Origin of the sequence: Bradyrhizobium sp. TM239 (assembly GCF_036247985.1) — a bacterium.
In the GTDB taxonomy this organism is placed as follows: Bacteria; Pseudomonadota; Alphaproteobacteria; order Rhizobiales; family Xanthobacteraceae; genus Bradyrhizobium; species Bradyrhizobium ottawaense.
This window is the reverse complement of sequence record NZ_BTIR01000008.1, coordinates 222,713-278,309: the sequence shown is the minus strand read 5'-3', so window position 1 is coordinate 278,309 and position 55,597 is coordinate 222,713. Positions and strand designations below refer to the sequence as shown.

At 64.9% G+C, this 55,597-nt stretch carries 55 protein-coding genes (1 of these 55 only partly in view); 23 read left to right on the top strand and 32 right to left on the bottom strand.

Annotated features, from left to right (window positions below; all coding sequences use genetic code 11):
* From AABA84_RS15045 to AABA84_RS15020, 6 genes are all read left to right on the top strand, one after another.
* Positions 1-398: the 3' portion of an acyl-CoA desaturase gene (locus AABA84_RS15045; protein ID WP_212244254.1), read on the top strand. The gene continues 610 nt to the left of window position 1, outside the view; only the last 398 of its 1,008 coding nucleotides appear in the window; its start codon lies beyond the left edge, outside the window; its stop codon occupies positions 396-398.
* A 151-nt stretch (positions 399-549) separates the two neighbouring features.
* Positions 550-807, top strand: a complete 258-nt coding sequence (locus tag AABA84_RS15040; protein WP_212245227.1) for a hypothetical protein — start codon at positions 550-552, stop codon at positions 805-807.
* A gap of 60 nt (positions 808-867) precedes the next feature.
* Entirely contained in the window at positions 868-1,023 is a 156-nt protein-coding gene (locus tag AABA84_RS15035) for a hypothetical protein (protein WP_212244256.1), read from the top strand.
* A 283-nt stretch (positions 1,024-1,306) separates the two neighbouring features.
* Positions 1,307-2,347, top strand: a complete 1,041-nt coding sequence (locus tag AABA84_RS15030) for a PrsW family glutamic-type intramembrane protease (RefSeq protein WP_028144767.1) — start codon at positions 1,307-1,309, stop codon at positions 2,345-2,347.
* A gap of 69 nt (positions 2,348-2,416) precedes the next feature.
* On the top strand, positions 2,417-2,995 hold the full coding sequence (locus AABA84_RS15025) for an HdeD family acid-resistance protein (protein ID WP_212244258.1): 579 nt from the start codon (positions 2,417-2,419) through the stop codon (positions 2,993-2,995).
* Positions 2,996-3,228: 233 nt separating this feature from the next.
* Positions 3,229-4,314 (top strand): 3-deoxy-7-phosphoheptulonate synthase, encoded by a 1,086-nt coding sequence (locus tag AABA84_RS15020; RefSeq protein ID WP_338312412.1) that lies wholly within the window; start codon positions 3,229-3,231, stop codon positions 4,312-4,314.
* Between the two features lie 70 nt (positions 4,315-4,384).
* On the opposite strand, the gene AABA84_RS15015 is transcribed toward AABA84_RS15020, so the two are convergent.
* Genes AABA84_RS15015 through epmA form a run of 3 tightly spaced genes read right to left on the bottom strand, consistent with a single transcriptional unit; the run spans position 4,385 to position 6,838 of the window.
* Positions 4,385-4,639, bottom strand: a complete 255-nt coding sequence (locus AABA84_RS15015) for a hypothetical protein (protein WP_212244262.1) — start codon at positions 4,637-4,639, stop codon at positions 4,385-4,387.
* A gap of 43 nt (positions 4,640-4,682) precedes the next feature.
* A complete protein-coding gene (locus tag AABA84_RS15010; protein WP_212244264.1) occupies positions 4,683-5,777 on the bottom strand; it encodes a lysine-2,3-aminomutase-like protein in 1,095 nt (364 codons plus the stop codon).
* Positions 5,774-6,838 (bottom strand): EF-P lysine aminoacylase EpmA, encoded by a 1,065-nt coding sequence (gene epmA, locus AABA84_RS15005; protein WP_212244266.1) that lies wholly within the window; start codon positions 6,836-6,838, stop codon positions 5,774-5,776. Before epmA ends, AABA84_RS15010 begins: the two co-directional genes overlap by 4 nt.
* 162 nt (positions 6,839-7,000) lie before the next feature.
* Here epmA and efp point away from each other — a divergent pair, with 162 nt between their 5' ends.
* The 3 genes from efp to AABA84_RS14990 all read left to right on the top strand — a co-directional run bounded on the left by efp (position 7,001) and on the right by AABA84_RS14990 (position 10,286).
* On the top strand, positions 7,001-7,567 hold the full coding sequence (efp, locus tag AABA84_RS15000; RefSeq protein ID WP_018323088.1) for an elongation factor P: 567 nt from the start codon (positions 7,001-7,003) through the stop codon (positions 7,565-7,567).
* A gap of 24 nt (positions 7,568-7,591) precedes the next feature.
* The gene (locus tag AABA84_RS14995) at positions 7,592-9,214 is read left to right on the top strand and encodes a M23 family peptidase (protein WP_338312411.1); all 1,623 of its coding nucleotides are present in this window, start codon (positions 7,592-7,594) and stop codon (positions 9,212-9,214) included.
* A 79-nt stretch (positions 9,215-9,293) separates the two neighbouring features.
* A complete protein-coding gene (locus AABA84_RS14990) occupies positions 9,294-10,286 on the top strand; it encodes a DUF808 domain-containing protein (protein ID WP_212244270.1) in 993 nt (330 codons plus the stop codon).
* A gap of 24 nt (positions 10,287-10,310) precedes the next feature.
* Here the strand turns inward: AABA84_RS14990 and AABA84_RS14985 are convergent, their stop codons facing one another.
* A complete protein-coding gene (locus AABA84_RS14985) occupies positions 10,311-10,814 on the bottom strand; it encodes a cupin domain-containing protein (RefSeq protein WP_212244272.1) in 504 nt (167 codons plus the stop codon).
* A gap of 11 nt (positions 10,815-10,825) precedes the next feature.
* Positions 10,826-11,305 carry a carboxymuconolactone decarboxylase family protein gene (locus AABA84_RS14980; RefSeq protein ID WP_212244274.1) on the bottom strand — a complete coding sequence of 160 codons (480 nt, stop codon included), beginning with the start codon at positions 11,303-11,305 and terminating at the stop codon, positions 10,826-10,828.
* A 54-nt stretch (positions 11,306-11,359) separates the two neighbouring features.
* Between AABA84_RS14980 and AABA84_RS14975 the strand changes: the two genes are divergently transcribed.
* Positions 11,360-11,881, top strand: a complete 522-nt coding sequence (locus AABA84_RS14975) for a MarR family winged helix-turn-helix transcriptional regulator (RefSeq protein WP_212244276.1) — start codon at positions 11,360-11,362, stop codon at positions 11,879-11,881.
* A 22-nt stretch (positions 11,882-11,903) separates the two neighbouring features.
* Here the strand turns inward: AABA84_RS14975 and AABA84_RS14970 are convergent, their stop codons facing one another.
* The 3 genes from AABA84_RS14970 to AABA84_RS14960 form a co-directional block, all read right to left on the bottom strand.
* A complete protein-coding gene (locus AABA84_RS14970; protein ID WP_212244278.1) occupies positions 11,904-12,086 on the bottom strand; it encodes a hypothetical protein in 183 nt (60 codons plus the stop codon).
* A gap of 84 nt (positions 12,087-12,170) precedes the next feature.
* Positions 12,171-12,422, bottom strand: a complete 252-nt coding sequence (locus tag AABA84_RS14965) for a hypothetical protein (RefSeq protein WP_212244280.1) — start codon at positions 12,420-12,422, stop codon at positions 12,171-12,173.
* 73 nt (positions 12,423-12,495) lie between these two features.
* Positions 12,496-12,756: a hypothetical protein gene (locus tag AABA84_RS14960; RefSeq protein ID WP_212245229.1), complete on the bottom strand. Its 261-nt coding sequence runs from the start codon at positions 12,754-12,756 to the stop codon at positions 12,496-12,498.
* A 149-nt stretch (positions 12,757-12,905) separates the two neighbouring features.
* Here AABA84_RS14960 and AABA84_RS14955 point away from each other — a divergent pair, with 149 nt between their 5' ends.
* Positions 12,906-14,135, top strand: a complete 1,230-nt coding sequence (locus tag AABA84_RS14955; RefSeq protein ID WP_338312410.1) for a lytic murein transglycosylase — start codon at positions 12,906-12,908, stop codon at positions 14,133-14,135.
* A 119-nt stretch (positions 14,136-14,254) separates the two neighbouring features.
* Here the strand turns inward: AABA84_RS14955 and AABA84_RS14950 are convergent, their stop codons facing one another.
* The 3 genes from AABA84_RS14950 to recJ form a co-directional block, all read right to left on the bottom strand.
* Positions 14,255-15,052, bottom strand: a complete 798-nt coding sequence (locus AABA84_RS14950) for an aldolase (protein WP_212244283.1) — start codon at positions 15,050-15,052, stop codon at positions 14,255-14,257.
* Positions 15,053-15,148: 96 nt separating this feature from the next.
* Positions 15,149-15,958, bottom strand: a complete 810-nt coding sequence (locus AABA84_RS14945; protein ID WP_212244285.1) for an SDR family NAD(P)-dependent oxidoreductase — start codon at positions 15,956-15,958, stop codon at positions 15,149-15,151.
* 33 nt (positions 15,959-15,991) lie between these two features.
* A complete protein-coding gene (recJ, locus tag AABA84_RS14940; RefSeq protein WP_212244291.1) occupies positions 15,992-17,833 on the bottom strand; it encodes a single-stranded-DNA-specific exonuclease RecJ in 1,842 nt (613 codons plus the stop codon).
* Positions 17,834-18,862: 1,029 nt separating this feature from the next.
* Here recJ and AABA84_RS14935 point away from each other — a divergent pair.
* From AABA84_RS14935 to AABA84_RS14925, 3 genes are all read left to right on the top strand, one after another.
* Complete coding sequence (locus AABA84_RS14935; RefSeq protein WP_338312409.1) at positions 18,863-19,939, top strand: methyl-accepting chemotaxis protein; 1,077 nt, start codon at positions 18,863-18,865, stop codon at positions 19,937-19,939.
* Between the two features lie 366 nt (positions 19,940-20,305).
* Positions 20,306-21,049, top strand: coding sequence for an SDR family oxidoreductase (locus AABA84_RS14930; RefSeq protein WP_338312408.1), 744 nt, complete (start codon positions 20,306-20,308; stop codon positions 21,047-21,049).
* A gap of 52 nt (positions 21,050-21,101) precedes the next feature.
* The gene (locus AABA84_RS14925; RefSeq protein ID WP_212244294.1) at positions 21,102-21,518 is read left to right on the top strand and encodes a cupin domain-containing protein; all 417 of its coding nucleotides are present in this window, start codon (positions 21,102-21,104) and stop codon (positions 21,516-21,518) included.
* Between the two features lie 37 nt (positions 21,519-21,555).
* Here AABA84_RS14925 and AABA84_RS14920 read toward each other — a convergent pair whose 3' ends face one another.
* The 9 genes from AABA84_RS14920 to AABA84_RS14880 form a co-directional block, all read right to left on the bottom strand.
* Positions 21,556-22,554: a L,D-transpeptidase family protein gene (locus tag AABA84_RS14920; protein WP_338312407.1), complete on the bottom strand. Its 999-nt coding sequence runs from the start codon at positions 22,552-22,554 to the stop codon at positions 21,556-21,558.
* A 12-nt stretch (positions 22,555-22,566) separates the two neighbouring features.
* On the bottom strand, positions 22,567-23,628 hold the full coding sequence (locus tag AABA84_RS14915) for a glycosyltransferase family 4 protein (protein ID WP_212244298.1): 1,062 nt from the start codon (positions 23,626-23,628) through the stop codon (positions 22,567-22,569).
* A gap of 134 nt (positions 23,629-23,762) precedes the next feature.
* Complete coding sequence (locus tag AABA84_RS14910) at positions 23,763-23,978, bottom strand: hypothetical protein (RefSeq protein ID WP_212244299.1); 216 nt, start codon at positions 23,976-23,978, stop codon at positions 23,763-23,765.
* Between the two features lie 133 nt (positions 23,979-24,111).
* Complete coding sequence (locus tag AABA84_RS14905; RefSeq protein WP_338312406.1) at positions 24,112-25,116, bottom strand: 4-hydroxythreonine-4-phosphate dehydrogenase PdxA; 1,005 nt, start codon at positions 25,114-25,116, stop codon at positions 24,112-24,114.
* Complete coding sequence (locus tag AABA84_RS14900; protein ID WP_212244302.1) at positions 25,113-26,651, bottom strand: tripartite tricarboxylate transporter permease; 1,539 nt, start codon at positions 26,649-26,651, stop codon at positions 25,113-25,115. Before AABA84_RS14900 ends, AABA84_RS14905 begins: the two co-directional genes overlap by 4 nt.
* Before the next feature lie 10 nt (positions 26,652-26,661).
* Positions 26,662-27,144: a tripartite tricarboxylate transporter TctB family protein gene (locus AABA84_RS14895; RefSeq protein ID WP_212244304.1), complete on the bottom strand. Its 483-nt coding sequence runs from the start codon at positions 27,142-27,144 to the stop codon at positions 26,662-26,664.
* Between the two features lie 228 nt (positions 27,145-27,372).
* Positions 27,373-28,365, bottom strand: coding sequence for a Bug family tripartite tricarboxylate transporter substrate binding protein (locus AABA84_RS14890; RefSeq protein ID WP_212244305.1), 993 nt, complete (start codon positions 28,363-28,365; stop codon positions 27,373-27,375).
* Between the two features lie 55 nt (positions 28,366-28,420).
* On the bottom strand, positions 28,421-29,680 hold the full coding sequence (locus tag AABA84_RS14885) for a CaiB/BaiF CoA transferase family protein (RefSeq protein ID WP_212244306.1): 1,260 nt from the start codon (positions 29,678-29,680) through the stop codon (positions 28,421-28,423).
* A gap of 10 nt (positions 29,681-29,690) precedes the next feature.
* On the bottom strand, positions 29,691-30,485 hold the full coding sequence (locus AABA84_RS14880; protein ID WP_212244310.1) for an enoyl-CoA hydratase/isomerase family protein: 795 nt from the start codon (positions 30,483-30,485) through the stop codon (positions 29,691-29,693).
* A 119-nt stretch (positions 30,486-30,604) separates the two neighbouring features.
* Here AABA84_RS14880 and AABA84_RS14875 point away from each other — a divergent pair, with 119 nt between their 5' ends.
* Complete coding sequence (locus AABA84_RS14875) at positions 30,605-31,270, top strand: GntR family transcriptional regulator (RefSeq protein WP_212244312.1); 666 nt, start codon at positions 30,605-30,607, stop codon at positions 31,268-31,270.
* Between the two features lie 225 nt (positions 31,271-31,495).
* Positions 31,496-32,467 carry an MBL fold metallo-hydrolase gene (locus AABA84_RS14870; RefSeq protein ID WP_028144796.1) on the top strand — a complete coding sequence of 324 codons (972 nt, stop codon included), beginning with the start codon at positions 31,496-31,498 and terminating at the stop codon, positions 32,465-32,467.
* A 52-nt stretch (positions 32,468-32,519) separates the two neighbouring features.
* Here the strand turns inward: AABA84_RS14870 and AABA84_RS14865 are convergent, their stop codons facing one another.
* Together AABA84_RS14865 and AABA84_RS14860 are read right to left on the bottom strand one after the other, a co-directional pair.
* Entirely contained in the window at positions 32,520-35,666 is a 3,147-nt protein-coding gene (locus AABA84_RS14865) for an efflux RND transporter permease subunit (RefSeq protein ID WP_338312405.1), read from the bottom strand.
* A 5-nt stretch (positions 35,667-35,671) separates the two neighbouring features.
* A complete protein-coding gene (locus AABA84_RS14860) occupies positions 35,672-36,874 on the bottom strand; it encodes an efflux RND transporter periplasmic adaptor subunit (protein ID WP_338309331.1) in 1,203 nt (400 codons plus the stop codon).
* Positions 36,875-37,140: 266 nt separating this feature from the next.
* Between AABA84_RS14860 and AABA84_RS14855 the strand changes: the two genes are divergently transcribed.
* Positions 37,141-37,734 (top strand): TetR/AcrR family transcriptional regulator, encoded by a 594-nt coding sequence (locus AABA84_RS14855; RefSeq protein WP_338312404.1) that lies wholly within the window; start codon positions 37,141-37,143, stop codon positions 37,732-37,734.
* Between the two features lie 6 nt (positions 37,735-37,740).
* Here AABA84_RS14855 and AABA84_RS14850 read toward each other — a convergent pair whose 3' ends face one another.
* The 5 genes from AABA84_RS14850 to AABA84_RS14830 form a co-directional block, all read right to left on the bottom strand.
* On the bottom strand, positions 37,741-38,460 hold the full coding sequence (locus AABA84_RS14850) for a haloacid dehalogenase type II (protein ID WP_338312403.1): 720 nt from the start codon (positions 38,458-38,460) through the stop codon (positions 37,741-37,743).
* A gap of 86 nt (positions 38,461-38,546) precedes the next feature.
* Entirely contained in the window at positions 38,547-39,548 is a 1,002-nt protein-coding gene (gene glpX, locus AABA84_RS14845; protein WP_338312402.1) for a class II fructose-bisphosphatase, read from the bottom strand.
* 162 nt (positions 39,549-39,710) lie between these two features.
* Positions 39,711-41,027, bottom strand: coding sequence for a homoserine dehydrogenase (locus AABA84_RS14840; protein WP_338312401.1), 1,317 nt, complete (start codon positions 41,025-41,027; stop codon positions 39,711-39,713).
* Between the two features lie 29 nt (positions 41,028-41,056).
* The gene (locus AABA84_RS14835) at positions 41,057-42,277 is read right to left on the bottom strand and encodes an LL-diaminopimelate aminotransferase (protein WP_212244324.1); all 1,221 of its coding nucleotides are present in this window, start codon (positions 42,275-42,277) and stop codon (positions 41,057-41,059) included.
* Positions 42,278-42,493: 216 nt separating this feature from the next.
* The gene (locus AABA84_RS14830; RefSeq protein ID WP_038946669.1) at positions 42,494-42,769 is read right to left on the bottom strand and encodes a hypothetical protein; all 276 of its coding nucleotides are present in this window, start codon (positions 42,767-42,769) and stop codon (positions 42,494-42,496) included.
* A gap of 253 nt (positions 42,770-43,022) precedes the next feature.
* Here AABA84_RS14830 and AABA84_RS14825 point away from each other — a divergent pair, with 253 nt between their 5' ends.
* Entirely contained in the window at positions 43,023-44,831 is a 1,809-nt protein-coding gene (locus tag AABA84_RS14825) for a PHA/PHB synthase family protein (protein WP_212244328.1), read from the top strand.
* A gap of 64 nt (positions 44,832-44,895) precedes the next feature.
* Positions 44,896-45,294 carry an MAPEG family protein gene (locus AABA84_RS14820; protein ID WP_212244330.1) on the top strand — a complete coding sequence of 133 codons (399 nt, stop codon included), beginning with the start codon at positions 44,896-44,898 and terminating at the stop codon, positions 45,292-45,294.
* A 152-nt stretch (positions 45,295-45,446) separates the two neighbouring features.
* On the opposite strand, the gene argC is transcribed toward AABA84_RS14820, so the two are convergent.
* From argC to AABA84_RS14805, 3 genes are all read right to left on the bottom strand, one after another.
* Positions 45,447-46,430 (bottom strand): N-acetyl-gamma-glutamyl-phosphate reductase, encoded by a 984-nt coding sequence (gene argC / locus AABA84_RS14815; RefSeq protein ID WP_338312400.1) that lies wholly within the window; start codon positions 46,428-46,430, stop codon positions 45,447-45,449.
* Positions 46,427-47,092 (bottom strand): FMN-binding negative transcriptional regulator, encoded by a 666-nt coding sequence (locus AABA84_RS14810; protein WP_212244334.1) that lies wholly within the window; start codon positions 47,090-47,092, stop codon positions 46,427-46,429. Before AABA84_RS14810 ends, argC begins: the two co-directional genes overlap by 4 nt.
* A gap of 224 nt (positions 47,093-47,316) precedes the next feature.
* Complete coding sequence (locus tag AABA84_RS14805; RefSeq protein ID WP_212244336.1) at positions 47,317-47,847, bottom strand: DedA family protein; 531 nt, start codon at positions 47,845-47,847, stop codon at positions 47,317-47,319.
* A gap of 273 nt (positions 47,848-48,120) precedes the next feature.
* Here AABA84_RS14805 and parE point away from each other — a divergent pair, with 273 nt between their 5' ends.
* The 4 genes from parE to AABA84_RS14785 all read left to right on the top strand — a co-directional run bounded on the left by parE (position 48,121) and on the right by AABA84_RS14785 (position 52,676).
* Positions 48,121-50,166 carry a DNA topoisomerase IV subunit B gene (gene parE, locus AABA84_RS14800; protein ID WP_338312399.1) on the top strand — a complete coding sequence of 682 codons (2,046 nt, stop codon included), beginning with the start codon at positions 48,121-48,123 and terminating at the stop codon, positions 50,164-50,166.
* A 430-nt stretch (positions 50,167-50,596) separates the two neighbouring features.
* Positions 50,597-51,379 carry an outer membrane protein gene (locus AABA84_RS14795; protein WP_212244340.1) on the top strand — a complete coding sequence of 261 codons (783 nt, stop codon included), beginning with the start codon at positions 50,597-50,599 and terminating at the stop codon, positions 51,377-51,379.
* Positions 51,380-51,698: 319 nt separating this feature from the next.
* Complete coding sequence (locus tag AABA84_RS14790; RefSeq protein WP_212244342.1) at positions 51,699-51,884, top strand: hypothetical protein; 186 nt, start codon at positions 51,699-51,701, stop codon at positions 51,882-51,884.
* Between the two features lie 21 nt (positions 51,885-51,905).
* Positions 51,906-52,676, top strand: a complete 771-nt coding sequence (locus AABA84_RS14785) for an SDR family NAD(P)-dependent oxidoreductase (protein WP_338312398.1) — start codon at positions 51,906-51,908, stop codon at positions 52,674-52,676.
* Between the two features lie 114 nt (positions 52,677-52,790).
* On the opposite strand, the gene AABA84_RS14780 is transcribed toward AABA84_RS14785, so the two are convergent.
* On the bottom strand, positions 52,791-53,555 hold the full coding sequence (locus AABA84_RS14780) for an outer membrane protein (RefSeq protein WP_212244345.1): 765 nt from the start codon (positions 53,553-53,555) through the stop codon (positions 52,791-52,793).
* 179 nt (positions 53,556-53,734) lie between these two features.
* Positions 53,735-54,976: an FAD-dependent oxidoreductase gene (locus AABA84_RS14775; RefSeq protein WP_338312397.1), complete on the bottom strand. Its 1,242-nt coding sequence runs from the start codon at positions 54,974-54,976 to the stop codon at positions 53,735-53,737.
* Positions 54,977-55,597 lie beyond the last annotated feature (621 nt).

The window sequence follows — 55,597 nt, the reverse complement described above, 5'->3', positions numbered from 1 at the left end:
TCTTCATCCCCGGCGTGATCGGCTACACCTTCGGCGGCGTGCACGCCATGATCGGCTGCGTGCTGTTCTCGGGCCTGCTCCGAGCCTATCTGCTGATCCTCACCAGCCAGCTCACCGGCTCGGTCTGCCATGCCTATGGCTATCGCCGCTTCGAGGTCGACGACGCCTCGACCAACGAGTTCGTGACCACGATCCTCACCTTCGGCGAGGGTCTGCACAACAACCATCACCGCTTCCCGCGGGACGCCTACATCTCGCACGCCTGGTGGGAGATCGATCTCAACGGCCTGATCATCCTGGGCCTGGAAAAGATCGGCCTCGTCCACGACGTCTTCCACGCCTCGCACCGTCAGCTGGAGCGGGCGGCCGAAGCAGAGGCGGCCTCCACGGCGCGCTGAACCGGCAGGCAGCGGCCACCGCCGGGCCGTCTTGCCTCCGCATCACCGCCCTATCGCGGCCCCATTGCGGGATCAGCTTTTGAACGTCCGTGCCTCGGGGCCGGCGTCATTTGCAGACTTGCGATCGGGGGACCGAATGGCAGTCGACAAGATCACAGTGGACAAGATCACGGTGGACAAGATCACCTGGGACAGGGTCGGCCGGGTCACCGAGCCCGGACGCTACATGTACACGTTCGGCTGGCTCACCATCACCGCCGGCGATCTGGAGATCTGGAAGGTCTATCCGCAGGCCGCGTTCACGCTGTTGGCGCAACCAGGCGAGACTGACGCATCCCTTGGCGAGGAATTCCATCTCGGCGCCTTCGACGTCGCTCCCGGGGCGGCGCCGCCGTTCACCACGCACTGAAGGCGGAAAGCGCCGGCCGTTGCGGGAACGCGTGGCATGGGCGTTGCTTTATCATCCGCCATGATACACATCCCCGCCGTCGACCAGGCTTTCCTGCTGGTGCTCATCGTCTTCTGCCTTGGCACCTGCCTCGTACGCGCCTTCTGGGAGCTGGAGCAGGCGCGAACGCGCCGGATCGCCTCACCGCCCCGCGACCGCACGGCGAAGCGCGGCTAGCTGGCCTACCCCGCGCACGCCTGCGTCGTGAATCGAAGAAACCTGCGCACTTCCTTGATCTGGCTTGCCAATCGCGTTCCAGCCGTGGCCGGGCCGTCATTGCCGTGGATGACGAACAGGTGCTGTCATGCAATTGATTGCGCGTGTATTTTACACCGCCACGAGCCGCGGCGGATGAACGGAAGCTATCGCACTCATTAAGCGAGCCGACAGCAAGCGCATGACACATGGTCGCATCGGTGAATGTAGATAAGCGGATCAAGGGAACCTATTTTCGGCGCCGATGTACCTGATTGAAGCATTGCCCACCGTGATCGGAACGGCCGCCATCGCCCCGGCGCTGCTGATGCTGTGGCTTGTCATCGCCGCCGAAGAGCGCCCCGGCCCGCCGGCCCAGGTCTGGACCGCGTTCCTGTTGGGGGCAGCCAGCATCTCGCTGCTGGGCCTCGCCCGGGCTCCCTTCGCCAAGATGGTCGCGGCGCCCGACGACCCCTGGGCGGCGCTGGCCATGCATTCGATCTTCGGCGTCGCGCTGCCTGAGGAAGCCGTCAAGGTGATCGCCATCGTGGTGATTTCCTCGACCAAGCGGCGGACCTTTGCCAATCCGATGGACACCGTAGTCTATGGCGCCGCGGTCGGCCTCGGCTTCGCCGCTTACGAGAACCTCGCCTATCTGGTCCAGCACGCCGAGATGTGGCGCTCGCTGGCCGCCTTGCGCAGCGTGCTGACCGTGCCGTTCCACGGCGCGCTCGGCATCATCGCAGGCGCTTACCTGACGATCGCGCGCGCCGGCACGGCGCTGGGCGCGAACCGGCACCATCGCGACTGGGCTCGCCTCTCCAGCCGGCTCCTGATGCTGGCCGGCCCGCTTGCGCTGCATTCGGCCTTCGACTTTCCGCTGCTGACCCTGCAAAGAATGCCCGACCTCGATCCGACGCTGCGGATGTGGCTGGGCGCCTCCAGCCTCCTGATCGGCTTCAGCTCGATCGCCTTCGCCATCCGCCTGGTCCGGCGCGTCGCCCGCCACCACGCCCCCCGGACCGATGTCGCACGGGAGCGGCTCAGCCAGCTCCGCCGGATGTGGGCGCTGCTGCTTGCCGGCGGGGGCGTTGGCTTTCTCGGGCTCGCCTTCGTGCTGACCTCGATCCATCACTGGCTCATCAACCCCGAGCGCAATCTGACTTTGGCCCTGATCCCGATCGGCTTCGTATCGATCCTGCTCGGCCTTGCGCTTCTGATTGTCACAACGGCGATCTATGTTCTCGGCCGCAACCGCATCCGCACCAGCGCGGAAGGTTTTTCCTCGGCGCCCGGCGGCGGGTGAGCCGCGGGATGGCGAGCGCGCTGCGCGCATACTAGATTGAGCGCAGACCTTTCGATCTGGAGCCTGCCGATGACGTCGCCCGAAGATTTTTCACGGCTGCAATCCATGATGAGCCAGAGGGTCAAGGCCCACTGGAAGGCCTTTCTGTTCGAGGGCATCCTGCTCGCGATTCTCGGCGTCGCGGCGCTGATCCTGCCGCCGCTCGCAAGCCTTGCGATCGCGATCTTCCTCGGCTGGATGTTCCTGATCAGCGGTATCGGCGGGCTGATCGTGACCTATTGGGCGCGCAGCACGCCGGGCTTCTGGTGGTCGCTGATCTCGGCCGCGCTCGCCGTGCTCGCCGGTATGCTGCTGCTGGCGCGCCCGATGCAGGCCGTGCTGACGCTGACCATCGTGGTCGGCGCCTACTTCCTGGCCGAGGGCGTCGCCACCATCATGTACGCACTGGAGCACCGCCGCGAGCTCAGCGGCCGCTGGTCGTGGCTGCTGATCTCGGGCCTCGTCGACATCGCGATCTCCTTCATGGTGATCACCGGACTGCCGAGCTCGGCTGAATGGGCCATCGGCGTCCTCGTCGGTATCAACCTCCTGTTCGGCGGCGCCAGCCTGATCGGCCTGGCGCTGGCGGCGCGCAACAGCAACACCTGACCCGCCTCGTCACCTGCCGCGCCGATTGGGGGGTGACAATCCGCCGATGCCGCGCTATATGCCCCACCATGATCACCGTCGCCACCAGCTATTTTTGGTACTTTAGCTACGACAGCTCGCTGGCGGCAGGAGGATCGCGCTCAATCTGAATATTGAAGCAAACGTCCGAACAAGCCGCCAGACCTGGCGGCTTTTTTATTGGCCGGCAGGTTCGAAACAAACAGGAGCCCGCCGTGCTGAGCACGACCGACGATCTTCGTATCCGCGAATTGAAAGAACTGAGCACGCCGGATGAGGTGATACGGGAAGTCCCGCGCACGCTCACCGCGACGCGTGTGGTGATGGCGGCGCGCAACGCCATCCACGCCATCCTCAATGGCCAGGACGACCGCCTGCTCGTCGTGGTCGGTCCGTGCTCGGTGCATGATCCCAAGGCGGCGCTCGAATATGCCGAGCGTCTCGCGACTTTGCGCGAGGACCTCGCCGATCAGCTCGAGATCGTGATGCGGGTCTATTTCGAGAAGCCGCGCACCACCGTCGGCTGGAAGGGCCTGATCAACGATCCCGATCTGGACGGCAGCTTCGACATCAACAAGGGCCTGCGGCTGGCGCGCAACGTGCTGTCGGCGGTGAACAATCTCGGCCTGCCCGCCGGCACCGAATTCCTGGACATGACGACGCCGCAATACATCGCCGACCTCGTGTCCTGGGCCGCGATCGGTGCGCGTACGACCGAGAGCCAGATCCATCGCGAGCTGGCCTCCGGGCTGTCGTGTCCCGTCGGCTTCAAGAACGGCACCGATGGCAATGTGCGGATCGCGGCGGACGCGGTAAAATCGGCCTCGCATCCTCATCATTTCATGGCCGTTACAAAACTCGGCCGCTCGGCGATCGCCTCGACCGCCGGCAACGAGGACTGCCACATCATCCTGCGCGGCGGCAGCAAGCCGAACTATGACGCGGCAAGCGTCGCGGCCGCTTGCAACGAGCTGACCAAATCCGGCGTCGCACCGCTGGTGATGGTGGATGCCAGCCACGCCAATTCGAGCAAGAAGCCCGAGAACCAGCCGCAGGTGGCGGCCGACATCGCCGGCCAGATCTCAGGCGGCGAAGGCCGCATCATGGGCGTGATGATCGAAAGCAATCTCGTTGCGGGCCGCCAGGACGTCGTGCCGGGCAAGCCGCTCGCCTACGGCCAGAGCATCACCGACGGCTGCATCGATTGGCCTGCTACGGCGGCCGCGCTCGAGCAGCTCGCCGACGCGGTGGAAGTCCGCCGCAACACCCGTCGCGCCGGACTGCAGGAGCGCTCGGCTTGAAGAATGGCGAGCAAAGTGTTCGTCGCTTGCGCGATTTCCACCTCTCCCTGGCGGGGAGAGGTGGAAAGCCCTAGCAGCCGCGGCAGATACTCTTGATCTTGCGATCGAGCTCAGCGTCTTCCTTGTTCGCGGGGGTGTTCGGATTGCTCAAATTCTTCTCGCTCGGCACGTCAGCCGCGCGCGGCTGGCGGTGACCGACCGGTGCCGGCAACACCGATCCAGAGCTTGCGCCGCCGGTTGTCGATCCCTTGGAGCCGCCGGTCTGTGCTGCCGCCGCGCCGCCAAGCAAGACCACGAGCGATGCTGCCACCATGATCTCTTTCATGTCCGCTTCTCCATTCTCGAACCGGCGCGTTCTCCATTACCGCTCAGGTCTCGGGCGGATAGAGATGAACGTCGCCGCAATAGTCCACGATACGATAGCGCGTTTCGGCTCCCGTATCACCCGCAGGGGGTGCGGTATTTTGCGGCGCCAAGACGTAGCTCGGCCCCACCGGGGATTTGCCGGCGCCGCCGGGAATGTCGATGACATAGTCCGGCTGACACAGCCCTGACACCCGCCCGCGCAACTGCCGCATCAGGTCCTGCCCCTCCGCAAGGGTCGTGCGCAGATGCGCGGTGCCCGGCGCGAGATCGCCGTGATGCAGATAGTAGGGCTTGATCCGGCATTCGACGAAAGCTCGCATCAAATCCGACAGCGCGGCGATGTTGTCGTTGACCCCGCGCAAAAGCACGGACTGGCTCACCAGGGGAATTCCGGAATCGACGAGCCGCGCGCAGGCGGTGCGCACCGGTCCCGTCAGTTCGCGCGCATGGTTGGCATGCAGCGCTACCCAGGTGGCCGCGCCTTCAACTTTCAGCGCCGCAACCAACTCGTCGCTGATGCGCGCGGGATCAGCCACGGGCACGCGGGTGTGCAGGCGGATGATCTTGACGTGATCGATCGCCGCGAGTTCGGCCATGATCTCACCCATCCTGCGGGGCGACAGCATCAGCGGATCGCCGCCGGTCAGGATCACTTCCCAGATCTCGTGATGCGAACGGATGTAATCGATCGCCGCGCGATAGGCGTCGTCCGACAGCGCGCTCTCCTTGCCGGGTCCCACCATCTCGCGGCGGAAGCAGAACCGGCAATAGACCGCGCAGACGTGAACGAGCTTGAACAGGACGCGATCGGGATAGCGGTGCACGATCCCTGATACCGGCGAGTGCGGATGATCGCCGATCGGGTCGGCGTCCTCGCCCGGCTGCATCTCCAATTCGCTTGCACTCGGAACGAATTGCCGTGCGATGGGATCGTCAGGGTCCGACGGATCGATCAGCTCGACCAGCGCCGGCGTGATCGCCACCGCATAGCGCGCGGCAACGCGTTCGAGGGCCGGCAGCGCCGCTGCGGGCGCCAGACCTTCGGCGACCAGCTCAGCCGGCTCGCGCAGGGTGCGTGCAAGGTTCGTTTTCGTCATGTCTCACTAGACGCTTCATTTGCAGGTGGCGTCCAAACCACCTGATCGATCCGCGCGGCGCCGCTCGCCAGCATCACCAACCGGTCGAAGCCGAGCGCGACGCCGCTGGCCTCCGGCATTGCGGCGACCGCGGCCAGAAAGTCCTCGTCGAGCGGATAGGCTTCGCCGTAGCGGCGCTGCTTTTCCGTCATCGATTCCGTGAAGCGCTTTCGCTGCTCCTCGGCATCGGTCAGTTCCCCAAAGCCGTTGGCGAGCTCGACGCCGCACGCGTAGACCTCGAAGCGCTCGGCAACCCTGGGATCGTCAGTCTTCACGCGTGCCAGCGCCGCCTCTGGAGATGGGTATTCGAACAAAATGGTCAAACGCCCCTGCCCCAGATGCGGCTCGACGTGCTCCACCAGCACCTTGCTGAAGATGTCAGACCAGGTGTCGTCCTCGGCCACACGGACCTTGCCACTGGCCGCCTCGGCCAGCGCGGCACGGTTACCCTCGCCGTCCCTGATTGTCGACAGCAGGTCGATGCCGGCGAACCGTTCGAAGGCGCCTGCGACCGTCAGGAGCTCGGGCTCGGCGAAGGGATCGGCGGTCCGGCCCCGGAACGAGAAGGTGCCGATGCCGGTCGCCTGCGCCGCACGGGCGATGACGACGACGCAATCGGCCATGATGGCGTCATAGGAGGCGCCTGCCTGATACCATTCCAGCATGGTGAATTCGGGCAGATGCAGGTCGCCGCGCTCACGGTCCCGGAACACCCGGGCGAGCTCGAAAATCCGCGTCTCGCCCGCCGCCAGCAGCTTCTTGCAGGCGAATTCGGGCGAAGTCCGCAGATACCGGAGGGCCCGGCTGCCGTCCGGCCGCACGATCTCGGTCCGGGGGGCGTGCAGATGGGTCTCATTGCCCGGGGAGACCTGGAGGACGGAGGTTTCGACCTCCACGAACCCCTGCTCGGCGAAAAAGGCCCGTAGAGACCCGGTAATGGCCCCTCTGGCCTGGAGGAACGGCCGACGGTCGAGGTGCCGCCCGGGCGACCAGAACGGTGAGATGGGCTTGTCCCCAGCCATTACCCGACGGCCCCAGACCCGAGCAAAACGCTGGCATCTAACGGCAAAATCAGTATGTTGCGGCCCGAAACGGGCGCCGAGGTCCGATTTGAGGCCCCAAGTCCCCCATCGATTCGACCACGTCCTGGCCGGTGCCGGGCCAAGCAAGCAGGAAATATAGCTTTGAGAGTCATCGCCAGTTCTATTCGCAAAGGCAACGTGATCGAGCAAGACGGCAAGCTCTATGTCGTCGTCAGCGCCGAAAACATCCACCCCGGCAAGGGCACCCCGGTCAGCCAGATCGAAATGCGCCGAATCTCGGACGGGGTAAAGATCTCTGAACGCTACAAGACCACCGACCAGGTCGAAAAGGCCACCATCGAAGAGCGCAACTACACCTTCCTGTATGAAGATGGCGACGGCTTCCACTTCATGAACCCGGAAACCTACGATCAGGTCCAGGTCTCCAAGGACGTCGTCGGCGACGCGGCCTCGTATCTTCAACCCGACATGACCGTCAAGCTGTCGACCCACGACGTCAACGTGGTCTCGCTCGCGCTGCCGCAGCGCGTGACGCTGGAAGTGGTCGAGACCGAGCCGGTGACCAAGGGCCAGACCGCCTCGTCCTCCTACAAGCCGGCGGTGCTGTCCAACGGCGTGCGCACCACCGTGCCGCCGCACATCGCGGTCGGCACCCGCATCGTGGTCATGACCGAGGACGGCTCCTACTCCGAACGCGCCAAGGACTGACGGGGAACAGAGCAATCGCAGCAGGTGCCGCCGGGGGGCGAGACAGTGGTTGGGAAGGGTTTCCGCTTCGTCTCGATTCTTTTGGCGTCGCTTTCGCTCCTCATTGCCACTCCGCTCGCTGCGGATGAATTCCGCAGCCCCTCGCTCACGGCCCTGCGCGTCGACTGGCGCGCAGCGCTCGACCAGCTCCGCACCGAGATCAACAGCCGCCCCCGCGTCGCGGACGATGTCATCTTCGCGCCTCGCCGTTCGGTGCCGCGCTACGATCCCCGCGCGATGCCCGCCCTGGTACAGCTCAACGCGGTTTCCTCGCGATTCTTCACCGGCATCACCCGCAGTCCCGTGCCGGTGCTGCTGCCGTTCGACGCCGCCGCTTACCTCGAGGCGCAACGCAGCAGCGCAGCGGCGACGCTCGCGCTGCCCCGCTACCAGGCGGACTTCAATCCGGTCGACATGTTCGATGCCGGCCCCGCCGGCTACAGTGCGACCTTCTCGCTCGAGCCCGGCGCCGGCGACGGCATGCCGAGCCGGGTGTTCACAAGGCCGGTCGAAGTGCAGATCACGGGCTCGTCGCTCGTCTACGACATCGCTGATCCCGCCGGCGGCAAGGGCGAGCAGATCAAACCGCTCGCAGCGCTCTACCCGGACCTGCGCAGGTTCATCCGGGAAGGCTATGTACGCTACGCTTTCACCCGTTTCGGCGTCGCCTATGTGGTGTCGATCCAGTGCCTCGACAGCGTCGCCAAGCCGCGGCGGCTGGCCTGCAAGGAAGCCTATCCGGTTGCCGAGCGTTTCCTGAAGGCCCTGCGCGTCGCCGGCGGCCAGGGCATGCGGCCATTGACGGACATCGCCTCCAACATCCTCGATCGTCCGGCGGGCCGTTCGGCGGATTTCACCTACCGGGCGAGCGGCGATATCATCCCGAACACCGGCTACCGCAAGCAGGGCGGCCATGCCGACGCAATGGCCTATGCACAAATCCGCTTTCCGCTCGAAAAGACACCCGCCTTCGTCCGCTCGCAATCCTATGCCAAGCGTGACAAGACGGAGAGCACGACCGCCTATCCCTGGCGCGACAATTTCTGCGAATCCCGCAGTTTCGAGGTCTGGCAATGCGCGGGCGGTTACGGCCATCAGGGCGAGGACATCCGCGCCGCCGACTGCCCGCCGCCCGGCGAAGGCCGAGAGCCCTGCGATCCCAAGCAGCGCGGTGTCGTCGCAGTGCGCGACGCCATCGTGATCCGTGCGTCCAAGGATCAGGCTGCGACGCTTCAAGTCAACAGCCGCACCGAGCACATCCGCTTCCGCTACATGCACATGAATCCGAACACAATGAACGCCGATGGCGTGCTCAATGGCCGCATCGTCACCGAAGGCGAGAAGATCGGCGTGATCTCGAACTATCTGGACCATCCGGCCGGCACCTCGATGCATCTGCATTTCGACGTGCAGGTGTTCACGCGCGACGGCTGGATCTGGGTCAGCCCCTACGTCACCTTGGTCTCGGCCTATGAACGCTTGATCCGCGCTCGCGGCCGTGAGGTCGGCCCGGAGATCGCAGTCACGGCGCAGCCGGTCGCCCATGCGCTGCCGGACGACGTGATCAAGCCGGACCTGCGCGAGGGGTCGAGCGGCGAGGAGAACTGACGGCCTGCTCGCTCCCGTGCCGGAGGGTGAGAGCGTGTTGTCGCGCACGCCGTGGGTTTGAGAAGAAAGAATAGGGTTGATGAGTGTCGGACTGATCGGTCTTCTCGACGATATCGCGGCGATCGCAAAGGTGGCAGCGGCCTCGCTCGACGACGTGGCGAGCCAGGCTGCCAAGGCGGGCGCAAAGGCGGCCGGCGTGGTCATCGACGACGCGGCCGTCACGCCGAACTACGTCATCGGTTTTGCCTCGAAACGCGAACTCCCGATCGTCGGCAAGATTGCGGTCGGATCGCTGCGCAACAAGTTACTGATTCTGCTTCCCGTTGCCCTGCTGCTTGGTTATTTCCTTCCCACCGCGGTGACGCCGCTGCTCATGCTGGGCGGAGCCTTTCTCTGCTACGAGGGTACCGAGAAGGTGCTCGAAGCCGTGATGCCGCATCATGCGCACCACCACGAAGCCCAGCTCCAGCCGATCGCGCTGAATGCCCGGTCGGTCGAGGACGAGAAGGTCGCGAGCGCCATCAAGACAGATTTCATCCTGTCGGCGGAGATCATGGCGATCACGCTGGCGGCCCTTCCGGCGGGCAGCATCTGGATGCAGGCGCTGGTGCTGGCGCTGGTCGGGTTCGGCATCACGGTCGGGGTCTACGGCGTGGTTGCCCTGATCGTGAAGGCGGACGATGCCGGCGTGGCCCTTGCGCGCTACGACGGCGCCTCCGTCATAGGCGCCGCGATCCGCTCGCTTGGACGCGCGCTGGTCCGCGGTATGCCCACCTTCCTGGCGGTGCTGAGCACCATCGGCACTGCCGCCATGATCTGGGTTGGCGGCGGCATCATCCTGCACGGCATCGAAAAATACGGCCCGCCGGTAGTCGGCCGCACGGTCCATGCCGCAACCGAGGCGGCCGCACACGCCCTTCCATCCATGGCCGGCGTCATCGAATGGTCGGTCGAGGCGGCCATCTCAGGCGTGCTTGGACTGCTTGTCGGCGCGCTTGCCATTCCGGCAGTCCAATACGGTCTCTCGCCGGCATGGAAACGGCTGAGGCGATCGCGGGACCGCGCCTCCTAGCCGCATCCGGGCGACGGGCGCGAGCTACTCCAAGAACGTCGTGAGCTGCGCGCCCTCGTCCGCCACGAACACCGCGATCAATTCCGCGGGCTCCGTCGCGCTGGCGTTGGCCGAGACCAGGTGCGTCGAGCCCGGCGGTTCGAAGAAGGACTGGCCGACGCCAAACGTCGCGACAGGACCGCCGCCGAGCTGGGAGCGGATCTCGCCCTTGGTGATGTAGGCGGTCACGGATCCTGCGTGGCGATGCGGCCGTGAAAACCCGCCCGGACCATAGGTCACGCGCACGATGGTGACGCGCTTGCCCGGCACGTTCGGCAATGCGTAGGAGCCAATCGGTTCGACCTTGTCGAGCGGCGAGCTCTCCGCCGCCGTGGCGCAGAGCGGCGCCAGCGCGCCAGAGACGGCATCCATCGTCACCGGCAGCGCTTTGCCGATCGCCAGCGCACAGGCCAGCCCCGCAACGACGGCGAACGCCGTCGAACGTGACGGCGCCGGACGCTGCACGGCAGAAACACTCATCGCTGTCATCGTAACCTCCCTCAGGATGCCGCAGCATTCGCGGCCACCGGCCGCGGCGCCGGCGTCCAGCGAAACGCAGCACCGAAGCGATTCCAGACGTTGATCGAGGCGACCGCCGAGGTCAGGTACATCAGCTCGGTCTCGGAGAATTCGCGGGCAGCCTCGGCATAGACCTCCTCGCCGACGCCGCCGGGGAGCAAGGTCAGCGCCTCGGCCCATGCCAGCGCGGCGCGCTCGCGCGGCGAAAAGATCGGCGCCTCGCGCCAGACTGCGACCAGGTTGAGCTTGTCCACGGGCACGCCGATGCGTTCAGAGAGGAGAATGTGATGCTGCACGCAGAAGGCGCAGCCGTTGATCTGCGAGGCGCGCAGCTTGACGAGCTCGAGAAGCTGCTTGTCGAGGCCGGCCTTGGCCGCAAGCTGGCCCAGCGCAAGTACCACATCATACGCATCGGGTGCGATCCGCTTGAAATCCTCGTATTCGCTGCGGACGTGTGACATTGCCGTTCACCTCGTGCTATTATAAGACTGCTTACATCTTATAAGAGCACTTACATGTTACGCAAGGCACCCGATATCACGAGATCGAAATTCCGGGGCAAAACCGCCGGCCCTGATGCCGTGCACGTGCCCGCCCCGGGCGAAGGCAAGCGCGGCGAGCAGGGCTATCTCGGCTATCTCTTGCGACAGGCCAATGCAGCTGTCCGTCTGACGATGGAGCGGACGCTCGCAGACCTCGGCGTGACGTCACCGCAATTTGCCGTGCTGACGATGCTGAATGCCTATCCGGGACTATCGGGTGCCGATGTGGCCCGCCTCACCTTCCTCACGCCGCAGACGGTCGGGGTCATCATCCGCAACCTCGAACGCGACGGCGCGATTGTGATGACGCCTCATCCCGTCCACGGCCGTATCCAGCAATGGACGCTGACCAAGCGCGGAACGACGTTGTTGAAGGCGTGCAGAGAACGCGTGATCGCGCTGGAGAAGCGTCTGGCTGGCGGCCTCGACGCCAAGGCCGAGGCGAGCATTCGCCGCTGGCTCGCCAACGTCGCGACGGAGTTGCAGGAGGACTAGGCGAGGAGAACCCGGGCAACGGCTAGTCGCCTCCGTCTCCGCCGCCGTCACAGCCGGCGGCATCCGAAAAATCGCCGCCCCCACCGCCGTCGCCGCCCTGAACACCGCGGCCAAAGTTCTCCGCGATGATCATCAGGATCACGACGAAGAGCCCGGCGCCGAATGGCCAGGGATTGGCACGGATGATGTTGAACAGCTCCGGCATGCGCGCATCATGCGCAGATGGAAGCGAACCGACCGTAAAGCGACAGGCTTAAAGTTGGGGGTACTCGAGAAGCGCGGGAGCCGACTACCCGCCCTTCAACACTTTCTTAACCTCACCGTCGACCCAGGTCTCGTCCGCCGCGATCACCCGTACGCGGCTGTCGTCGGTGGCATTCACCAGCACATGCGAACTCACCCGATCACCGCTCTGCTCGAGACGCAGATCGGTCTCGGGCTTCCAGCTCAGCGTGGTCGCGAGATCGCCGGGAAAGATCTGCCATTGCGATCCGTCGTCGAGTTCGACGACATGGCTTTCCGCATGCGTGTGTATCTTCATTCCACTCCGAATTCTCGATGAACGGACTGCATGCGAAAGGCGGGCCCCGACGATCCGCCGGGGCCCCGCTCCGTCAGTCGTTGTCGTGATGAATCACGGTCTTGCTGCGATTGCCGAATTCATCCTGTTTCTTGATTACCGTGGTGCGATCAGAGGGCTCGCGCTCCCTGATGACGGTGGTGCGGTCGTGATCGCGGTCTCGCTCGCGGTACTCGTGAGACTGACCGACCGTCACGCCGGCGCCGACCGGGCCGACGTGAACGCCGACTTCATCCGCGAACGCAGGCGTCGCAACGGCGGTGATCATGGCAGCGGCAAACAGATATGTCCTCATCATCTCTTCCTCCTTCCGGATACGGAGGGAATGCGGGACTGCGACAGTTTGTTCCGACAGAAAGCCTGATCCTGGGTCGCGCAGAATCAGCCGTGCGGCTGTTCCGGGAACCGACCCACACAGGCCATGTTTCGGGCTACAATGTGTCCATGACGCACACTGATTCCTCGCTCCATCCAACTCGCCGCAGCCTGCTGCAATCGACGCTCGGTGCGGCCGCTTTGCTCGCATTCCCGACACGCGTCCTTGCCGCGCCTCCAGGCTTCGACGAATGGCGCGAGAGCTTCCGCGCACGTGCGATGGCCAAGGGCATTTCGGCCGCGACCTGGCAACGCGCGATGGGACGGGTCGAGCCCGACATGAGCGTGTTCAAGCAGATGCGCAGCCAGCCCGAATTCCACGAGCAGGTCTGGCAATACATCAACCGCCGCGTCTCGGACTGGCGCGTCATCAACGGCAAGATCGCACTGAAGAACAACGAGGCGCTGCTCGCGCGCATCGAGCGCGATTTCGGTGTCGAGCGCGGCACGCTGCTGGCGCTGTGGGGCGTCGAGTCCGCCTATGGCGATCCCCTGGTGCAGCAGAACCACATGACGCCGGTATTTCCCTCGCTCGCCGCGCTCGCCTGGAACGAGCCGCGCCGGAAGGCCTATTGGGAGACCGAGTTGATCAACGCGCTGCGCATCGTCGACAAGGGCTGGAGCACGCCCGAGCAGATGCAGGGCTCCTGGGCCGGCGCGATGGGCCATTCGCAATGGATGCCGGAAGTCTGGCTCAATGTCGGCATCGACTATGACGGCGACGGCAAGGTCTCGCCATTCGGCAAGCCCGACGACGCGCTGGGCTCGACCGCAAAATACCTCGTCAATCGCGGCAAATGGCATCGCGGCGAACATTGGGGCTATGAGGTACGCGCCGCCGGCAATATGAGCGGCAGCCGCACCTATGCGGCCTGGGCGTCAGCCGGCGTCACCCGAGCCGACGGCCAGCCGTTCCCGCAGCCGAACGCATCCGCGCAGATGTGGACGCCGGTTGCGGGCGGACCGACGTTTCTGCTGGGACCGAATTTCTACTCGGTGAAGAGCTACAACCCGTCCATGAACTATGCGCTCGCGATCTGCCATCTCGGCGACCGCTGCCTGGGGGCGCCGCCCTTCATCCAGCCCTTCCCCGGCTCCGAGCGCGCGCTCACGCTCGCCGAGGTGCAGGAGATGCAGACGCGATTGACGAAAGCCGGTTTCGACACCGGCGGCACCGACGGCCGGGTCGGCAACGACACCATGAAGGCGATCAAGGATTTCCAACAGCGCGCCGGCATCACGCCGGCGGACGGCTATGGCGGGTTGAAGGTGCTGGCCAAGCTGCGACAGGGATCGTAGGTACGCCGTCATTCCGGGGCTCGCGTAGCGAGAACCCGGAATCCATTCCTCCAAATTGCTTGCTGCACGATGGATTCCGGGCTCGCGCCGAGTGGCGCGCCAGGGAATGACAGCCAGCCTCAGTGCCGGTATTGCGGCTCCTCCGCATCGAGCTGCCTGCGGATCGCGGCCAGATGCAGCCGCGCGGATTCGGAATCGCCTTCACGCATCTGCCGGTAGGTCTCGGCCGCAATCGCGGGATCGACCGGCAGCACGTTCCGTCCCGTCGACATCGCCAGCACCTGCACCTCGGCGGCGCGTTCGAGGTAATAGAGATCGTCCCAGGCTTCCGCGATGGTGGGTGCCAGCACCATCACGCCGTGATGCTTCATGAAGACGATGTCGGCATCGCCGACGGCGGAGGCGATGCGCGCACCCTCGCGATTGTCGAGCGCAAGGCCGTTGTAGTCGCGATCGACCGCGGTGCGGCCGTAGAATTTCAGCGCGGTCTGGCCGGCCCAGATCAAGGGATCGCCTTCGGTCATCGACAGCGCCGTCGCATAGGGCATGTGGGTATGGAACGCGACCCTGGCGCGCGGCAGACGCTTGTGCATCTCGGCATGGATGTAGAACGCGGTCGCCTCCGGCACGCCCTCGCCGTCGAGCACGTTGCCGTGGAAATCGCAGATCAGCAGCTTTGAGGCGGTGATCTCGCGAAAGGCATAGCCATAGGGATTGACGAGAAACAGATCGTCATGGCCGGGCACGACGGCGGAGAAGTGGTTGCAGATGCCTTCCTCAAAACCGTTGCGCGCCGCCATGCGGAAGCAGGCCGCGAGATCCTCGCGCGCGGTGCGGATCGCATCGGTGGCGAGGTCCGGCCGGTTCGAGCGGAATGGCGCTGACGCGGGTGAGGAAGCGTGAAGGCTGTGCGCCATGGCGAAGGACACCTCTGTCGGTCGGAAGGTCCCGGCGTTGTACAGGGGCTGCGCCTGCGCGTCAGCCCCTGCGACCGCCACCCTGCCCTGCGCGGCTCAGGCCCGCCGCGGCACGCCGCCGGCATTCATGCCGCCGTCGATGACGAGCTCGCTGCCGGTGACGTAGCGCGAGGCATCGGAGGCCAGATAGAGCACGCCTGAAGCGATCTCCGCCGCCTGCCCCGCGCGGGCGAGCGGCGTGACGACCTTGGCGCGTTCCTCGGGATCGATCGGCGCGTTCTGGCCGGCGCCGGTCGCACCGGTCGGGATCTTGCCCCAGATCGGGGTATCGATGATGCCGGGATGCACGGAATTGACCCGGATGCCGTCGCCGGCCGCCGCGCATTCCATCGCGATCGATTTGGCGAACAGCCGCACGCCGCCCTTGGTCGCCGAATAGGCCGACAGGCCCGGCGCGCCGCGCAGACCCGCGAGCGAGGACATCATGACGATCGAGCCGCCGCCATGCTTGCGCATCAGCGGCAGGCAATGCTTGACCGAGAGAAACACGCCGTCGAGATTGATCGCGTTCTGCTTGCGCCAGTCGGCGAGCGTCATGTCGACGATCGATGGCACGGCGATGCCGATGCCGGCATTGGAGACGAGAATATCGAGCCTGCCGTAGCGCTTGGCGATTTCGGCAACGATGTCCCCCCATCGCTCCTCGCTGGTGACGTCCTGCTCCAGGAAGATCGCCTTGCCGCCGGCTTTTGTCACGCGCTTGGCGAGCTCGGGCCCGCGCAGCTCATCGATGTCGGCGATGACGACGGTCGCGCCCTCGCGCGCGAACAGCTCGACGATGGCCTCGCCGATACCGGAGGCGCCGCCGGTCACCAGCGCGACCTTGCCCTCAACCTGCCCTGCCATGTTCACTCCCTTTTTTGTTGTTTGAGGCCGTTATCATCTGATCACGGATGGCCCCTGGTCCGGTAGCGCGACGTCGATGACGCGGAATTGCACCCGTTCGACGCCCTGGTAGCGATCGACCGAGAGCGAGCCTGCGACATGCAGTTGCTGGCCGCGGTTGGCGAGCAGCGCGTTGCCGAGCTTCTGGCCGACCGATCGGAACGCGATGCCGTTGACGATGGCGCCGTCGCCCGACTTGAAGCGCAGCCTCAAATGGGCCTGCCCGACCTCGTCGGCAAAGACCAGCTGGTGTGCCGGCAGCGCCAGCACGGCTTCCGGATTGCCGCCGCCGAACGGACCGGCGCGGTTCAGTGTAGCCGCAAGCTCCGTCGTCACGGCGCGCGCGGAGACGGCGCCGTCGATATAGAGCTCGTTGACGTGCCGCGCCTCGGCGACGTCCTGCGCCAGCGCGTTCTCGAGATAGGCGCGGAATTCGGCGAGCTTCTCTTTCCGGAGCGTCACGCCTGCGGCCATCGCGTGCCCGCCGCCCTTGAGCAGAATGCCATCAGTGACCGCCTGCCGCACGGCCTTGCCGATATCGACGCCCGCGATCGAGCGGCCCGATCCGGTACCGATGCCGCCGGGCTCGAGGGCAATGGCGAAAGCGGGCCGCGAGAACTTTTCCTTCAGTCGGGAGGCAACGAGGCCGACGACGCCGGGGTGCCAGCCTTCGGACGCCGTGACGATGACGCCGAGCTTGTCCTCCAGCCCGATCGAGGCCAGCGCCTCGGCTTCGGCCTGCGCTTCGGCGGCTTGCTCGATGACGCGTCGCTCGCTGTTGAGGCGATCGAGCTCGGCCGCGATCCGCGCCGCCTCGACGCTGTCGCCTTCCAGCAATAGCCGCACGCCGAGATCGGCGCGGCCGATGCGGCCGCCGGCATTGATGCGCGGCCCCAGCATGAAGCCGAGATGCCAGGCCTCCGGCGGGCCGTTGAGCCGCGCCACGTCCATCAACGCGGTATGGCCGACATGGTCGCGGCGCCGCATCGCGATCAGCCCCTTGGCGACGAAGGCACGGTTGAGACCGATCAGCGGCGCGACGTCGGCGACGGTGCCGAGCGCGACGTGATGCAGCATGCCGAGCAGATCCGGCTCCGGCATCTCGCTCGTCCAGAAACCGCGCTGGCGCAGCTCGCGATTGACCGCGACCAGTGTGACCAGCACGAGACCGACCGCGGCGAGATGGCCAAGGCCGGAGAGATCGTCGAGCCGGTTCGGATTGACCAGCGCGTCGACCTCCGGCAGCTCGGTCCCGGCCTGGTGATGGTCGATCACGACCACGGACATGCCGAGCCGCTTGGCTTCCGCCAGCGGCTCGATGCTGGTGGTGCCGCAATCGACGGTGACGAGCAGCGTGGCGCCCTTGGCCGCCAACCCGCGAACGGCTTCCACATTCGGGCCATAGCCCTCGAAAATGCGGTCGGGAATGTGGATCAATGGATCGAGCCCGCAATGGCGCAGGTGCCAGGCGAGCAGCGCCGCCGAGGTCGCGCCGTCGACGTCGTAGTCGCCGAAGATCGCGACCTTCTCGCCCTTCGCCGCCGCGTCAGCGACCCGCTTGGCGGCCGCCTCCATCTCCGTCACCGTGAACGGGTCCGGCATGAGCTTGCGGATGGTCGGATCTAGAAAGTCAGGCACCGCGTCGATATCGACGCCGCGGCCGGCCAGCACCCGCGCCAGCAGCTCGGGAAGCTGGTGCCGCTGCACGATGGCGAGCGCCTGGGCCGCCCCGCGGGCATCCAGCCGGTCGCGCCAGAGCTTGTCGGTCAGCGAACGCGCGACGCCGAGAAACGCCTGGGGCGCTTCGACCGGGAGGGCGGATGCGGGAGGAGCCATGATGTATTCAGTCCGTACGACGAGGGTAGCACATTGAGCAATCGCTCGATGCCTCGGCCGAGCGGTTTTGCACAGCGGAGCCACGACCCTTTTCCGTGGAACGCCAAACCAAATTCCACCCCCGTACTGCACGACATCTGCTGAAAAGCCTCACATTTTGGCCCCTGGAACGCGTTGTTGTCCCTCGACGTCATCGCTCAACATCAGCAGAGGCAATCGTGCAGGCCCAGGTGTTGAACGCCAGCGTCGCAAGGGACACAGTCTCGCGGTTCGCAACACCGTTCTGGGCAGCGCTCGGTCTCAACATCATTGCGCGTGGCCAGGCCCTGTTTGCACCGATGTACTCCATCGACGGCTATGACGTTGCCCGGAAGTCGTTCAGCGGCGATGCTCCGAATGACCTTGCAGCGGCGGGACTGTATCGCAGCACTCGTTGCGGTGCTGGCCGTCGTGGTTGCGATGGCATGCGCCGCGACTGCTCCACTCATCGGCGATGTCGCCTGGTTGGCGCCGAGGCTGTTATCACCAATCGCGCTATGCATTGCGGCGCTCGGCTGGTTGCCGCGTTCGCCATCATCATCGCGGGCTACGTTGGCGCCGACGCCTCGATCCTGTTCGATCAGCGGCGGATGAATTCGGGCTGTTCGAGCAAGCGACCGGCTACAACTTCACCGCACCGACGGACGCGCAATGGCAAGCCGCGATCGATTATTGTGGGCATGGGACGGTCTGGCCGCTGCCAGGGTCAGTCGAGCTGGTCCACGAGCTCGCCGTTGTCTGCCTTCCCCAACACTGATCTTACGGGCCGCCGGGCCGGCCGGCGGCATTCCACCAGAAACTCGGGTCCGGGCCGCACAAGGCGGCGGGGGAGCCCCCGGCAGCCCGGAGTGACTACCTTTTAGGCATTCCGGCGAGCAGCAAATTAAGCAGGCGTTAGGCGGAATCTTCGAAAAAGAATCGTATTCGATCTGTAAGCGATTGTTCCGGGTTCATTGCAGATCAGACCTCATTGCCAAGGGAAGTCCCCCGATGTCTGCTGCGCTGGGTCTGAAAGCCAAGCCGATCGCCACCGAACCCGCCGACGATGATTCCGACATCTCCGCGCTGATCAACCGCCTGACCGCAGAGGTCAACCAGATCGCGGTCGACAAGACCAAGTCGATCCAGCAGATCACCAACCAGATGAAGATGCTGGCGCTGAACGCGCTGATCGAGAGCTCCCGCGCCGGCGCGCAAGGCGCGGGCTTTGCGGTGGTGGCGCAGGAGGTGCGCGGCGTCGGCCAGCAGGTCGAGACCATTGCACGCGAGCTCGAAAGCCAGCTGACGAAGCGCACCGGCGATCTCGTCGCCTCCATCGACCGCATGAGCCAGCGCTCGCGCGGCGAGCGCATGGTCGACCTGTCGCTCAACGCCATCGAGCTGATCGACCGCAACCTCTATGAGCGCACCTGCGACGTCCGCTGGTGGGCGACGGACTCCGCCGTGGTCGATTGCGCGGCCTCGTCCACTCCCGCAGCGGTGTCCCACGCCTCGCAGCGCCTGGGCGTGATCCTCGGCGCCTACACCGTCTATCTCGATCTCTGGCTCTGCGACCTCGACGGCAACGTCATCGCCAACGGCCGCGCCGATCGCTTTCGCGTCGTCGGCCAGAACGTCGCCCACACCAAATGGTTTCGCGAGGCGCGAACCTTGCGCTCCGGTGACGACTACGTCGCCGGCGACGTCGAGAACCAGCCGCTGCTCGGCAATGCGCAGGTGGCGACCTATTGCGCCAGCGTCCGCGCCGGCGGTCAGGCCCACGGCGCCCCGATCGGCGTGCTCGCCATCCATTTCGATTGGGAGGCGCAGGCCCGCGCCATCGTGCAGGGCGTGCGTGTCGGCGACAGCGACAAGGCCCGCGTTCTGCTGGTCGATTCGAATTTCCGCGTCATCGCGGCGTCCGACGGCCAGGGCATTCTCAGCGAGCGCATCTCGATCTCACTGAATGGCCAACGCTCGGGCTTCTACCACGACCGCTCGGGCGCGCTGGTCGCCTTCCATGCCACGCCGGGCTATGAGACCTATCGCGGGCTCGGCTGGTACGGCGTGATCGTCTGCGGGGCGTGAGGCGGCAGGCCGATTCAAAAAATGCGAAAACAACCCCATGCACAGTAGCCAGACGGTTGCTTCCATTGGTGTTTTCCAGCTGGGCTTGGTCCTTGTTCCCTCGAAAATTTTGACACGTCGGGCAAAACACTGGCAATCTGCGAGCATCGCAGATTGTGTTTGCGGCATGAGGGAACGACCCTTCGCGGTTTTGTGACATCGCACCCCGGCTTCTGAAGCAGTTTCCGGCAAGCCGCGCCCGTTACAGGCAAGAGACCCGCGTCCTTGATCGAATAGAGTCGCTCGCATCACGTTGATCGACGTGAGCGCGCGGGTTCGCACCGGCATTGATCATCTCGCGCTCGTTACATGCCAAGGAGACATGCCATGAAGATCGTCGTGATCGGCGGAACCGGATTGATCGGATCCAAGCTCGTGGCGAAGCTCAAACAGCAGGGCCATGACGCGGTAGCGGCCTCGCCGAAATCAGGCGTGAACGCCGTGACCGGGGAAGGCCTCGCTGCGGCGCTGGCGGGCGCGGAAGTTGTCGTCGATGTGGCCAACGCGCCGTCCTGGGAGCCCGCCGCCGTGCTCGAATTCTTCGAGCGTTCGAGCCGAAATCTCGCCGCGACCGAGGCCGCCGCAGCCGTCAAGCATCACGTCGCGCTATCGATCGTGGGGACCGATCGTTCGCCCGACATCGCCTATTTCCGTGCCAAGCTCGCCCAGGAGACCATCGTCAAGGCCTCCTCCGTCCCCTACTCCATCATCCGCGCCACGCAATTCTTCGAATTCCTCGGCGCCATTGGCGACGCCGGGGCGGCCGGCGACAAGATCGTCGTTCCATCGGCGCTGTTTCAGCCGATCGCGGCCGACGACGTGGTCGATTGCCTCGCAGAGATCGCGTCGGGGCGGCCGCTGAACGGCACCATCGACATCGCAGGCCCCGAGAAGGCTCCCTTCAATGAGTTCGTCGCGCGCCGTCTGAAAGCCTCCGGCGACAGCCGTACGGTGGTCGGCGACCCAAAAGCGCAATATTACGGCGCTCCCATTCAGGACACATCGCTGAACCCGCTCGGCGAGGCGCGGCTCGGGAAGACGTCGCTCGCAACATGGCTCGCGCGCCTCTGAGGGGGCCCGCTAGTCCTGCAATCAACACAGAAACGGTAATGAAGGAAATCCCATGCGCAGATTGTTGATCGCAACGGCGGTTTACGCCGCGTCTGTCCTGACGGTCGATGCGGCCGAGACGGCAGCACCATCGGCCAAGGTCACAATCGTATTCGACCAGGCCCTGCCCAATGTCCCCGGCAAGAGCATGAAGGGCGTGCTGGTCGAGTACGGTCCCGGAGGCTCCTCGCCGGCCCACATCCACGCGCCCTCCGCCTTCATCTATGCCACCGTCCTGGAAGGCTCGATCCGCAGTCAGGTCAATGACGGCCCCGCCAAGGTCTTTCACAAGGGAGAGAATTTTGCCGAACGGCCTGGCGATCGCCACGCCGTCAGCGCCAACGCCAGCGATACCGAGCCGGCGAAACTACTGGCCGTGTTCGTGGTGGATACGGCCGACAAGGAGCTGACGACGCCTCTTGCGAAGTAGCGCCAGACCGGCAGGCGGCTGGCGATTGCCACCAGCGTCAATTGGGACCCTCGACGAAAACGACTGGCGTGCCCTTCGACAGGCTCGCCGCGACGCGTTCGGCGTCCCAATTGGTGAGGCGTACGCAGCCGTGAGATTCCGCCTTGGAGATCTTGCCCGGCCAAGGCGTGCCGTGAATGCCGTAGCCTTCAGCCGACAGGTTGATCCAGACAGTGCCGACCGGATTGTTCGGGCCAGGCCTGATCTTGAAGGGCGAGCGGGAACGGACGCCCTTGAAGTGATAATCGGGATTATAGCGATAGTACGGATTGCGGCTGATTTCCGTGACTTTGAGCGTACCCGAAGGCGAAGGCTTGTCTTCGCTTCCGACCGTCGCGGGATAGAATCCGATCATGACATTTGATTTATCGAACAGCTTTACCGTCTGCCTGACCTTGTCGACCTCGACCCTGTCGGCCTTAGCAGGTGCATCATTGCCCTCGTTGCCAATGTTCACCACGACGATAATCTCGCCGGCCCGGTCGAAATGGCGCCCGGGGTTGAGCATCTCCAGGAGTTGCTCGCTCATGTGAAATTTCTCGGCCAGTGCTTCGCGCGGGCTGGTGTAGCCGAGCTTCGGGATGTCCTTCATGTCTTCCATCTTCGACGGGAGCCTGGTCAGGAAAGGACCCGCCACGTCCTGCTGGGCGATGGTGTAGGTCGCGGTCGCCGGCCGGTCATCCTTTTGCAGCGCCTTCCAAACATCGTCCGATAGGGTATCGGAACTCGGCAATTGCTGCGCTTCCGCATAGGCCCGCAGCGCTTTCCTGGCATTCTCTCCGAACTTGCCGTCGATCTCGCCTAGCGAGAAGTGCGCCCGATCCAGGAGGACCTGCAAGCGCACGCCCGCCGGGGTCGGCTTCTCCTTCGAAAGGCTCTTTTTCGTTGGCTGCGCGGAATTGACCGCATCCGCCGTCATCTCGGCAGCAAACGCTGGCGAGGCCGCCAGGGCAAAGACAAGCAAGATGCAAATCTGCCCCGTTTTCGTCAGGGACATCGCCGCCTCCTTTCAGGTTTCCTGCGGTTGCGCGTTGAACCCTGGGGCTGCAGCGGCAACCAGCTCGCGATACCGTTGTTCATACTGCCGCGCCATTCGGCGTGCGGTGAAGCGTTCCTCGAAGCGGGCACGCACCTTCCTTCGATCCAGCTTGTCCAGTTCGTCGACGGCCTTGACCGCCTGCTCCTCGTTCTCGACGATGAAACCGGTCACACCGTGCTCGATCACCTCAGGGACGGAGCCGGAACGGTACGCGATCACGGGCGTGCCGCAGGCCATCGCCTCGATCATGACCAGCCCGAAAGGTTCCGGCCAGTCGATCGGAAACAAAAGCGCGGCCGCCTGGCTGAGGAAGGCCTGCTTTTTGATGTCATCGACTTCACCGATAAGCTGGATCTTCTCGCCGTCGATCCGAGGCTCGAGGTGTTTCCTGAAGTAGGCGGTCTCGGCGCGTGGGATCTTCGCGGCGATGCGGAGGGGCATCCGGGCCGCGTGCGCGATCCGGATAGCGTCCTCCGGCCCCTTCTCGGCGGTCAGACGACCAAGAAAAGCCAGATAGGATCCCTCCTCACAGGAGGGGCGCAACAGCTCCGACGGCAATCCGTGCTGAATCGTTCCGATCCATTTCGCATCGGGAAGCGGCAAGCGCTGGCGATCGGAAATCGACACGAAGCTTGCCTCGGGGAATTGCCGGATCACGTCCGGTAACCCCGGCAAGTCGAGGCGGCCGTGCATGGTCGTGAGGAACGGCACGCCAAGGCGAGTGAGCAGCGGCAGTGGGAGCCAGTCGACATGCGCGTGGATCACGTCGAATTCCCTCGCCCGCTTCGCGATCGCTTCCAGCAGCATCGCGCTGGCCGCCCCGGGATCCGCGCCCTTTCGGCCGAGTCGCAGCGCGCGTGGCCATACCGAGTGAAGCTTGCCGGTCGTTCGGGAGTCGCCACTGGCAAATAGCGTGACGTCGTGTCCAAGCTTGACGAGCTCATCGACCAGCCAGGCGACTACCCGCTCGGTGCCGCCATAGAGCTTCGGAGGGACGCTTTCGGCCAGGGGAGCAAGCTGAGCGATGCGCATGATAGCCCGCCGCTATATCGCTAATCGGAAGATCAGCACGATGGCTGCGGACAGGAGGTTCGAAATCGCGAGCAACGTCCAAGCCGGTCTGGCGCTCGCGCGCGCCAGGCGGCACAGAAGCCTCTCAAGCGACATCAACATGAGTCATCGGAAAGCCGCTCGAGATAGGCAAGCCCGAAACCCGTGAGTTCCTGGGCGTCGCCGTCGCTCTCTCGTGCTTCCCGTCTCCCTCGCAGATGGCGCTCGAGCAGGCAGCGACGGCCATCCGCAGCATCGATATCGCGATGCCGCGCGCGGTACACGCACCATGCGGTATCGACCGCTGTTCGTAGCGGACCGTCGTCGACCATGTTCCCAGCTCCGACGTGAAGATGTTCATGGGACGCCAACTCGTCGCGACGGCGGAAGTTTCCAGTTTTTCCCGAAAGTCTAATGCTGCCCGCAAGGCGAGTTCAGCAAGCGTTTGCTCCTGCTGCGTGCAAATCAGGCGGCGCGCCGCGTGGCCATCTCCGCGGCGAGGAGCAACGCGGCCCGGCTGGCTCCGATCGACGCGACGCCTTGCCCGGCAATGTCGTAAGCCGTGCCGTGCGCTGGCGTGCAGATCGGGAATGGAAAGCCGCCGAGCAAGGTGACGCCACGGTCGAAGCCCATCAGCTTCATCGCGATCTGGCCCTGGTCGTGATACATCGTCAGCACGGCATCGAACGCGCCGGCCTTGGCGCGCAGGAAGACGGTGTCGGCGGGAAACGGTCCCTCCGCGGCGATGCCCTCGCGCTGGCCGGCCGCGACCACGGGCGCGATGATATCGATCTCCTCGCGGCCGAAATTTCCGCCGTCGCCCGCGTGCGGATTGAGACCGGCCACGGCGATGCGCGGCCGCGCGAAGCCGGCGTTGCGCATGCAGGCATCGGTCAGCTGGAGCGCACGATGGATGCGTTCGCTGGACAACTTTGCAGCAACGTCCCTCAGCGGAATATGGGAGGTGACTCGCGCGTTCCACAGCCGGTCCAGGACGTTGAACTCGCTCGCCGCGGTCTTGAGGCCGACCACTTCGGCCGAAAACGCGATCTCGTCGTCGTACTCGGCGCGGGCAAGCCGCATCGCCTGCTTGTTGAAGGGAGTGAAGCAGATCGCCTCGACGCGGCCGTCGCGGCCGAGCTCGAGCGCGTGCTTGTAGTTCGCCAGCGCAAATTTTCCGCCGGCAAGGGTCGCGGTCTTCGGCTCGACGTCCCTGGGATCGAGATGGCCGAGATCGACGAACAGCGCCTCGCCCCCCGCCGCGCGAAGATCGGCCCCCTGATCCACCGTCTCCAGCGCCGGCCTGACGCCGGCAATGCGCGCGCCCTCCTCGAAGATGCGGCGGTCACCGATCACGACGAGCCGGCTTTTCGCGCGGATGTCGTCCTGCGCCACCAGCTTGGCCGTCAGCTCCGGGCTGATGCCGGCGGGATCTCCCATGGCCAATGCAATCAGCGGCTTTGCGGTCATATGATCACCTTCTCCTGGGCGGTCGTTTCGGTCGCGGGGGATGCGGGCTTGCGCCAGAGGCGTGCGAGCTGCAGCACAAGCGGGAGCAGCAGCAGCGCGATGCCGGCCATGATCAGGCACGTCACCAGCTTGTTCGCAAAGAAGATCCCGAGCGACCCCTTCGACATCAGCATCGACTGCCGGAACGCATCCTCGGCCTTGTCGCCGATAACGATCGCGAGCACCAGCGGGGCCAAGGGATAGAACAGCTTCTTGAAGAGATAGCCGACGATGCCGAAGCCCAGCATCATGACGACGTCGAGATAGGAATTCGAGACCGAATAGGCGCCGACGACGCAGATGATCACGATCAGCGGGGCGATGACGACGAAGGGAATCCGCATCAAGGCGGCAAACACCGGGACGGTCAACAGCACCAAGGCGACGGCGACGATGTTGCCGACATACATCGAGGCGATCAGGCCCCAGACAAAGTCCTTCTGGTCGACGAACAGCATCGGCCCCGGATTGAGGCCCCAGATCATCAGCCCGCCCATCATGACGGCCGCGGTCGCCGAGCCGGGTATGCCGAGCGAGAGCATCGGCAGCAGCGCGCTGGTGCCGGCGGCATGGTCAGCCGTCTCCGGCGAGATGATGCCTTCGACCTCTCCGGTGCCGAAATAGCGGCCCCGGCGCGAGAAGCGGCGGGCGATGCCATAGCTCATGAAGGACGCCGCGGTCGGCCCGCCCGGGGTGATCCCCATCCAGCAGCCGATTGCGGCGCTGCGCAGCAAGGCAACGCCATGCCGCGGCAGCCGTCCGACCGCGCGAAACACCTCGCGCCAGTCGATCTTCGAGGACACCGCGCGGGCATGGAATTCCTCTTCGACCGCGACCAGCAGCTCGCCGATACCGAACAGGCCCATCACCGCGACCACGAAGCTCACGCCCTTGACGAGTTCATCAACGCCCATGGTGAGGCGGACACTGCCGGAGACGGTGTCGATGCCGATCGCGGCGATCGAAAAGCCGATCGCGAGCGCCACGACCGTCTTGATCGGCGCGGCGCCGCCCATGCCGACAAAGCTGGCGAAGGCCAGGAAATAGACGGCAAAGTATTCCGCCGGCCCGAAGGCGAGCGCGACCTGCGCCACCCAGGACGCGAGGAAAGTGATCAGGATGACGCCGACCAGCGCACCGAAGGCGGCCGAGCCGAAGGCGGTGGCGAGCGCCGTGGTCGGCCTTCCGTCGCGCGCCATCGGATAGCCGTCGAAGGTGGTCGCAACCGACGACGGCTCGCCGGGAATGTTGAACAGAATCGAGGTGACCGAGCCGCCGAATAGCGCCCCCCAATACATGCTGGAGAGCAGAATGATCGCCGACACCGGCTGCATGCCGAAGGTCAGCGGCAGGAGCAGCGACACGCCATTTGGCGCGCCCAGCCCGGGCAGCACGCCGACGAGAATGCCGAGCAGCACGCCGACGACCATTAGCACCAGGTGCGGCACGGTGACCGCGATGCTGAAGCCGTGGAGGAGTTCCCCGAGATTGTCCATCGGCCCTCCGTCAGAACCCGAAGGCGGCTGCGAGCGCGCCGTGCGGCAAGCTCACCTGGAACATGCGCTCGAACACGACGTAGAGCGCGAGCGCTGTCGCTGCCGCCATCCCCAGCGCGCGCGGCACCGATTGATGCCTGGGGATCGCCAGCACCGCGAAGACATACAGCGCCGAGGCGACGTACATCCCGGCGAGCGGGATTGCGGCGACGAAAACCGCGGCGGGCACGAACAGGCCGGCAAGCCGGCGCAGCTCGATCGGCGTGATCGCAATGGGAACGTTTGCCAGGGACGCAACCGGCAGCACGCCCCGCGCCAGGTTGTAGAGGCTGCCGAGCACGATGACGATGCCGGTCAGGAACGGAAACGTGCCGGCCTCGACGCCCGCGCTCGACCAGCCGATGCCGTTGTCGAGGCTCGAGACGACGACGGCCACACCAAAGCCGCCGGTGAGGACGGCGGTCGCAAGTTCAAGCGCGCGGCGCGAGATCATGGGGGACTCCGCTCTGACGTCGGGCAATTGCCCGCTGTAGCCACGCATCCTTCCCCGGCGCTCGGTGCCGTCCCTGCGAACGCAGGGACCCATAACCCCAGGGAGGAATTTGACGAAGACTCGAGGTCAAATCCATTTCGGTACGACGGCCAGCACACCTCGATGGATCACGCGGTATGGGTCCCTGCGTTCGCAGGGACGACAGCGGAGTTTGATGCACGCCCCGCCTCACTTCACCAGCCAGCCCTGCTCGCCCGCCACCTGCTTGACGTGCTCGAGATCCTCCTTGATGAACTTGTCGAACTCGGCGCCGGTCAGGAAGGTGTCGACCTGGGACGTCTTCTCGATGTAGTCCTTCCACTCCGGCGTCGCCTGCACCTTCTTCATGAGGTCGACATAGAACGCGGCCTGGTCCGGCGTGACCTTGCCGGGCAGCCACACGGTGCGTGGCTGCTCATATTGCTTGATGTCGAGCCCTTGCTCGACGCAGGTCGGAACATCGCCCCAGCCTTCGGTCGCGGTGACCTTGGCGCCCTGCGGCAGCCGCTTCGGGCTGAAAACGCAGAGCGGCCGCTGCGTGCCGCCGCGCCATTGGCCGAGGCTTTCGCTGGGATTGTTGACGTGGGAATCGAGATGTCCGCCGGCGAGTTGCACGGCGGTCTCCGCGCCGCTCTTGAAGGGGATATAGGTCAGCTTGACCTTGCCGGCCTTCTCGATCATGCGCGTCAGCACCTCGTCGGTGTCCTTCGACTGGGCGCCGCCCATCTTGAACTCGCCCGATCCGGCCGCCTTCAGATAGTCACCCGCCGTCTTGTAGGGCGCGTCCTGCTTCACCCACAGCAGGAACTCGTCCTGCGCCATCGCCGCTACGGGCGTGAGATCGGTGTAGTTGAAGGCGACCTTGGAGACGAGCGGCTGCTGCCAGGCGTTCGAGGTGCCGAAGATCACCTTGTAGGGATCGCCGGCGGAGGCCTTGCCATAGACATAGCCTTCCGCGCCGCTGCCGCCGCCCTTGTTGACGACGACGATCGGCTGCTCCGTCAGCTTGTGCTTGGTGATGATGTTCTGCACCGCGCGCGCGAGATTGTCGGTCCCGCCGCCGGGCCCGGCGGTGGCGACGAACTCGATCGGCTTTTGCGGTTGCCAGGCACTGAGCGCCGGCATCGTGCCGGCGAGCATGGTCGCGGCTGCGGAGAGCAGAAGTATCGACGTCCGACCCATGATTTCCTCCAGCTGGCTTTTGTCTTTTGTTGTTGTCTGTCGTATCGACGTCCGGTCAGGCGACGCGTTCCTCGCGTCTTCCTGCGCCTAAGACGATTGCGCCTTCTTTTTCGAGCGCTTCGATCTGCTTCTGGTCGAAGCCGTACTCGGCCAGCACCTCGCCCGTATGCTCACCATAGACCGGCGCGCCCGAGAGGACTTTGCCTGGGGTCTCTGAAAACTTGACGGGAAGACCGATCGTCTTCACCGGGCCGAGCGTGGAATGCTCGACTTCGACGACCATCTCGCGCGCCAGCGTCTGGGGATCCCTGAGCGCCTCCAGCATGTCATGCACCGGTCCGCACGGCACGCCCTTCTCGTCCAGTGCCGCGAGCCAATGCGCTCGCGACTGGGTCCTGAAGCGCTCGCTCAGGACCGCTTCGAGCACTTTCAGATTGGCCATGCGGTCGGCCCCGGTGACGAAGCGCGGATCGGCGGCGAGTTCGCCGGCGCCAAGAGCTTCCAGCATCAAGAGCCAGTGCTTCTTGTTGGCGCCGCCGACCACGAGCCAGCCGTCGGAAGCTTCGAACGCCTGGTACGGCGCGTTGAGCGGATGGGCCGACCCCATCGCACGCGGCGCCGTGCCGGCGGCGAGTGCGATGGTCGATTGCCAATAGGTTTGCACCAGGGCGGCCTCATAGAGCGAGGTCTCGACCCACTGCCCCTCTCCGGTCTTGAGGCGATGTGTATAGGCTGCGAGGATGCCCATGCTCGCGAGCAGGCCGGCGGTGATGTCGGACAGTGGCGGCCCGCATTTGACCGGCGGCCCATCCGGGCGTTCGCCGGTAAAGCTCATGATGCCGCTCATGGCCTGGGCGACGAGGTCGAAACCGCGGCGGTGTTTGTAGGGACCGGTGCGGCCGAAGCCCGACAGCGAGCAATAGATCAGCGCCGGGAATTGCTGGTGCAGCGCCTCGTAGCCGAAGCCGAGGCGCTCCATCGCGCCCGGCGCAAAGTTCTCGACCAGCACGTCGGCATCAGCGATCAGCCGCCGCAGCACCTGCTTGCCGCCCTCGGTCTTCAGATCCAGCACGATGCCGCGCTTGTTGCGGTTCATCATCAAGAAGGAGGCCGCCTCCTCGCCGATCTTCGGCGGCACCGAATGACGGGTGTCGTCGCCGTTGGGCGATTTCTCGATCTTGATGACATCGGCACCCATGTCGGCGAGCATCAGGGTGCAAGTCGGCCCGGCCATGACATGGGTGAGGTCGACGACCTTGAGGCCGGCAAGCGGTCCCGAACGGCGAGAGTTGGATTGCGATCGATCGCTTTGCATCGGGCCTGTCCTATTGACCGCGCCACTGCGGGGCGCGCTTGCTGAGGAAAGCATCGAGCCCTTCGCGAAAATCCTGGCTCGTGTAGCACATCAGGATGAGGTCCTCGCCTTCGTCCTGCGTCAGCCGCCGTTGCAGGCGGGCCACCGCCTGCTTGGTCGCGTTCAGCGTCAGCGGCGCATGACTGGCGACGAGCCGGGCGACCTCGTCGGCGCGCTTTTCCAGCGCGGCAATGTCCTCGACCACTTCGCCGAGCAGCCCAACGCTGGCAGCCTCCGCGGCGTCGACGAGGCGAGCGGTGAAGATCAGGTCCTTGACGCGCGCGGCGCCAATCAGCGCGGTGAGACGGCTGACATTGGACATCGACAGGCAATTGCCAAGTGTTCGGGCAATGGGAAAACCGATCTTCGCACTTGCCGTGCCGATGCGGAGGTCGCAGGCCGCGGCGATGCCGGCGCCGCCGCCGGTGCAAAAGCCGTTGATCGCCGCGATGGTCGGCACGCGGCACTGTTCGAGCGTGGTCAGCACCCGATCGATGCGGTTCTCGTAGTCGATCGCATCCTGCGGCGTCTTGAACTCGCGGAACTGGTTGATGTCGGTGCCGGACGCAAAGGCCTTGTCGCCGGCTCCGCGCAACACCAGCACCTTGATCGCATGATCGCCGTTGGCCTCCTCGCAGATCGCAGCGAGCCGCTCGTACATGGCGAAAGTGAAGGCGTTGCGGGCCTGCGGACGGTTGAAGGTGATCCGCCCGATACCGTCGTTGCATTCAAAAACGAGGTCGTCTGCCCCTACCGCCAGGTCCATTTCCTCATATCCTCTTGTTTTTTGCATTTTTGAATGCAAAATCTGCGATTAGCAAGCTGGAACTTCTAAATACCGATCGCTTATCCCAGTTTTGCATTCAAATTGGAGCGCTGGTCCCCATGCTTCACGAGGACGTCGTTGGCCGCATCCGCGCGATCCTGCTCGACGGCGAAATCCCGCCGGGCGCGCGGATTCCCGAGCGCGAGCTGTGTGAACGGCTGGAGATCTCACGCACGCCGCTGCGCGAGGCACTCAAGGTGCTGGCCGCCGAAGGCCTCGTGCAACTGCTGCCGCATCGCGGCTCGCGCGCGGCAAAACTGACCGACAGGGACATGCGCGACCTGTTCGAGGTCTGCCAGGGCCTGGAGGCCCTTGCCGGCGAGCTCGCCTGCGAACGCATCACGGACGCCGAGATCGACGAGATCGCCGCCGCGCATGCGGCCATGGTGCTGCATTATCGCGATGGCGATCTGATCCAGTACTACCGCGGCAATCGCGCCATCCACGAGGCCATCGTCACCGCAGCCGGAAATCCCGTGCTCGCGGGGCTCTACACATCAGTGACAGCGCGCATCCGGCGCGCGCGCTACGTCACGCCGATGACGCCGCAGCGCTGGGCGCTCGCCGTGAAGGAGCATGACGCCATCCTGAACGCGCTCCAGCGCCGCGACGGCGTCGGCCTCTCCCACATTTTGCGCGCGCATCTCCGCCACAAGCGTGAAGAGGTGTTGCAGGCGGGCTTTGCCGAGACGGAAGGGAACGATCTCACGCTGAGAATTGCGTAAGGCGCAATTCGCGTTGTCCTGACCAGCGGAGAGCGCGTCCACACGTGGCCTTCCCGTCCGGCAGCTCGTTCACGCTCCGCGTGAATCTGCGCACTAATTCCACTTGCTAGCTTGTCGCGGCCGGAGCAGCATACTTCTCTGCCGACCTGCGGCCGCGTGGCCGATCAGGCCGGTCCCAACGCGCGAACAATCGCGCAAAACAAAAGACAAAAGCGGAGGAAACGCATGACAATCGATGTGTCCCGTCGATCCCTACTCGCGCTCGGAGCGGGCCTTGGTGCCAGCGCCATGCTCGGCACCAGCGCGATGGCGCGGGCTCCCAAGCTCGGCACCCAGACGCCCTACTGGCACCGCTTCGTTCTCGGCGATGCCGAGGTCACCGTCGTGTCCGACGGGCCGCTGCCGCTCGGCGATCCCTCCGGAACCTTCACCGGCGTTCCCAAAGAAGAGGTGAAGAAGATGCTGGCGGACAATTTCCTGTCGCCGGACAACGTCGTGCTCGAACAGAACTCGCCGATCGTGAACACCGGCGACAAGCTCATCCTGTTCGATACCGGCATGGGCTCATCGAAGATGTTCGGCGCCAGCACCGGCCGGCAACAGAAGAGCATGACCGAGGCCGGCATCAAGCCGGGGGACATCGATGCCGTCGTGTGCTCGCATGCCCATATCGACCATATCGGAGGCATCGTCGACGAAGGCGGCAAGCCGCTGTTTCCGAACGCGCAGATCTACATCTCGCAGACCGATTTCGACTTCTGGACCGACGAAGGCAAGCTCGGCAGCCCGGCCAAGGACTTCGTCGTTCACGCCCGCAAGAACCTGCTGCCGGTCCGCGACCGGATCGTGTTCTTCAAGGACGGCCAGGAATTCCTGCCGGGGGTCCAGGCGATCTCCGCGCCCGGTCACACCGTCGGCCACACCATCTTCTTGGTGTCGTCGGCCGGCAAGTCCTTCGCCTTCCTCGGCGACCTCTCGCACCATTCCGTGCTGCTGCTCGAGCGGCCGCGCATGGAATTCTCCTACGACACCGATCCGAAGCAGGCCGCGGAATCGCGCGTCAAACTGCTGACGATGCTTGCGGCCAACAAGACCCCGGTGATGTCCTATCACTTCGCCTGGCCGGGCTACGGCCATGTCGCCAAGGCCGGTGAAGGCTTCCACTATTATCCCGAACCGATGCAGATGACGCTGTAGGTTCTCGAGATCAGGTCCGGGCGGCGCGTGCCGTCCGGACCGTCGACGTGCCCTATTCCGCAGGCTCCGCAACAGCGCCGGCCTCCGAGGCGGCGGCATCCGTCCGGCCGCCCGGGAATATCCGCTTCACGAGCACGAACAGTGCGGGCACGAAGAAGATGCCGAGCACGGTTGCCGCGATCATGCCGCCGGCGACGCCGATGCCGACCGCGTTCTGGCTGGCCGAGCCCGCGCCGGTCGCCACCGCCAGCGGCAGCACGCCGAGGATGAAGGCGAGCGACGTCATCAGGATCGGACGCAGACGCTGACGCGCCGCGTGCAGGGTGGCATCGACGAGGCTCCGGCCGGCTGCGATCTGCTCCAGCGCGAATTCGACGATCAGGATCGCGTTCTTCGAGGCAAGACCGATCGTGGTCAAAAGGCCGACCTGGAAATAGACGTCGTTGGCCTGACTGAACAGCGTCGCCGCGAGCAGCGCGCCGAGCACGCCGATCGGCACCGTCAGCATCACCGCGAACGGGACGGACCAGCTCTCGTAGAGTGCCGCAAGGCTCAGGAAGACGATCAGCAGCGAGATCGAATAGAGATACAGCGTCTGGCTGCCGGTGAGCCGCTCCTGGAACGACAATCCGGTCCATTCGTGGCCATAGCCCTTGGGCAGCCTGGCCATCTGCTCCTCCACCGCCTGCATGGCGACGCCCGAGCTGATGCCCGGCCCCGCTTGCCCCTGCAGCTCGACGGCGGCAACGCCGTTGTAGCGCTCGAGGCGCGGCGAGCCAAAGCTCCAGCGATCGGTAGCGACCGCCGAGAACGGCACCATCGAGCCGGAGGCGTTGCGCACATACCAGCGGCCGATGTCGCTGGTATCCATGCGGAACGGCGCATCGCTCTGCACATAGACCTGCTTGACGCGGCCGCGGTCGATGAAGTCGTTGACATAGGCGCCGCCCCAGGCCGCCGACAATGTGGTGTTGAGATCGCTGAGGTTGACGCCGAGCGCGGTGGCCTTGGCCTGATCGACGTCGAGGTTGAATTGCGGCGTGTCGTCCTGACCGTTCGGCCGGGCCTGCGCCACGCGCTTGTCCGCCGCAAGCTGCCCGAGCAGCTGGTTGCGCGCCTGGATCAGCGCCTCGTGGCCCTGCCCGCCGGTGTCCTGGAGATAGACATCGAAGCCGCCGGCATTGCCGAAGCCGGGGATCGACGGCGGCAGCACTGCGAACACCATGGCGTCGCGGATCTTCATGAAAGCCCCCATGGCACGGCCGGCCACGGCCTGCGCCGAGGCCGCAGGACTCTTGCGCTCGTCGAACGGCTTCAAGCTGACGAAGGCAAGGCCGACGTTCTGCCCCTGGCCGGCGAAGCTGAAGCCGCTGACCGCGAACACGCCGTCCACGGCGTCCTTCTCGTTGTCGAGATATTGATGCTCGACCTGCTTGATCACGTCGAGCGTGCGAGTCGAAGTCGCGCCGACCGGCAGCTGGATCAGGGTCATGATCGTGCCCTGGTCCTCTTCGGGCAGGAACGAGCTCGGCAGCCGCTGGAACAGCACGACCATGGCGGCGACGATCGCCGCGAAGGCGATCATCGCCCCGGCGACGCGCCTGATCGCGGCGCCCGCGGTGCGCTGATAGCCGTCGGCCATGCGGTCGAAGCCGCGGTTGAACAGGCCGAAGAAGCCGCGTTGCGCACCATGGTGTTGCGGCGGCTTCAGGATCGTGACGCACAGCGCTGGCGTCAGGATCAGCGCCACCAGCACCGACAGCAGCATCGCCGTGACGATGGTGAGCGCGAACTGCCGGTAGATGATTCCGACCGAGCCGTTGAAGAACGCCATCGGGATGAACACGGCCGAGAGCACGACGCCGATCCCGACCAGCGCGCCGGTGATCTCGCGCATCGACTTCTCGGTCGCCTCGCGCGGCCCGAGCTGCTCCTCGGCCATCACGCGTTCGACGTTCTCGACCACGACGATGGCATCGTCGACCAACAGGCCGATCGCCAGCACCATCGCGAACATCGTCAAGGTGTTGATGGAATAGCCCGCGAGCGAGAGCACGCCGAAGGTCCCGAGCAGCACCACCGGCACGGCGATGGTCGGAATGAGGGTGGCGCGCCAGCTTTGCAGGAACACGAACATCACGACGAAGACCAGCGCGATCGCCTCGAACAGCGTGTGGATCACCTTCTCGATCGACAGCTTGACGAAGGGCGTGGTGTCGTAGGGGTAGACGACGCGGAGCCCCTCCGGCATCGTGGCGCTGAGCTGGGCAACACGCGCCTTCACCGCTTCCGAGGTCGCGACCGCATTGGCGCCGGTCGCAAGGCTGATGCCCATGCCCGCGGCCGGCTTGCCGTTGTAGCGCGCCGCGGAATCATAGGACTTCGAACCGAGCTCGACCCGCGCGACGTCGCCGATGCGGACCGTCTGACCGGTCGTGGCCGTGCGCAGGATGATGTCCTTGAACTGCTCGACCGTCTGCAGGCGGCTCTGCGAGGTGATGGTGGCATTGAGCTGCTGGCCGCCGACGGACGGCAGGCCGCCGAGCTGGCCGGCGGTCACCTGGGTATTCTGGGTCTGGATCGCCGCGGTCACGTCGCCGGGCATCAGATTGTATTTGGCCAGCTTGTCGGGATCGAGCCAGATGCGCATGGCGTATTCGGCGCCGAACAACGTCACCTGTCCGACGCCGGCGACGCGGCTGATCGGATCGTTGACCGAAGAGGCCACGTAGTCGGCGATGTCGCTGGCGGCAAGCCGGCCGTCCTCGGAGACGAAGCCGAGCACCATCAAGAAGCTCGCCGAGGACTTCACGACCTTGATGCCCTGCTGCTGCACGACCTGCGGCAGCAGCGGTGTTGCAAGCTGCAGCTTGTTCTGCACCTGCACCTGGGCGATGTCGGCATCGGCCTCGTTGGTGAAGGTCAGCGAGATCTGCACTTGGCCCGTCGAAGTGCTCGACGACGACATGTATTGCAGATAGTCGAGACCGGTCATGTTCTGCTCGATGACCTTGGTCACCGAGTTCTCCGCGGTCTCGGCATTGGCGCCGGGATAGGTCGCCGTGATCGTGACGACGGTCGGCGCGATCTGCGGATATTGCGCGATCGGCAGCCGCATGATCGCGAGCACGCCGCCCAGCATGATCAGGATGGCGATGACCCAGGCGAAGATCGGCCGCTTGATGAAGAAATGGGACATGACGGTTACTGCTCGGCTGTGGCGGCGGCAGGCCGCGCATCGGCCTGCCGCGTCGGATTCACGGTGAGGCCGGTTGCAGGATCGATCGCGACCTCGACGGTCTTGACGGGCGCACCGGGGCGGGCCTTTTGCGTTCCCTCGACAACCAGGCGATCACCCGCCTTGGCGCCGGAGCGCACCAGCCAGTTGCTGCCGACGTCCTCCCCGAGCTCCAGCGTCCGCTGCTCGACCTTGCCGTCCTTGTCGACGAACATCGCCACCGCCTGCCCCAGCGGATTGCGCGAGACCGCCCGCTGCGGCACCAGGATCGCGGCCGTGTCCACGCCGGCGACAACGCGGGCGCGCACATACATGCCGGGCAGCAGCGCCCGCTCGGGATTGGCGAAGACCGCGCGCGATGAGACCGAGCCGGTGCTCTCGTTGACGCTGGCATCGGTGAAGCCGTACTTGCCCTTGTGGCCGTAAGCCCTGCCGCTCTCCATCAAGAGCTCGACCTGCACGCCCTCGGCGGGACGCTTGAGCTGGCCACTGGCGATCTGGTTGCGCAGGCGTTCCATCTCGGAGGTGGACTGGTCGAGATCGACATAAACAGGGTCGAGCTGCTGGATCGTCGTCATCGCGGTTGCCTGGCTGGCGGTGACCAGCGCGCCGGGCGTGATGCTCGACTTGCCGATCCGGCCCGAGATCGAGGCGGTGACCTTGGTGCGGTCGAGCGAGATCGCGGCGGTGTCGCGGTTGGCCTCCGCCGCCTTCACGTCGGCCTCGCCCTGCTTGTAGGCGGCGACCGCATCGTCGACATCCTGCTGGCTCGCCGCATTGGTTTGCAGAAGCTGGGTCTTGCGCGCGGCCTTGAGCTTGACGCTGACGAGCGTTGCCTCCGACCTCTGCACGGCGGCCTCGGCGCTCGCCAGACCCGCTCTGTACTGCACCGGATCGATCTCATAGAGCAGGTCGCCTTCCCTGACCTCGGCTCCTTCCACGAAGTCGCGCTTGAGCAGAATGCCCGTGACCTGCGGCCGGACCTCGGAAACCTGATAGGCAACGACGCGGCCCGGCAGGACCGTCGAGATCTTCGCTTCCTGCGGTTTCAGGGTCATGATGCCGACCTCCGGCACCATCTGCTGCAATGCCGCTTGCGGGTTCTGCTCCCCGCAAGCGGCAAGCAGCAGGGCAATCAAGGGAACAGCGCGGACGATCGGGCGACGCATGATGACGATCCATGGGTAAGTTGCGGCCCCTGAAGGGCACCGCGCACGGAAACATTTGGAAACTATTCAGTTTCCATTGGGAAACTTGGTAGTTTCCTTCCCTGAAGTCAAGTGCTAGGCTGCCTACGCAACGGCATTCAAGCAGTCGTGAAGCAGCTCAAATTCAAGCAGGTGCGTCCATGGCAAGAGAATCCAGCAGTCGGAGGCGCGTTACTCCGCCGTCGGAGCAGACCAAGCCGGCCGTCGACCCCGCCCCCGACGCGCGCATGTTGCAATTGCTGGCGGCGGCAAAGGACACCTTCACCAGCAAGGGTTTTGCCGCGACGACGATGGACGACATCGCCGGGGCCGCCGGGATGTCGAAGAAAACGCTCTACAGATTGTTCGAGAGCAAGACCGAGCTGTTCCGCGCCATGCTGCTGCGCAGCCTGCCCCAAGCTGAGTACGCAGACGCCCCTTCGGAAGGATCACCAGTGATCCGGCTTCGAAACACGCTCCGGGAGGCGGCAGACGTGGCGTTGTCGCCGGACGAGATCGCGCTGCAGCGCCTGATCATCGGGGAACGCCAGGCCTCGCCTGCACTTGGGCGCATGTTCGCCGAGGTCATCATCGAATCCGGCACGGAGCACATCGTCGAGCTGCTCAAGGCCGTTCGCCTGGAGCCTCGTTTCGAGGGCGTGCCGCTCCGCCTCGTCGCCGAGATGCTGTTCGGCATGGTCTTCAGCCACGATCATTTCAGGCTGCTGACGGACACCGCATTCAAGCTCAATCGCCGCGCGCTGGACCGGCGGATCGATCTTGCCATTGCGACGTTCTGTGCGGCCGACGAACGGGCCGGTGAGCCGCCCCGCTCAGCTTGACCAGGGTCAGCAGCCGAGCTTGTCGGCGATCCCGCCAAAGTCCTTGGCGACGATGTCCCAATTGCCGGTGGCTTCGAAATCGACCTTCTGGAGCGGACCGTACTCCGTCGGCCGTGCGACGAACGCGGTCTTCAACCCGTTCTTCTGCGCCGCCGCGAGATCGCCGTTGTGGGCGGCGACCATCATCACCTCTTCCGGCTTGAGGCCGAGCAGCTTTGCTGCGCCCAGATAGGTTTCCGGATCCGGCTTGTAGTGTTCGAACAGCTCGGCCGACATGACGAGATCCCACGGCAGGCCGGCAAACTTCGCCATGTTGGTGAGCAGCGCGACATTGCCGTTCGACAGCGGCGAGATCACGAATTTGGACTTCAGCCGGGCGAGGCCCGCGACGCTGTCCGGCCAGGGATGGAGGCGATGCCAGCCCTTGGTGAGATAATCGAGATCGGCGTCAGTGAGGCCTTTGATCGCGAACTGCGCGACCAGCTTCTCAAGCGAGCGGCGGTGCAGATCATCCAGCATGACATAGCCGCGCTCGGGATGTTTGCGCACGTCATCCATCGAGGCCATGTACATGCCGCGCCAGCCGTCGACGAGCGCCGTCCAGTCGGCACTAATGCCGCGCTGCTTGCTCCACCACATGAAGTCGGTGATGAGGCTGGTGCGCCAGTCCACAACCGTGCCGAAGACGTCGAAGACAAGGGCTTTGACGGCGGAGAGTTCGGACATGGCGCTTCCCTGAATGTTGCTTGTTCTTGGTCGTCCCGGGATGCGCCGCGAAGCGCAGGCCCGGAACGAGGGTCGCGTATCTTAACTTAGTCCAGATGGAACTTCGCAAGCTCGCGATGCTCGGCCTTGATGTAGCGCACCGTGCCGGTGACGGAGCGCATCACCACCGTCTCGGTCTCGATCACGCCGTCCTTGCGGAATTTGACGCCCGAGAGCAGCGAGCCCGTGGTGACGCCGGTGGCGGCGAACAGGCAGTCGCCGCGCGCCATGTCCTCGATGCCGTAGATCATCTTGGGATCGTTGACGCCCATCTTGGCGGCGCGTTCGCGCTTCTCGTCGGAATCGAGGATGAGGCGGCACTGCATCTGGCCGCCGATGCAGCGCAGCGCAACGGCCGCGAGCACGCCTTCCGGCGCGCCGCCGGTGCCGAGATACATGTCGACGCCGGTGTTATCGGGGTCGGCGCAATGGATCACGCCGGCGACGTCGCCATCGGTGATCAGGCGCACGGCGGCGCCGGTCGAGCGCACGCTCTCGATGATGCTGGCATGGCGCGGGCGATCGAGCACCAGAACCGTGATCCCGTCGGGCTGGACACCCTTGGCCTTGGCGAGACGGCGGACGTTGTCGGCCGGCGTTGCATCGAGATCGACGACGCCCTTGTTGTAGCCCGGGCCGATCGCGAGCTTCTGCATGTAGACGTCGGGGGCGTGCAGCAGCGTGCCGCCGTCGGCCATCGCCATCGTGGCGATCGAGCCCGGCATGTTCTTGGCGCACAGCGTGGTGCCTTCGAGCGGATCGACCGCGATGTCGACCTGCGGGCCGGCGTTCAGGCCGACCTTCTCGCCGATGAAGAGCATCGGCGCCTCGTCGCGCTCGCCCTCGCCGATCACGATGGTGCCCTCGATCGGCAGCTTGTTGAGCTCACGCCGCATCGCGTCCACCGCGGCCTGGTCGGCCGCCTTCTCGTTACCGTGCCCGCGCAGCCGCGCCGACGACACCGCCGCCCGCTCCGTCACGCGCACGATCTCCAGCGTGAGGATGCGCTCAAGCAACGCTTGCGGGGGGACTGAAATATGGGTCGACATCGGCTCACTCCTTCGAAACGGTTTTGGACAGAAGTCTCTGCCCGCATCAACTCTCAACGCCCACGGTTCGTTCGTTCAAACCGCCTCATTGTTTCAGCATGACCTTTCCGGAAAACCGCTCAACACTTGCGCTGGTGCGGCCTCTGGGTCCGGGGGCATGCTCTAGTTCTTCTCGATCCGGATCACCTGCGGCCGTCCGCTGATCACCTTGTCCTTCTGCACGGCGGCGAGTGCGCGGCGCACGGCGTCCTCATGCGTGGCATAGGTGATCAGGATGACGGGCACGGGCACCGCCTTGCCGTCGGCTGACGCAGCGCCGCCATTGGGATGACGCTGCACGATCGACTCGATCGAAATCTTCTGCTCTGCCAGCCGCGTCGCGATCGCAGCCGCGGTGCCGGGAAAATCGCGCGCCAGAAGGCGGATGTAATAGCCGCCCTCGTGCCGCTCCATCGGCGCCTTCTTGGTGTCGCGCAAATGAGAAATGGGCCGGCCGAACGGATTGGCGCGGATGCCGCGCGCGACATCGGCGATATCGGCGACGACGGCGGACGCTGTCGCGGCGCCGCCGGCGCCGGGGCCGACCAGCGTGATCGGCGGAATGCCCTCGCCGTCGATCGTGACCGCATTGGTGACGCCCATCACCTGCGCGATCGAGGAGGATTTCGGAACCATGGTCGGATGCACGCGCTGCTCGATGCCCTTGGCGGTGCGCACCGCAACCCCGAGCAACTTGACGCGGTAGCCGAGATCGGATGCCGCACGCAGATCTTCCGGTGCGATAGATGAGATGCCTTCGACATACACCGCGCTTTGAGCAACTTTCGTGCCGAAAGCGAGGCTGGCGAGGATCGCGAGTTTTTGCGCGGTATCGTGACCATCCACATCGAACGACGGGTTGGCCTCGGCATAACCGAGCCGCTGCGCGTCCTTGAGGCATTCGGCGAAGGACAGGCCTTCCTGCTCCATCCGGGTCAGGATGTAATTGCAGGTGCCGTTGAGGATGCCGTAGACGCGGTTGATGCCAGTTCCGGCAAGACCCTCGCGCAACGTCTTGATGACGGGGATCGCGGCGCCGACGGCTGCCTCGAAATTCAGCGCACCGCCGTGCTTTTCAGCGGCTTTTGCCAGTTTCAAACCGTGCTTCGCAAGCAGCGCCTTGTTGGCGGTGACCACTGACTTGCCGGCGCTCAGCGCGGCTTCCACCGCCGACAGCGCGGGATCGCCGGCGCCGCCCATCAGCTCGACGAAGCAATCAATGCCGGGATGGGTGGCGAGCGCCATCGGATCCTTGACCCATTCGACGCCGCGCAGATCGATGCCGCGCTTCTTCGCCTTCGAGCGCGCGGTGACGGCAACGACGCGGATGCCGCGGCCGCTGCGGCCTGCGAGCACGCGGGCCTGCGTTTCGATCAAACGGACAACTTCGGCGCCCACGGTGCCGAGCCCCGCTATGCCCACTTTCAGGGGTGCAACCATGATGACTTAGAAAACCTGCCGAAGAGAACTTAACGCCGATTGGCGAGCGGAACGACGTTGTGCAACGTTTCGATGCCGCTTTCAAGGAAGCGTCGCACGCCGCGCGCGGCCTGCCTGATCCGTTGCTCGTTTTCCACCATGGCGATGCGGACATATCCTTCACCATGCTCGCCGAAGCCGACGCCGGGCGAGACCGCAACGCCGGATTTCTCCACCATCAGGGTCGCGAATTGCATGCTGCCGACGCTGCGGAAGGCTTCCGGCAGCGGCACCCAGGCAAACATCGAGGCCTCCGGCGGCGGAATCTCCCAGCCGGCGCGACCGAACGATTCCACCAGCGCATCGCGGCGCTTGCGGTAGGTGTCGCGCATCTCCTTGATGCAATCGTCCGGACCGTTCAGCGCGGCGGTCGCCGCGACCTGCACCGGCGTGAACGCGCCGTAATCAAGGTAGGATTTGACGCGGGCGAGCGCCGCGATCACGCGCTCATTGCCGACCGCAAAGCCCATGCGCCAGCCGGCCATCGAATAGGTCTTCGACATCGAGGTGAACTCGACGGTGACGTCCATCGCGCCCGGCACCTGGAGCACCGAGGGCGGCGGATTGTTCTCGTCGAAATAGACCTCGGCATAGGCGAGATCGGACAGGATCAGGATCTCGTGCTTCTTGGCGAACGCGACGAGGTCCTTGTAGAAATCCAGGCTCGCCACATAGGCGGTCGGGTTCGAGGGATAGCAGACGACGAGCGCGAGCGGCTTCGGGATCGAATGCACGATCGCCCGCTCCACCGCCTCGAAGAACTGCGGCGTCGGCTCCGACGGCACCGAGCGGATCACGCCGCCCGCCATCAAAAAGCCGAAGGCGTGAATCGGGTAGCTCGGGTTCGGACAGAGGATGACGTCGCCGGGCGCGGTGATCGCCTGCGCCACGTTGGCAAAGCCCTCCTTCGAGCCGAGCGTCGCCACGATCTGGGTGTCGGGGTTGAGCTTCACGCCGAAGCGGCGGGCGTAGTAGCCGGCCTGGGCCCGGCGCAGTCCGGGGATGCCGCGGGACGCCGAGTAGCGATCGGTGCGCGGCTTGCCCAGCGTCTCTTTCAGCTTCTCAAGCACATGCGCCGGGGCCGGCAGATCCGGGTTGCCCATGCCGAGGTCGATGATATCGGCGCCGGCATTCCGCGCGGCCGCCTTGGCCCGATTGACCTGCTCGAACACGTAAGGCGGAAGGCGGCGGATGCGGTAAAATTCTTCCATGGCTCTCTGGGCTCCGGGGCAACCGGTCAGGACAGAATCGACAGGCCAGGACGGCGCTTCGGAAAGGCGTCCGGTCCCGTCGTGAAAATTACTCAAAATCAAATGCTTAGAGCAATCATCGACGACGAGGACTGAAGTCGTTCGCCCTGACTCTCGGCTGAACCGTGGTCTTTTAGCACGGCAAGGCGGAGGCGCCAGCGATTACCTTGGAGCGGCTCATTTCGCATCCTTGCCGGCGACGGCCTGGCGATCGCGCGCGGCGGCGAGCTCAGCCTCGATCTTGGCGCGCTGCTCCGGCGGGATGACCGCTTGATCGCGATCCGGCGGCAGGTCGTGCACCGGCAGGTAGGTGCCGGGCTCCCTGGGATGCGCCTGCGCGTCCGCGGGGGTCATATCGGCGAGCTGGCTCGAGCAGCCGCCAACGGCGAGCGCCGCGATCAGCAGCGCGCCGCGGATCGGCAGCGTCTTTTGCAGGTCCCACAACGCCAACACTTGGGAAATCCCCTACTCGTCCCAAAGCACGGCCCCGGGCAATCTTACCCAAGACCGCGCCCAAGCTCAAACCATTGCTGCCCAAATGGTGCGAGCGAGAAAACAGCCATTGCCCACCAAGCCGAGCGGTGCGGCCCGAATGTGACGGAACCAAGAAGATTTGTCGCAGTGCAACACATCTTCGAGAGTGTTTAACGTCAAACATGCGAGCTTCGCGGTGACGAATACGGAATGAATCGTTACTGTTCTGCTCATGAGTATGGCCACGACCGATACGCCCAAACCCGAGACGAAGTTCGATGCGGAAGCCTTCGCGATGAATGTCGCGCGGGCGATGGAGAGCGGCGGCAAGGCGCTGGCCGCTTACCTCAAGCCGCGCGAGAGCGGCGAGGTGCAGGATCGCCCGCCGGCCGAGCTCACCGAGGTCGTCAAGACCTTCACCTCGGTCGCCGAATACTGGCTGTCGGATACGTCCCGCTCTTCCGATCTGCAGACCAAGCTCGCCAAGGACTATCTCGACCTCTGGGGCTCGGCGGTGCGCCGCATGGCCGGCCAGGACGCAGCGCCCGCGATCGCGCCCTCGCCGCGCGACAAGCGCTTTGCCGACCCGGAATGGAAGTCGAACCAGTTCTTCGATTTCGTCATGCAGCTCTATCTGCTCACGACCAGATGGGCGCAGGAGCTGGTGCGCGACGCCGAAGGGCTCGATCCGCAGACCCGCCGCAAGGCGGAGTTCTACGTCCAGCAGGTCATCAACGCGATCTCGCCGTCCAACTTCGTGCTGACCAATCCGGAGGTGCTGCGCGAAACGGTGGCCAGCAGCGGCGAGAACCTCGCCCGCGGCCTGAAGATGCTGGCCGAGGATATCGCAGCCGGAAAGGGCATGCTGAAGATCCGCCAGTCCAACCCGGACAACCTCGTCGTCGGCGTCAACATGGCGACGACGCCGGGCAAGGTGATCTACCAGAACGAGATGATGCAGCTGATCCAGTATTCGCCGACCACGGAGACGGTGCTGCGCACTCCGCTCCTGATCGTGCCGCCCTGGATCAACAAGTTCTACATCCTCGATCTCAAGCCGGAGAAATCCTACATCAAGTGGTGCGTCGACCAGGGCATCACCGTGTTCGTGATATCATGGGTCAATCCCGACAAGCGGCTCGGCAACAAGAGCTGGGAAGACTACATGAAAGAAGGCCCGCTCACGGCGATGGACGTGATCGAGAGGGTCACCGGCGAGATGAAGGTGCACACCGCCGGCTATTGCGTCGGCGGCACCATGCTCGCGACCACGCTGGCCTGGCTCGCCGAGAAGCGCCGCCAGCGGGTGTCGTCGGCGACGTTCTTCGCCGCACAGGTCGACTTCACCCATGCCGGCGACCTCCTGGTGTTCGTCGACGAGGAGCAGATCGCGGCGCTCGAGCAGGACATGAAGGCGGCCGGCGTGCTCGAAGGCTCGAAGATGGCGATGGCCTTCAACATGCTGCGCTCCAACGATCTGATCTGGTCCTACGTCGTCAGCAACTATCTGAAGGGGCAGCAGCCGAGCGCGTTCGACCTCTTGCACTGGAATTCGGACGCGACGCGCATGACCGCGTCGAACCATTCCTATTATTTGCGCAATTGCTATCTGGAGAACCGGCTCTCCACCGGCACGATGGTGCTCGACAACACCCTGCTCGATCTCTCCAAGGTCAAGGTGCCCGTCTACAACCTCGCCACCCGCGAGGACCACATCGCGCCCGCTGAATCGGTGCTGTACGGCTCGCAGTTCTTCGGCGGTCCTGTGAAATACGTGCTGTCGGGCTCGGGCCACATCGCCGGCGTCGTCAATCCGCCCGCCTCGAACAAGTACCAGTACTGGACCAACGACAACATCAAGGACGTCAACGTCGCGCAATGGATGAAAGACGCGGTCGAGCACAAGGGCTCGTGGTGGCCGGACTGGCGTCAATGGCTGGGCGAGCTCGATCCGGAGCAAGTCCCGGCGCGCAGCGTCGGCAGCGACGCGCTGCCGGCGATCGAGGACGCGCCCGGCAGCTATGTCAGGGTTCGCGCATAGCGGAATCTTCCGCGCTTTTGTATAGACTCGCGCTCAACGCAGCGACGACAGAGGGGACCCGACCATGACGCGCGAATTGTTCTGGCTGACACTGACGGTGATCCTGACCGGGATCCTCTGGATTCCCTACACCATCAACCGCTGCCAGGTCCGCGGCCTCAGCGGCGCCATGGCCAACCCCTCGCGCGGCGACAAGCCGCAGGCGGAATGGGCGAACCGCCTGATGTTCGCGCACGACAACGCGGTCGAGAACCTCGTGCTCTTTGCGCCGCTGGTGCTGATCCTCAACGCGATCGACTATTCCTCGAAATGGACCGTGCTGGCTTGCGCCGTCTATTTCTGGTCGCGCGTCGCGCATCTGATCGTCTACGCGCTCGGCATCCCGGTGTTCCGCACGCTGGCCTTCACCGTCGGCTTCCTCGCCCAGGCCGTGCTGGCGCTGGCGATCTTCAAGATGGTGTGAGCCTCCGTGTCCCGGACAAGGCGCGGCACCTCAGTGACGCGCCGCAGAGCCGGGACCCAGAAAGCCACAACCCAGATCTAACAAGCATGGGCCCCGGCTCTGCAGCGCACCGCTGAAGGAGCGCTGCGCTGCGTCCGGGGCACGAGACCGCCCTACTCCTCCGGCAATCCCAGCATCAGCCGCATGTTCTGCACGGCGGCGCCCGAGGCGCCCTTGCCGAGATTGTCGAGCCGGGCGACCAGCACCGCCTGGTGATATTTGTCGCTGGCGAAGACGTAGAGCTCGAGCATGTTGGTCTCGTTGAGCGCCTCCGGCTCGATCCGGCCGCCTTTTGACGCTTCGTTCTGCAGCGGCATCACCGAGACGTATTTCGAGCCGGCATAGCGCTTGGCGAGCGCGGCCTGGAGATCGGCCCCGCCGGGCTTGCCGGGCAGCGTGTCGAGCTGCAGCGGCACCGAGACCAGCATGCCCTGCCGATAATTGCCCACCGACGGAATGAAGATCGGCCGCCGCGTCAGGTTCGAATAGAGCTGCATTTCCGGCAGATGCTTGTGCTCGAAGCCGAGGCCGTAGAGCTCGAAGGACGGCGCGCTGCCGTCCTCGAAGCTCGCGATCATCGACTTGCCGCCGCCGGAATAGCCGCTCACCGCGTTGACGGCGACGGGATAATCGGGCGGCAACAGACCGGCATCGACGATCGGCCGCAGCAGCGCAATCGCGCCGGTCGGATAGCAGCCGGGATTGGAGACCTTCTTCGCCGCCTTGATCTTGCCGGCCTGATCCGGCGTCAGTTCGGGAAAGCCGTAGGCCCAGTCGGGCGCGACCCGGTAGGCGGTCGAGGCGTCCAGCACCTTCGGGCCCGAAGCGCCCATGCTGTCGACCAGCGCAACCGTTTCCTTGGCGGCCTCGTCGGGCAGGCAGAGGATGACGAGATCCACCTCCTCCATCAGCGCCTTCTTGGCCGCGGGGTCCTTGCGCTTGTCGTCGGGAAGCGTCTTCACGACGACGTCGTTCTGGAGCTTCAGCCGCTCGTTGATGCCGAGCCCGGTGGTGCCGGAGCCACCGTCGACGAAGACGGTGGCGGGCTTCTTCGCCGCGCTGGTGGTCGGGGCTTTGGTTGTGTCAGCGAGGCTCATGGTGCGCTCCCTTCGAGCATGTTCGTGTCGTCTGCAAAAACCTGCGGCCTGGCCTGCCGCATCAAATGTGAGATCTGCTTGGCGTCGGCATCGCCGGCGCCGAGCGCATTGGCGATCGCCGTGTAATCGGCGTCGGACTTGTGCTGGTTGAGCTTGAAGCTGCCTTCGACCTCCTCAACCGTCATCACCAGGCCCACGATCGCCTTCTTCATCGCCTCGAGCCGTCCGGCCGTCATCTTGTCCGATGTCCACGGCTTCTTCGGCAGCAGCCAGTTCTCGAACTTGTCGCTGAGCGTGTCGATCTGCACCGCCAGCTCGTCGTCAGACAACATCCGCACCGGTCCGCTCAGATGCACCGACTGGTAGAGCCAGGTCGGCACCTGGTCCGGCGAGACGTACCAATCCGGCGATACATAGGCATCGGGGCCATTGACCGCGAGCAGCCAGGACGCTGCACCATCCGCTAGCTTTAGCAGTGGATTGTGACGGGCAACATGAAAGGCGGCCTGCGGCGTGCCATCGGCCGCATAAGTCAAATAGAACGGCAGCGGGGAAGCGACCGGCTTGTGACCGTCAAAGGCGCAGATGGTGCCGAAGCCGCGCTCTTCGGCGAACTTCAGGCTTGCGGCGCGGTCCTGCTTGAAAAAGGGTGGCGTGTACATCGTGGTCTCCTGCTGGGCCTCCTTGGGGGCCGCCGGATCAGATCGCGCTGACAGGAGAGAGAATGCCGCGGATCGGATCCAGCGGCAAAGACGATGATCTCAAACGCGATCGACCGCCCAAACCGCTAAAGAGCGGCGGCGGCGACGGGCGAACAGGATGGTCGCGGCGTTGATCATGGCGCGCGGCTATAAGGCCAGATCGGGTTTCCGTCAAGGTTTCGGCGTCAGATCACCCGCCATATCCATTCCATGATCTTGGCGAGCACGTCGCCGAACAGCAGCAGCACGGCCGACCAGATCAGGGCCGAGACGAAATTGGCGGCCTGGAAGCTCCAATAAGGCATCTCGAAGATGCCGGCTGCGAGCGGCACCGAGGCGCGCAGGGGACCGAAGAAGCGGCCGATGAAGATGCTGGGGACGCCCCAGCTGCGCACGAAAGCCTCGCCTCTGGGCAGGAGTTCCGGATAGCGCGAGAGCGGCCACATCTGGGCGACCTTCTCCTTGTAGCGATAGCCGAACCAGTACGAGACCCAGTCGCCCAGCGCCGCCCCCAATCCGCCGGCGATCCAGACCGGGTAGAAGCTGATGCCGCTCGCCCCGATCAGCGCACCGATCGCGACCAGCGCGCCCCAGGCCGGGATCAGCAGCGAGATGAAGGCCAGCGATTCCCCGAAAGCGAGCAGGAACACGATCGGAGCCGCCCAAGCCTGGTGAACGCGCACGAAATCGGCCAGGGCGTGCGCAAACTGCTCCATCTAAAAAAGCCTTCCCGCCCCGTCTCAAGGTGCTGCTCGATGAAAAAGACTGGTAAGCCAAGGGCTTGTGTGACATCAAGTCACAAAACTCGGCTCAGCGCGGACGGGCCGGTCAAATTGCCGGGAATTGCAGGGCCTGCGGCGTAAAATCGCCGGGATTGGCTCCCAACCACACCGCCCGGCCCGCCCCGCGGTAACCTTTCCAAGTCAGAAGTGGCATAGTCGGCCCAACCGATTCGCCGCTGATGCGGCCCTCAAAGCGTATCAAGATATATGTCCAAACAGTTGAAGCCAAAAGCAAAAGGCGATTTTTTCGGCGGCGATGAGCCAAAGCCCCGGAGCGCCCCCAAGGCGGCGCCGCGCGGAAGCGGAGGCGAAGCCGACTACACCGCAGCCGACATCGAGGTGCTCGAAGGCCTGGAACCGGTGCGGCGCCGGCCCGGCATGTATATCGGCGGCACCGACGAGAAGGCTCTGCATCATCTGTTCGCCGAAGTCATCGACAACTCGATGGACGAGGCGCTGGCGGGACATGCGACCTTCATCGGCGTCGAGCTGTCCGCGGACGGCTTCCTGACCGTCACCGACAACGGCCGCGGCATCCCGATCGATCCGCATCCAAAATTCCCGAAGAAATCGGCGCTCGAAGTCATCATGTGCACGCTGCATTCGGGCGGCAAATTCGACAGCAAGGTCTACGAGACCTCGGGCGGTCTGCACGGCGTCGGCATCTCCGTGGTCAACGCCCTCTCCTCGTTGCTCGAGGTCGAGGTCGCGCGCAGCCAGAAGCTCTATCGCATGACGTTCGAGCGCGGGCACCCCAAGGGCAAGCTCGAGGATCTCGGCAAGATCAACAACCGCCGCGGCACGCGCGTCCGCTTCAAGCCCGACACCGACATCTTCGGCGCCAAGGCTGCATTCAAGCCGCAGCGCCTGTTCAAGATGACGCGCTCGAAGGCGTATCTGTTCGGCGGCGTCGAGATCCGCTGGAATTGCGCGCCCGAGCTGCTCAAGGGCATCGAGGACGTACCGGCCGAAGCGACGTTCCACTTCCCCGGCGGCCTCAAGGATTATCTGGCGGCTGCAATTCACGCCGACACGCTGGTCCACCCGGATATCTTCTCCGGCAAATCGGGCCGCAACGGCGCGCATGGCGCTTGCGAATGGGCGGTGGCCTGGACCGCGGATGCCGACGGCTTCCTCTCCTCCTACACCAACACCGTCCCGACGCCCGATGGCGGCACGCACGAATCCGGCCTGCGCAGCGCGCTGCTCCGCGGCCTGAAGGATCACGCCGAGCGCGTCGGCCAGGGCAAGCGCGCCTCGTCCATTACGTCGGAAGACGTGATGGTCGGTGCCGCCGTGATGCTCTCGGTGTTCGTGCGCGAGCCCGAATTCCAGGGCCAGACCAAGGATCGTCTCGCCACCGCGGAAGCGCAGCGCATCGTCGAACAGGCGATGAAGGATCCGTTCGATCACTGGCTGTCGGGCAATCCGAACATGGCCAACCGGCTGCTCGATTTCGTGATCGACCGCGCCGAGGAACGGCTGCGGCGGCGGCAGGAGAAAGAGACCGCGCGGAAAACCGCCGGCAAGAAGCTGCGGCTGCCCGGCAAGCTCGCCGACTGCACCGACGCCGGCACCGAAGGCTCCGAGCTCTTCATCGTCGAAGGCGACTCGGCCGGCGGCAGCGCCAAGCAGGCGCGTGACCGCAAGACCCAGGCCGTGCTGCCGCTGCGCGGCAAGATCCTCAACGTCGCCTCCGCCGGCAAGGACAAGCTGACGGCCAATGCCCAGCTCTCCGACCTCGTGCAGGCGATCGGCTGCGGCCAGCTCCTGCAGTATCGCGAAGAGGATCTGCGCTACCAGCGCATCATCATCATGACCGACGCCGACGTCGACGGCGCCCACATCGCTTCGCTCTTGATCACCTTCTTCTACCGGCAGATGCGACCGCTGATCGACGAGGGCCACCTCTTCCTCGCGGTGCCGCCGCTCTACAAACTCACGCACGGCTCGAAATCGGTTTACGCCCGCGACGACAAGCACAAGGAAGCGCTGCTCAAGAGCGAGTTCAACGCCAACGCCAAGGTCGAGGTGAACCGCTTCAAAGGCCTCGGCGAGATGATGCCGGCGCAGCTCAAGGAAACCACCATGGATCCGAGCAAGCGGACGCTGCTCAAGGTGGTGCTGCTCGCCGACGATCGCGACACCACGGCGGATTCGGTGGAACGACTGATGGGCACCAAGGCCGAGGCGCGCTTCGCGTTCATCTCGGACAAGGCCGAATTTGCCAGCGAGGAGCTGCTGGACGTTTGAGCCCTCGGCGCTGTAGCGCTCGGTCAAGAGCCCCGGCGAAAAGCCGGGGCTCTTTTGCTTTCCGGGGGCGCGATCACGTCGCTGCGGTCAGCATGCCTTTGAGCGATTCCCGGTCCCGTCGTTGCGACTCGGCCAACGACTCACGGCGCTCAAGCCGAGGCACGACTGCCTCCATTTCGGACAAAGCCGATTTTGCTAACGAAACCTTACCCGAATTTGATTTTCCAGAATCTTCACAAGCCTTTGATTTCATGCAATTATTTCAGATTGCGATAGCCGCCGCCGAAATGCCCGCGTATCGGCGTTTTCCGGCAACTGTGCCTGCCCGGCAACAGCATTCCGGCAGGAAACGTCTATAGTCCGGACATCAGATGACACGAACTTCAGTGCGCTCGCGCCTGCTACACAGACCAAGGTTGGGGATTTTGACATGAAGAAGATTTTGCTCGCTCTGACCGCGGTTGCCGCGATGACCGGTTCGGCCTCGGCGGCCGATCTCGGTGCCCGTCCCTACGTGAAGGCCCCGATGCCGGCGCCCGTCGCCAACTGGACCGGCTTCTACGTCTTCGGCGGCGGCGGCGGCGGCCTCTCCAATGCCGACCAGCACGTCCAGACCACCGTTGGTGCGGTTCCGCTGACGATCGACCAGCGCCAGGGCGGCTCCGGTTGGTTCGGCACCGTCGGCGCCGGTTACGACTGGCAGTTCAGCGGCACCTGGGTCGCCGGCGTGTTCGCTGACGGCCAGTTCGGCAGCATCCGCGCCACCATCCAGGATCCGATCGTCGGCATCACCGGCAACCAGAAGCTGGAAACCTCCTGGGCCGCGGGCGTGCGCCTCGGCTGGCTGGTCGCCCCGAACGTTCTCTCCTACGTCAACGGTGGTTACTCCGGCGCCCACTTCGGCCAGACCAACTTCACCACGCTGGGCGGCACTCCTGCTGGCATCCACCTCAACAGCTACAACCGCAACGGCTGGTTCGTCGGCGGCGGCGTCGAGAACAGCCTGAACATCTTCGGCGTCTCTTCGCCCGGCTGGTTCATGAAGACCGAGTATCGTTCGGCCTTCTACAACGCCAAGACCTCGAACGAGCTGTTCGACGGTACCAACGCGCTGGTCGGCCGCGACATCCGCGCCAACAGCTGGAACCAGACGATCTCGACCTCGCTGGTCTACCGCTTCAACTGGACCGGTCCGGTCGTCGCGAAGTACTGATCCGACCAAGTACTGATCCGAACGCAAGTTCAGACGTCAAAGCCCCGGCATCGCCGGGGCTTTTTCGTTATGGTCTTGTCCGCGACCAAAGCTCGACTTCAGCGTCGTACGCAGCGGCGAGCGAGCTTCGATCACTCACATAACGTTGGTGATCGCCTGCCCCCGCATCGCGACACGCGCTGGGCTTCGCCGCGTTGGCTTCTGCCGGCGGCGCCATTGTATCCGGACCAAAGCTACGGCTACTGTGGGCCCAAGCTCTCCTGACCGTGGCGATTGATGCCGCGGATCACGGCGGAAGCGGACCGACGGGGAGGAATGCATGCGCAGATTTCTGCTTGTGGCAGGCCTGTTTGCCCTCGCCGTCGGGCTGCTCTGGATCGGACAGGGCACGGGTACGGTTCCCTGGCCGCGATCGAGCTTCATGGTCAACCAGCTGCATTGGGCCGGCTATGGCGCCGCCATGGCCGGCTTCGGGCTGGTGCTGATCTGGCAGAGTAACCGATAGAAGAAACCAGGGAATACAAGCATGACATCCAGCCGGTTCGAGCTCCGCGGCAAAGTCGCGGTCGTAACAGGAGGCAATGGCGGCATCGGGCTCGGCATGGCGCGCGGCCTTGCCGATGCCGGCGCCGACATCGCGGTGGTCGGACGCAACGAAGCCAAGTCCAAAGCAGCCGTCGAAGATCTCAGGCAGCGCGGCGTGAAGGCGATCGCGGTTGCAACCGATGTCACCGACAGGGCCGCGATCGAAGCCATGATCGCGCGTGTAGTGAAGGATCTCGGTCGCATCGACATCCTCATCAACAATGCCGGCATGAGCATCCGCAAGCCGCCGCACGAGCTCGAGCTCGACGAGTGGAACAAGGTGATCGACACCAACCTCACCAGCGCCTTCCTGTGCTCGAAGCTCGCCTATCCGGCCTTGAAGGCGTCAGGCAACGGCAAGGTGATCAACATCGGCTCGATGATGTCGATCTTCGGTGCGAGCTTCGCCACCGCCTATGCGGCGAGCAAGGGCGGCATCGTGCAGTACACGCGTGCCTGCGCCAATGCCTGGGCGCCCGACAACATCCAGGTCAATGCGATCCTGCCGGGCTGGATCGATACCGACCTCACCCGCGGCGCGCGGCAGCAGGTGTCGGGATTGCACGAGCGGGTGCTGGCGCGCACGCCCGCGGGGCGCTGGGGCGACATCGACGACTTCGCCGGCATCGCCGTGTTCCTGGCATCGCCCGCGTCGAACTTCGTCACCGGCACCGCGATCCCCGTCGATGGCGGCTTCTCGGTGATGGCCTGAGGCCGGGCCTGTCGGCCATTCAACAACGCAAAAAGAAGCCCCGGACAAATCCGGGGCTTTTGAATTTAGGCAGTGCTTTTTTTAATCGTTGGTCGCGTTGCGTCGTCGACGTGCTCAGTAACGGCCAATGACAGGTGCGTCGAACTTGTAGCTCGCGCGCACGACGGCCCACTGGATGTCGCGCGGCTTGGCATCGAAGGTGTAATTCCCCGAGGTGCCGCCGAGCTGATAGGTCTGGCTGCCGAAGGCCGCGTAGTTGTATTCGAGGCCGACGATCCAATTGCGGGTGACGCCGTATTCCCAGCCGGCGCCGACAGTCCAGCCGTTGGCCCAGTGGGTCTGTCCGCCCGAGCCCGACACACCGACGGTGTCGCTGACCGACAGACGGTTGTTCGCGCCGGCATAGCCGCCCTTGACGTAGAAGAGGTTGTTCTGCACGGCGAAGCCGGCGCGGCCGACCACGGTCGCGAGCACGTTGGTGCGCCAAGAGAACACGTCGTCGCCCGCACCGAACGCGGTGTTGGTGAACGAGCCCTTGTTGTCGAGGCCGGAGATCGTGCCCTCCATGCCGAACACGTAGTTGTTGGCCTGCCAGTTGTAGCCGATCTGGGCGCCGCCCATGATGCCTGCGCTGCGCTGACGATAGCCCTCGCCCGGGACGAGATCGCCGAACGGCGCACCGGTCCCGTTGTTGATGAACTGCTGGTTGGTCCAGGCGCCACCGATGTGACCGCCGACATAGAAGCCGGTCCAGTTGAACAGCGGCTCCACATAGGCGGGCGCCTTCGTGTAGCGCGCGCCGAGATCGGCGGCGGAGGCCACGCCCGTCGTAACCAGAGCGGTCGTGCAGGCGAAGGCGGCAATCAATTTGTTACGCATGGTACAACCCCGTGTCCTTTGATGGACGCACGGTCACAGACGGGTGTTACTAAAATTCGAATCAACAGAGTTAACGCGGCGCATGGGCACCTGCTGTCCGCAGATCCGTCGGCGCTGTTGCTCGCCCGCAACGCCGCACGCGCGATTTAATGCGACATTATCCCTACCGAATTCCTGCGCTACGATGCCGCTCTCGAATGCACGTGCTCGGGCCGCACGCCGAGCGCAAGCAGGCGCGCCGGAATGCCCTGCAGCCATGGCAGCGCGGTGAGGAGGCGCACGATCAGTGGCACTTTGAGCGGCCGGTCACCGCCTTGCAAGGCGCCGCTGATGATCCTGTTCTGCACGATCACCTGCATGCGCTGCGTCATCCTCACCGGGAATTCGCGGCGACGGCGCACAGCGTCGAGATCATTCTCGGACGGGCAGCCGTGCTGCATCTTGTCCGCCAGCAGATTGGCGGTCGCGACTGCGTCCTGCACGGCAAGATTGACGCCGACGCCGCCGACCGGAGACATCGCATGCGCGGCATCGCCGATGCAAAGCAGGCCCGGCCGCGTCCAGCGCGTCAGGCGGTTGATCGCGACGGTCAGCAGCTTGACGTCGTCAAAGCTCTTCACGTCGGCGATGCCTGCCTTCAGGATCGGCGCCATGCGCACGACGTCGTCGAGCAGCGCCTGCAGTCCCCTCGCCTTCACCGCCTCATGCTGTCCCTTGGCGATGACATAGGCGCACTGCCAATAGTCGCCGCGATCGAAGGTGATCATCATCTTGCCCGGCTCGACTCGCGCGAACACGCTTTCCGTCTCGTCGGCCTTGCGGCCGGCGCGGAACCACAGCACGTCCATCGGCGCGCCGATCTCCTCGACGCCAAGGCCGGCACGCTCGCGCACCGTCGAATGCCGGCCGTCGCAGGCGATGGTGAGATCGGCTTCGATGTCGACGATGCCATCAGGCGTCTTCGCCCGCACGCCGGCGATCGTCTCGCCGCGGCGGATCAAATCGATCGCCTCGGTGCTCATCATCACCTCGAGCGAGGCAAAGCGCCGGCCGGCCTCGCGCACAAAATTCAAGAAATCCCATTGCGGCATGAAGGCGATAAAGGGGTATTTGGTGTGGAGCCGGCGGAGATCGGCGATGCGCACCGGCGTACCGCCGAACAGACCGTCCATCTTCTGCAGGCGCTGGTGCGGCAGCTTCAGGAAGCCGTCGATCAGGCCGAGCTCGTCCATGACCTCGAGCGTCGAGGGATGCACGGTGTCGCCGCGGAAGTCGCGGAAGAAATCCGCATGCTTCTCCAGCACCACGACCTCTATGCCGGCCCGCCCCAGGAGATAGCCGAGCATCATGCCGGCCGGCCCGCCGCCGACGATGCAGCAACGGACTCTTTTCGTCCGGTTCGGTTGTTGGTCGGACGTCATTGCAGCCGCGATCCACGATGTGAGTATCGATCAAGATATGCCGGACGATTGTAACGCCGGTTCAGGTCGATCGCAGCCTCAATCTGGACGGGTCTCGGCAAGGACGGCTGGCAGCTTCGGATCACGCCGGCCCTCGCGGCCCCGGAATAAACCGCGGGCCCCGTTGTTATGGGGAATACGACCCAAACGGCATCAGCGGGAACGTTCAACGTGGCATGGTTGCTTGCAGGCGTGGCAGCCTGGCTGGCCATCAACATCGCGCTCGTCTATCTGCGCACGCGGCGAAGCAGCAATGCGGAAGAGAGCGAGCCGAAGGTCTAGCTTTGCCTGCGGCGACGGCCGCGCCCGGCTCAGCCTTTCTCGTCAGAGCAGCCGGTTGCCACTTGCGAGGCAACGAGAAAGGCCCGCGCTGCGCGGGCCTTTCATGCAACAGAGCCAGATTATTTCTGATCTTCATTGCTGGTCCCGGAGCCCGGAGTGCCGATCGGCAATCCGTTCGGCGCGTGACCAACACCAGCGTTCCGCTCAGCTTGCGCCGCTGTCGGCGACGTGCCGTTCGCAGTCGGCGACTGAACGTTCGGATTGTTCTGACCTCTGTTGGTGTTGACGTTGGCCCCGGTG

Bases quoted from the DNA above. Each gene is read 5' to 3' on its own strand.
- AABA84_RS14960 (WP_212245229.1), bottom strand. From the start codon at position 12,756: ATGAGGACATATCTGTTTGCCGCTGCCATGATCACCGCCGTTGCGACG.
- AABA84_RS15010 (WP_212244264.1), bottom strand. From the start codon at position 5,777: ATGACGAAAACGAACCTTGCACGCACCCTGCGCGAGCCGGCTGAGCTG.
- AABA84_RS14870 (WP_028144796.1), top strand. From the start codon at position 31,496: ATGACAATCGATGTGTCCCGTCGATCCCTACTCGCGCTCGGAGCGGGC.
- argC (WP_338312400.1), bottom strand. From the start codon at position 46,430: ATGAGCCTCGCTGACACAACCAAAGCCCCGACCACCAGCGCGGCGAAG.
- recJ (WP_212244291.1), bottom strand. From the start codon at position 17,833: ATGGCTCCTCCCGCATCCGCCCTCCCGGTCGAAGCGCCCCAGGCGTTT.
- AABA84_RS14895 (WP_212244304.1), bottom strand. From the start codon at position 27,144: ATGATCTCGCGCCGCGCGCTTGAACTTGCGACCGCCGTCCTCACCGGC.
- AABA84_RS14920 (WP_338312407.1), bottom strand. From the start codon at position 22,554: ATGTCCCTGACGAAAACGGGGCAGATTTGCATCTTGCTTGTCTTTGCC.
- AABA84_RS14840 (WP_338312401.1), bottom strand. From the start codon at position 41,027: ATGGTTGCACCCCTGAAAGTGGGCATAGCGGGGCTCGGCACCGTGGGC.
- AABA84_RS14915 (WP_212244298.1), bottom strand. From the start codon at position 23,628: ATGCGCATCGCTCAGCTTGCTCCCCTGGCCGAAAGCGTCCCTCCGAAG.
- AABA84_RS15015 (WP_212244262.1), bottom strand. From the start codon at position 4,639: ATGAAAGAGATCATGGTGGCAGCATCGCTCGTGGTCTTGCTTGGCGGC.
- AABA84_RS14835 (WP_212244324.1), bottom strand. From the start codon at position 42,277: ATGGAAGAATTTTACCGCATCCGCCGCCTTCCGCCTTACGTGTTCGAG.
- AABA84_RS14780 (WP_212244345.1), bottom strand. From the start codon at position 53,555: ATGCGTAACAAATTGATTGCCGCCTTCGCCTGCACGACCGCTCTGGTT.
- AABA84_RS14885 (WP_212244306.1), bottom strand. From the start codon at position 29,680: ATGCAAAGCGATCGATCGCAATCCAACTCTCGCCGTTCGGGACCGCTT.
- AABA84_RS14910 (WP_212244299.1), bottom strand. From the start codon at position 23,978: ATGGTCGACGACGGTCCGCTACGAACAGCGGTCGATACCGCATGGTGC.
- AABA84_RS14905 (WP_338312406.1), bottom strand. From the start codon at position 25,116: ATGACCGCAAAGCCGCTGATTGCATTGGCCATGGGAGATCCCGCCGGC.
- AABA84_RS14775 (WP_338312397.1), bottom strand. From the start codon at position 54,976: ATGACGTCCGACCAACAACCGAACCGGACGAAAAGAGTCCGTTGCTGC.
- AABA84_RS15035 (WP_212244256.1), top strand. From the start codon at position 868: ATGATACACATCCCCGCCGTCGACCAGGCTTTCCTGCTGGTGCTCATC.
- glpX (WP_338312402.1), bottom strand. From the start codon at position 39,548: ATGTCGACCCATATTTCAGTCCCCCCGCAAGCGTTGCTTGAGCGCATC.
- AABA84_RS14985 (WP_212244272.1), bottom strand. From the start codon at position 10,814: ATGACAGCGATGAGTGTTTCTGCCGTGCAGCGTCCGGCGCCGTCACGT.
- parE (WP_338312399.1), top strand. From the start codon at position 48,121: ATGTCCAAACAGTTGAAGCCAAAAGCAAAAGGCGATTTTTTCGGCGGC.
- AABA84_RS14945 (WP_212244285.1), bottom strand. From the start codon at position 15,958: ATGGCAGGGCAGGTTGAGGGCAAGGTCGCGCTGGTGACCGGCGGCGCC.
- AABA84_RS14860 (WP_338309331.1), bottom strand. From the start codon at position 36,874: ATGCGTCGCCCGATCGTCCGCGCTGTTCCCTTGATTGCCCTGCTGCTT.
- AABA84_RS14790 (WP_212244342.1), top strand. From the start codon at position 51,699: ATGCGCAGATTTCTGCTTGTGGCAGGCCTGTTTGCCCTCGCCGTCGGG.
- AABA84_RS14955 (WP_338312410.1), top strand. From the start codon at position 12,906: ATGACGCACACTGATTCCTCGCTCCATCCAACTCGCCGCAGCCTGCTG.
- AABA84_RS14980 (WP_212244274.1), bottom strand. From the start codon at position 11,305: ATGTCACACGTCCGCAGCGAATACGAGGATTTCAAGCGGATCGCACCC.
- AABA84_RS14825 (WP_212244328.1), top strand. From the start codon at position 43,023: ATGAGTATGGCCACGACCGATACGCCCAAACCCGAGACGAAGTTCGAT.
- AABA84_RS14795 (WP_212244340.1), top strand. From the start codon at position 50,597: ATGAAGAAGATTTTGCTCGCTCTGACCGCGGTTGCCGCGATGACCGGT.
- AABA84_RS14875 (WP_212244312.1), top strand. From the start codon at position 30,605: ATGCTTCACGAGGACGTCGTTGGCCGCATCCGCGCGATCCTGCTCGAC.
- AABA84_RS14810 (WP_212244334.1), bottom strand. From the start codon at position 47,092: ATGTACACGCCACCCTTTTTCAAGCAGGACCGCGCCGCAAGCCTGAAG.
- AABA84_RS14820 (WP_212244330.1), top strand. From the start codon at position 44,896: ATGACGCGCGAATTGTTCTGGCTGACACTGACGGTGATCCTGACCGGG.
- AABA84_RS14855 (WP_338312404.1), top strand. From the start codon at position 37,141: ATGTTGCAATTGCTGGCGGCGGCAAAGGACACCTTCACCAGCAAGGGT.
- AABA84_RS14890 (WP_212244305.1), bottom strand. From the start codon at position 28,365: ATGGGTCGGACGTCGATACTTCTGCTCTCCGCAGCCGCGACCATGCTC.
- AABA84_RS14935 (WP_338312409.1), top strand. From the start codon at position 18,863: ATGTCTGCTGCGCTGGGTCTGAAAGCCAAGCCGATCGCCACCGAACCC.
- AABA84_RS14950 (WP_212244283.1), bottom strand. From the start codon at position 15,052: ATGGCGCACAGCCTTCACGCTTCCTCACCCGCGTCAGCGCCATTCCGC.
- AABA84_RS14865 (WP_338312405.1), bottom strand. From the start codon at position 35,666: ATGTCCCATTTCTTCATCAAGCGGCCGATCTTCGCCTGGGTCATCGCC.
- AABA84_RS14925 (WP_212244294.1), top strand. From the start codon at position 21,102: ATGCGCAGATTGTTGATCGCAACGGCGGTTTACGCCGCGTCTGTCCTG.
- AABA84_RS14880 (WP_212244310.1), bottom strand. From the start codon at position 30,485: ATGGACCTGGCGGTAGGGGCAGACGACCTCGTTTTTGAATGCAACGAC.
- epmA (WP_212244266.1), bottom strand. From the start codon at position 6,838: ATGGCTGGGGACAAGCCCATCTCACCGTTCTGGTCGCCCGGGCGGCAC.
- AABA84_RS15025 (WP_212244258.1), top strand. From the start codon at position 2,417: ATGACGTCGCCCGAAGATTTTTCACGGCTGCAATCCATGATGAGCCAG.
- AABA84_RS14990 (WP_212244270.1), top strand. From the start codon at position 9,294: ATGAGTGTCGGACTGATCGGTCTTCTCGACGATATCGCGGCGATCGCA.
- AABA84_RS14785 (WP_338312398.1), top strand. From the start codon at position 51,906: ATGACATCCAGCCGGTTCGAGCTCCGCGGCAAAGTCGCGGTCGTAACA.
- AABA84_RS14970 (WP_212244278.1), bottom strand. From the start codon at position 12,086: ATGCCGGAGCTGTTCAACATCATCCGTGCCAATCCCTGGCCATTCGGC.
- AABA84_RS14930 (WP_338312408.1), top strand. From the start codon at position 20,306: ATGAAGATCGTCGTGATCGGCGGAACCGGATTGATCGGATCCAAGCTC.
- AABA84_RS14900 (WP_212244302.1), bottom strand. From the start codon at position 26,651: ATGGACAATCTCGGGGAACTCCTCCACGGCTTCAGCATCGCGGTCACC.
- AABA84_RS14975 (WP_212244276.1), top strand. From the start codon at position 11,360: ATGTTACGCAAGGCACCCGATATCACGAGATCGAAATTCCGGGGCAAA.
- AABA84_RS14965 (WP_212244280.1), bottom strand. From the start codon at position 12,422: ATGAAGATACACACGCATGCGGAAAGCCATGTCGTCGAACTCGACGAC.
- AABA84_RS14850 (WP_338312403.1), bottom strand. From the start codon at position 38,460: ATGTCCGAACTCTCCGCCGTCAAAGCCCTTGTCTTCGACGTCTTCGGC.
- AABA84_RS14805 (WP_212244336.1), bottom strand. From the start codon at position 47,847: ATGGAGCAGTTTGCGCACGCCCTGGCCGATTTCGTGCGCGTTCACCAG.
- AABA84_RS15030 (WP_028144767.1), top strand. From the start codon at position 1,307: ATGTACCTGATTGAAGCATTGCCCACCGTGATCGGAACGGCCGCCATC.